Genomic DNA, 55,697 nt, shown 5'->3' with positions numbered 1-55,697 from the left:
CTCCCCTGTCCGGTCGGCGGTCCGCAGCCTCTCCAGCACCAGCAGTGCCACAGCGCACACCACCATCAGAATCGTCGAAAGGGCCATCGCCTGGCCGTAGTTGAGGTCCCCGGGCCGACCCAGCAGCCGCGCCACGGCCACCGGCAGCGTCGGGTTGTCGGGCCGCGCGATGAACACCGTCGCGCCGAACTCCCCGAGCGACACCGCGAAGGCGAACCCGGCCGCGATCAGCAGCGCCCGCCGCACCATCGGCAGGTCCACCTCCCGCCACACCCGCCAGGGCGAGGCCCCCAGCACCGAGGCCGCCTCCCGCAGCCGCGCGTCCACCGCCCGCAGCACGGGCAGCATGGTCCGCACGACGAACGGCACCCCGACCAGCGCCTGCGCGAGCGGCACCAGGATCCACGAGGACCTCAGATCCAGCGGCGGCTCGTCGAGGGCGATCAGGAACCCGAAGCCGACGGTCACCGCGGACACCCCGAGCGGCAGCATCAGCAACGCGTCGAAACCGCGCACGAACCGCCCGGCGTCCCGGCGGGTGAGCGCGACGGCGGCGAGACCACCGATCACCACGGCGATGACGGTGGCGGCGAGGGCGTACTCCAGCGAGTTGCCGATCGCCTCGATCGGCGCCACCAGGAAGATCCCGCCGTCCGCCCTGGTCAGCGCGCGGTAGTAGCCGAAGCCGGGCGCGTCCAGGGACCGCTGCACGAGCACGGCGAGCGGCAGCAGAAGCAGTACGACGACAGTCACGAGCACCCCGCCGAGCAGCGCCCACTGCCCGGCGCCGCGCGGCCGGCGCGCGGTCACCGACGCGTCCACCAGCCGCAGCGCGGTCTCCCGCCTCCGTACGGTCCAGGCGTGCAGGGCGAGGATCGCGCCCACGGCCACGAACTGGATCAGCGTCAGGACGGCCGCCGTGGACAGGTCGAAGATCTCCGACGTCTGCCGGTAGATCTCCACTTCCAGGGTCGAGAAGGTGGGCCCGCCGAGGATCTGGACGACACCGAAGGAGGTGAAGGTGAAGAGAAAGACCATGAGCGCGGCGGCGGCCACCGCCGGACCGAGCGCCGGCAGCGTGACCTGCCGCCAGGCCTTCCAGGGGGACGCCCCGAGCATCCGCGCGGCCTCCTCCTGCCGCGGGTCGAGCTGCGCCCAGAGCCCGCCGACGGTCCGTACGACGACCGCGTAGTTGAAGAAGACGTGCGCGAGCAGGATCGCCCACACGGTGGTGTCCAGCCGTACGCCCCACAGCTCGTCGAGCAGCCCGCCCCGCCCGACCAGCGCCAGGAACGCCGTACCGACGACGACCGTGGGCAGCACGAACGGGACGGTGACGGCCGCCCGCAGCACCTGCTTGCCCCGGAAGTCGAAGCGCGCGAAGACGTACGCGCCGGGGAGCGCGATCAGCAGGGTGAGCGCGGTGGAGACGAGCGCCTGCCAGGTGGTGAACCACAGGACGTGCCGGACATCGGACTGCGCCAGCACCTCCCCGATCCGCCCGAACCGCCAGACCCCGTCGACCTTCAGCCCGCGCGCGACGATCGCGGCGACGGGGTAGGCGAAGAACGCCGCGAAGAACGCGACGGGCAGGGCGATGAGCCCGAACCGCGCCGCCGCGCCCCGCTGCCGGCCGCCTACTTGAGTACGAGTGAGGTCCACGACTTGACCCACTGATCACGGTTCTCGGCGATCTTCGCCGGGTCGAGGGTCTCGGGGTCCTTCGCCTGCGGCCCGAACTCCACGAACTCCGGCGGCACCTGGGCGCCCTCGCGCACCGGGTACACGAACATGTTGAGCGGCATGTCCTCCTGGAACTTCTTGGTGAGCAGGAAGTCGAGGAAGGCCTTGCCGCCCTTGGTGTTCTTCGCGTTGCTCAGCAGCCCGGCGTACTCGACCTGCCGGAAGCAGGTGCCCTCGGCGACCCCGGTCGGTGCCGTGTCCGGCTTCGGATCGGCGAAGATGACCTCGGCGGGCGGCGAGGAGGCGTACGACACGACGAGCGGCCTCTCGCCCTTGGCCTTCTTGCCGCCGGCCGAGCCGGAGAACTCCTCGTTGTAGGCCTGCTCCCAGCCGTCGACGACCTTCACGCCGTTGGCCTTGAGCTTCTTCCAGTAGCCCTGCCAGCCGTCGTCGCCGTACTTCGCGGCGGTTCCGAGCAGGAAGCCCAGGCCGGGCGAGGAGGCGGAGGCGTTCTCGGTCACGAGCAGGTTCCTGTACTGCGGCTTGACGAGATCGTCGAAGCTCCGCGGCGGTTCCAGCTTGTGATCGGCGAAGTACTTCTTGTCGTAGTTCACGCAGATGTCGCCGGTGTCGACGGGCGTGACCCGGTGCTTGCCCTGGTCGGCGCGGTACTCGGCCTTGATCTGCTCGGAGCCCTTCGCCTCGTACGGCTGGAACAGCCCGTTGTCGAGGGCCCGTGAGAGCAGCGTGTTGTCGACGCCGAAGAAGACGTCGCCCTGCGGATTGTCCTTGGTCAGGATCGCCTTGTTCACGGCCTGCCCGGCGTCACCGTCCTCCAGGACGTCGACCTTGTAGCCGGACTGCTTCTCGAAGGCGGCGATGACGCCCTTGGACGCGGCCCACGAGTCATGGCTGACGAGGGTCACGGTCTTGGAGTCGCCGGACCCCTGGCCGTCACCGGACGACCCGCACGCGGCGAGCGTGCCGACCATGCCGAGCCCGACGACCACGGCCGTCAGCCGCTTGCTCTTGTTGCTCACTGGATTCCTCCTGGATGACCAGGAGAAGACGCGGCCCCGCCCGGGAACTCAGGGGATCCCGGGCAGGGCGCAACAGCTCGAGTGATGACCGATCTCCCTACCCAGAATGACCTGGGCCAGGTTCGGAGGGTCTGCGGCCGTGTGCCGCACTCTCAGCGCTGTGGCGCTCCCCTGTCGGAATATGCAGGTGTCGGATATGCAGATGTTCTTACGCCGGTCAGACTACCGTTCGGTGGCCGCGAGCTGACCACACGCCCCGTCGATCTCCTGTCCACGGGTGTCCCGGACCGTCACCGGCACACCATGGGCGGCGATGGCCTCCACGAACGCCTTCTCGTCCTCGGGCCGTGAGGCGGTCCACTTCGACCCGGGCGTCGGGTTCAGCGGAATGAGATTCACATGCACCGGCTTGCCCTTGAGCAGCCGCCCGAGCCGGTCACCGCGCCAGGCCTGGTCGTTGATGTCCCGGATCAGGGCGTACTCGATGGAGAGCCGCCGCCCGGACTTGGCGCTGTACTGGAACCCGGCGTCCAGCACCTCGCGCACCTTCCACCGCGTGTTCACGGGGACGAGGGTGTCGCGCAGCTCGTCGTCGGGCGCGTGCAGCGAGATGGCCAGCCGGCACTTGAAGCCCTCGTCGGCGAACCGGTGGATCGCCGGCACGAGACCGACCGTCGAGACGGTGATCCCGCGCTGCGAGAGCCCCACCCCGTCGGGCTCGGGGTCGGTGAGCCGCCGGATGGACCCGATGACCCGGTTGTAGTTGGCGAGCGGCTCGCCCATGCCCATGAACACGATGTTGCTGAGACGGGCGGGCCCACCGGGGACCTCACCGTCCCTGAGCGCCCGCATACCGTCGACGATCTGGTGCACGATCTCGGCGGTGGACAGATTCCGGTCAAGACCCGCCTGCCCGGTCGCGCAGAACGGGCAGTTCATCCCGCACCCCGCCTGCGAGCTGATGCACATGGTCACCCGGTCCGGGTACCGCATCAGCACGGACTCGACGAGCGTCCCGTCGAACAGCCGCCACAGCGTCTTGCGCGTGGTGCCCTGGTCGGTGGACAGATGCCGCACGACGCTCATCAGCTCGGGCAGCAACGCCTCCTGCAGCTTCCCCCGGGCACCGGCCGGAATGTCGGTCCACTGCTCCGGCTCGTGCGCGTACCGCGCGAAGTAGTGCTGCGAGAGCTGCTTGGCACGAAACGGCTTCTCCCCGACAGCCGCGACGGCCTCCTTGCGCTCGGCAGGAGTGAGATCAGCGAGATGCCGCGGCGGCTTCTTGGCTCCGCGGGGGGCGACGAATGTGAGTTCTCCGGGCTTAGGCATGGCTCAACCAGTGTCGCAGATCGCCGACGGTGGCCCGCGCCCCGCCCGTCCCCGCGACACCGGAGGCGATACGCCCTACTCGCCCACGTGCTCCAGCCGGTCCTTGAGGAGCTGCTCGTTGCGCGGGAGTTCCTTGCGGACCTGGGGGCGCATGACGAGCGGTACCAGGACCTTGCCCACGCCGTGGCCCTCGAAGTCGATCTCGATCGTCACGTGGGAGCGCTGCCCCTCGTCGAACGGCTCGACCTCGCCGTGCACCCGGGCCCGGACGGGGCCGTCGACACCGCGCATGCCCCAGGTGTGGGGCGGGTCGTACTCGACGACCTCCATGGTCATCGGCATCACGCGGCGGCCGACGTGCCGGGTGACCCGGAACCGGGAGCCGATGCCGAAGGGCCCCTCGTCGAGGCGTTCCGCGGACACGGCGCTCAGCTGCCACTCCGGCATCCGCGGGGTGTCCATGACGTAGTCGTAGACGTCCTCGGGACGCCGGTCGACATCGATGCTCTGTCGAATGATGGACATGATGGCCCCCTTTGCGACGTACACCTGAATCGTCCCACTCGGCGCCCTCCGATGCCTCCCCGGAACGACAGCGAGCCCCCGCCCACAAGGACGGGAGCTCACTGGACGAGGTCCGCTCAGCCAGACCCGACAAACAACACGAACAACAACCACACCACCGGAGCCGTTGGCAGCAACGAGTCCAGCCGATCCATGCTGTATCCATGTGCCGCTACCGCGGCGCGGCGCCATGACCCGGCTTCAGCCAGACCCGACAAACAACACGAACAACAACCACACCACCGGAGCCGTCGGCAACAACGAGTCCAGCCGATCCATGATGCCGCCATGGCCGGGCAGCAGCGTGCCCATGTCCTTGATGCCGAGGTCCCGCTTGATCATGGACTCGCCGAGGTCGCCGAGCGTGGCGCTGACCGCGACCGCGAGGCCGAGCACCAGACCCTGCCACCAGGCACCGCCGTCGATGAGGAACTCCATGCACAGCGCGCCCGCGACCATGGCGAAGGCGACCGCGCCGAGCAGGCCCTCGCGGGTCTTGCCGGGGCTGATGCGCGGGGCGAGCTTGGTCCGCCCGAAGCGCCAGCCGACGGCGTAGGCACCGGTGTCGCTGACGACCGTCAGCAGCAGGAAGGTGAGCACCCGCTGCGGCCCGTCGTCCGCGGTCAGCATCATCGCGACGAAGGTCGCCAGGAACGGCACGTAGAACGCCGCGAAGACGCCCGCTGTGACGTCCCTGAGGTAGCCCTCGGGCGGTTCCGTCATGCGCCAGACGAGTACGGCCAGGGTGGTGAGCGCCATGGCGACCCAGGCGCCCTCGGCGCCCCGGACGTACCCGGCGACGATCATCGCGGCACCGCCGAGCGCGAGCGGAACGAGCGGCGCCCGGATGCCCTTGCGTTCGTCCAGCCGCTTGGTCAGCTCCCACAGGCCGACCACGACGGCGACCGCGACGACGCCGACGAACAGGGCCTTGACGACGAACAGCGACGCGACGATCACCGCACCGAGCCCGACCCCGACCCCTATCGCGGCGCTCAGGTCGCGACCCGCGCTCTTCTTCGGCGGCTTGGGCGCCGGCTGCGAGGCGTCGGGCATGGGTTCCGGATTCGTCTCGTTTCGGACCGGGGGGCCGCTCAGCCGAGCAGCCCTCCGGTCGTCATCCTGGTTTTCGCCGTGGCCGGCTGCGTCAGGCACGCTGGGCATGGGGCGAGTCTGGGGCGCTTCATACGCATCGTATGCGGGACCCGCCGGGGCGGCCCCCTGGACGTACCCATGGCCAGGGCTCTGGATGTGCCCGTGGCCCTGCCCTTGGTCGGCGGGCCCCCAGTACCCGGCCTGTGGCGGCGCCCCCCAGGAAGAGTCGTTCATCAGACCTCGAGCAGCTCCGCTTCCTTGTGCTTCAGGAGCTCGTCCACCTGCGCGACGTACTTCGCGGTGGTGTCGTCGAGCTCCTTCTCCGCACGGCGGCCCTCGTCCTCGCCGACCTCGCCGTCCTTGATCAGCTTGTCGATGGCCTCCTTGGCCTTGCGGCGCACGGAGCGAATGGAGATCTTCGCGTCCTCGCCCTTGCTCTTGGCGACCTTGATGTACTCGCGGCGGCGCTCCTCGGTCAGCTCGGGGAACACCACTCGGATGATGTTGCCGTCGTTGCTCGGGTTGACGCCCAGGTCGGAGTCGCGGATCGCCTGCTCGATGTTGCGCAGGGCCGTCTTGTCGAACGGGGTCACTACCGCCATGCGCGGCTCCGGCACGGAGAACGAAGCCAGCTGGTTGATCGGCGTCGGCGCGCCGTAGTAGTCGGCCACGATCTTGTTGAACATCGCCGGGTGCGCACGCCCGGTGCGGATCGCGGCGAAGTCCTCCTTGGCGACCACGACGGCCTTCTCCATCTTCTCCTCGGCCTCGAGGAGGGTCTCTTCGATCACCACTTGCTCCTGCGTGTCTTGAGTAGGCCCGGCTGCGGTTCCATGTGGGGCGGCGGCCGGCTGCGTCGCGTCTTCTTCCTGCACGGTTCCCGACCGGCAGGACATTGTCCATCCCCCGGCCCGGCTCCGTCCCCGTCCGTCCCCCGGACGGGGTGGTGCGGTTCCTCAGTCCCGGCTGGCCGCGTCCCCCACGAGCGTGCCGATCTTCTCACCCTTGACCGCTCGCCCGATGTTGCCCTCGGCCAGCAGCTCGAAGACCACGATCGGGAGCTTGTTGTCGCGGCACAGCGTGACGGCCGTGGCGTCGGCGACCTTCAGGTCGCGCGTGATGACCTCGCCGTAGCCGAGGTGGTCGAACTTGACCGCGTCCGGGTTGGTCTTCGGGTCGGAGTCGTAGACCCCGTCCACGCCGTTCTTGCCCATCAGCAGCGCTTCGGCGTCGATCTCCAGGGCGCGCTGAGCGGCGGTGGTGTCGGTGGAGAAGTACGGCATGCCCATACCGGCACCGAAGATCACCACACGGCCCTTCTCCAGGTGCCGTACGGCGCGCAGCGGGATGTACGGCTCGGCGACCTGGCCCATGGTGATGGCGGTCTGCACGCGGGTCTCCACGCCCACCCTCTCCAGGAAGTCCTGGAGGGCGAGGCAGTTCATGACGGTGCCGAGCATGCCCATGTAGTCGGAGCGGGCGCGGTCCATGCCGCGCTGCTGGAGTTCGGCACCGCGGAAGAAGTTGCCGCCGCCGATGACGACCGCGACCTGCGCGCCGTCACGCACGACGGCCGCGATCTCGCGGGCGATCTTGTGCACCACGTCAGGGTCGACGCCCAGGCCCCCGCCACCGGAGAATGCCTCTCCGGACAGCTTCAGCAGAAACCGGCCGCGCACTTTGCCGTCGTCACTCTTCTGGGGCTTGGTGGTCATGGGGGATCCCGCCTCTTTCACGTGTTGCGCATACCAAGAAGGCCATTGCCGGTGGGGCGTGTTTCGCATCCCATGCGGCAATGGCCTCCTTGTCAGATCTGCTGTCGTCCGCCACCCATGTGACGGCGTACGCGGACGACTGCTGCCGACCCTATCGGGGTCGGGCGTCGATCGCGGTACGGACTCAGATGCCGACCTTGATGCGCGAGAAGCGCTTCAGGGTGACACCGGCCTCGTCCAGGACCTTCTGGACGGACTTCTTGTTGTCCAGCGCGAAGGGCTGGCCGAGCAGCGTGGCGTCCTTGAAGAAGCCGTTGAGGCGACCCTCGACGATCTTCGGCAGGGCGGCCTCGGGCTTGCCCTCGGCGCGGGTGGTCTCCTCGGCGACGCGGCGCTCGGACTCGACGACCTCGGCCGGCACGTCCTCCTTGGAGAGGTACTTCGGCGCGAAGGCGGCGATGTGCTGGGCGACGCCCTTGGCGATCTCGGCGTTCGGCTTGTCCAGCTCGACCAGGACACCGATCTGCGGGGGCAGGTCGGGCATCGTGCGGTGCATGTACGCCGTCACGTAGCCGTCGGCGAACTGCGCGAAGCGGTCCAGGACGATCTTCTCGCCCAGGTTGGCGTTGGCCTCGTCGACGAACGCCTGGACAGTCTTGCCGGCCTCGATCTCGGAGGCGAGCAGGGCCTCGAGGTCGGCCGGGGAGGTCTTGGCGACGTGCTCGGCGATGGTGTTGGCCACGGCCTGGAACTTGTCACCCTTGGCGACGAAGTCCGTCTCGCACTTCAGCTCGACGATGACACCGGAGGAGTTGTCGTCGGCGATGATCGAGACCACGGCACCGTTCTCGGCGGAACGGCCCTCGCGCTTGGCGACGCCCTTCTGGCCCTTGATGCGGAGCGCCTCGACGGCCTTCTCGACGCTGCCCTCGGCCTCGTCCAGCGCCTTCTTGCAGTCCATCATGCCGGCGCCCGTGAGCTCACGGAGCTTCTTGACGTCGGCGGCGGTGTAGTTCGCCATGAGTCTGTGAATCTTTCTCGAAGTCTGGAAGATCGAAGATCTGCGGATGCGCCCTCCATGGAGCCGGAGGGCGCTGTCTTTCCGCTGACCTACGGGTGAACGGCGGGAGCGGACTTCACCGCGCCTGAGGCGCTGTGAGATGGAGTACCGCTCCCGCCGTCACCTCGGACTGACGGGTCAGGCCTGCTCGGCCTCGGCGGCCTTCTCGCCCTCGGCCGGCTTCTCGGCCTCGGCGGCCGGAGCAGCCTCAGCCTCGGCAGCCGGAGCAGCCTCGGCAGCCGGAGCGGCGTCGGCGGCCGGAGCGGCCTCAGCCTCGGCGGCCGGAGCGGCCTCGGCGGCGGGGGCAGCCTCGTCGGCCTTCTTCTCGCCCTCGAGCAGGTCGCGCTCCCACGCGGCCAGCGGCTCGCCCGCGGCCTTGTCGCCCTTGTCGCCGGTGGCGACGCCGGAGCGGGCGATGAGGCCCTCGGCGACGGCGTCGGCGATGACGCGGGTGAGCAGGGTGACGGAGCGGATCGCGTCGTCGTTGCCCGGGATCTTGTAGTCGACCTCGTCGGGGTCGCAGTTGGTGTCGAGGATCGCGACGACCGGAATGTTCAGCTTCCGGGCCTCACCAACGGCGATGTGCTCCTTCTTGGTGTCCACGATCCAGACGGCGCTGGGCACCTTCTGCATCTCGCGGATACCACCGAGGGTCTTCTCCAGCTTGGCCTTCTCGCGCGAGAGCACGAGAAGCTCCTTCTTGGTCAGACCGGACGCGGCGACGTCCTCGAAGTCGATCTGCTCGAGCTCCTTGAGGCGCTGCAGACGCTTGTAGACGGTCGAGAAGTTGGTGAGCATGCCGCCCAGCCAGCGCTGGTTGACGAAGGGCATGCCGACGCGGGTGGCCTGCTCGGCGATGGCCTCCTGCGCCTGCTTCTTCGTGCCGACGAACATGACCGTGCCGCCGTGGGCGACGGTCTCCTTGACGAACTCGAAGGCGCGGTCGATGTACGACAGCGACTGGAGCAGGTCGATGATGTAGATGCCGTTGCGCTCCGTGAAGATGAAGCGCTTCATCTTCGGGTTCCAACGACGGGTCTGGTGACCGAAGTGGACGCCGCTCTCCAGCAGCTCCCGCATCGTGACGACGGCCATGGCCGTATCTCCTTGAATTTCTCGGTTGTGCCGCGGATGCCGGACGGCTTCCGCGCCTGACGCCCACTGCGCGCCGTTCCACGAGGGACCGAGGGGCGCTGATACAACCCGTTTCCGGGGTGCGTATCGGGGCGTGCGAAGTCGACCCGGTGACCCGGGTCGCCACCAGAAGTGTACGGGACCCGCGGGGTGCCGGGTGACGCCGTTGTCCACAACCGGGCAGCGGTCCACAGCCACGCACGGTGATCGCGGTGGTGCGGGACGCTCTGCGCATGCGAGCGAAGCGATGTGTGCGTGTGTGTACGCGGCTGATCCTGCTGCTGGTCCTGACGGCGGCCGTCCTGCTGTCCCCGCCGCCGCGGCTGTTCGCGGCGCCGCCCGGCCCGGACACCGGCGTGCCCGCGGTGGGACGCGCCTGGCCCGTCGGATCACGCCCTCAGGTCCTCCGCGGCTGGGAACCCCCGGCGACGGCGTACGGCCCGGGCCACCGGGGCGTGGACCTGGCGGCAGCGCCGGGAACGCCGGTACGGGCGGTGGCCGGGGGCCGGGTGTCCTTCGCGGGCCGGGTGGCCGGCAAGGGGGTCGTCGCGGTGGAAATCACGGGAACCGGTGATCCACCCTTGCGCACGACACTCGAACCGGTGACGGCGACGGTGCGGGAGGGCGAGGAGGTGGAACCCGGCGAGGTGATCGGCACGGTGGACGCGGCGGGCTCGCACTGCACGGCTCCGTGTGTGCACTGGGGCCTGCGCAGGGGCGACACGTACCTGAACCCTCTGTCGCTGCTGCCCCCGTGGCTGCTGTACAGGGGCCCGTCGAGGCTGCTGCCGGTCTATTGAGAGGCACCCCGCTCCGCCGCCGGGACGCGCACCCGCCCACCGGGCCCGGCACCGACGCCCCTCAGCCCAGCACACCCCGCAGGGCCATGGACACCGCCGCCTCCGCGATGCTGTCCGGCTCCTCCGCGGCTCCGAGCTCGATCCTCCGAACGGCCGCGTCCACCACCCCCTGCAACAGCATCGCCGCCAGCCGAGGCTGCGCATGTCCCATCTCGGCCAGCGCCTCGACGATCATCGCGACCAGCCCGCCGTGCGCCGCCCGGATCTTCTCCCGGGCCCCCGCGTCGAGCTCACTCGCGGAGATCGCGACCACGGCCCGATGCCGCCGGTCCCCGACCAGCTCGAGCTGCTGGCGCACATACGCCTCGACCTTGGCCTCGGACGTCTCCGCCCGCTCCATCGCCACCGACACTTCCGCCGCCCAGACCGGGAAGTCGACCTCGCACAGCTCCTCGACCACGGCCGCCCGTGACCGGAAGTACTCGTAGACGGACGATCGCGCGAGACCCGTCCGCTCGGCGAGGGCCGGGAAGGTCAGCGCCTCCGTACCGCCCTCGGACAACAAGGAACGAGCCGCGTCCAGCAGGGCGGCTCGCTGCATCGACCGGTGCTCGGCCACGGAGGCCGCTCGAATCCTTGGCACGTCAACACTCTACGGACGCGTCACGCCCGACGGGAGTGGCTCACGCCGACTCATCGGCATCAGTCCAGGTCAGCGGCCGAAGCTCGCCAGTTTCGCTCTGAGCTGCAGCACGGACTTGGTGTGGATCTGACTGACCCGGCTCTCGGTCACGCCCAGCACGTTCCCGATCTCGGCCAGGGTGAGCCCCTCGTAGTAGTACAGCGTGACCACGGTCTTCTCCCGCTCGGGCAGCGTGTTGATCGCCCGTGCCAGGAACCTCCGCAGCTCCCGGTCCTCGGCGACCTCCACGGGGTTGTCGGCGGCGGTGTCCTCCAGCGTGTCCATCACGCTCAGCCCGTCGCCGCCCTCGCCCCCGCCGTGCAGCAGCTCCTCCAGGGCCACCACGTTGGCCAGCGACAACTGGCTGAACACCGCGTGGAGTTCCTCCACCGCGATGCCCAGCTCGCCGGCCACCTCGCCCTCCGTCGGCGTCCGCCGCAGCCGCGCCTCCAGCGTGGCGTACGCCCGCTCCACGTTGCGCGCCTTCTGCCGCACCGAGCGGGGGATCCAGTCGAGCGCCCGCAGCTCGTCGATCATCGCGCCCCGGATGCGGGTGATCGCGTACGTCTCGAACTTGATCTCCCGGTCGATGTCGAACTTCTCGATCGCGTCGATCAGCCCGAACACCCCGGACGAGACGAAGTCGGCCTGCTCCACGTTGGACGGCAGACCCACGCTCACCCGTCCCGCGACGTACTTCACGAGCGGCGAGTAATGCAGGATCAGCTGCTCCCGCAGCCGCTCGTCCCCCGTCGCCTTGTACGACCGCCACAGCTCGTCGAGCGTCGAGGGAGCGGGCGGCCGTACGCTGCCACCGTCACGGGCGGCTGGGGGGATCGCCGCCCGGTCGGACCCGGAGGTGTGCTGGGGCATTCGTCGCCTTGTGCCGTTCTGCTGCGCAGTGGTGCTGCTGGGGTGAGCTGTCTGACTGATGTCGAGTGGTCTGTCCGTGTCGGAATCCTCGTGAGCGTAGCGTGACTGCGGTGTCGCGGTGTGCGAAGGGCTGAGGCCAAGGGAGACGCGAATGCGTTCCGGAGGCGCCCCGGCGGAGCGCCGCGGTCGCTCAGTGTGATCACCGGAGGAGCCCAACTGGGCGCATTTCCAAGGGGTGTCGAGGTTCCCCCGGACGGCCGAACACGCGCGGTCAGCATGGTCCGGGACCACCGCGGACCGACATCACCGCCTGGCGTGTCAACTTCCAGCCATCGCCGTGTCGTTCGACGTAACCGAGTGCCCGGAGTTCGTACAGTCTCGCGATCGCGTCCTCCTGCGCGGTCTGTGCACGGCGCGCGATCTCGTCCGGCGGGGCGGCCCCGCCGGCGGGCAGGGCGGCGAGCACCTGCCGGGCGGCGGGTTCCAGCAGATCCCGGGGCAGGACGGGGCCGCGCCGGTCGGGGGCCAGTTGCCCGATGTCGCCGACCAGTTCGACGACATCCGCGGCGTCGGTGACCAGGACCGCCTCGCCACGCAGCAGTTCGTGCACTCCGGCGGAGAGTCCGCTGGTGGCCGGGCCCGGTACTCCCATCGTGTGACGGCCGAGGCGCTGTGCCGCCCGCGCCGTGACCAGGGAGCCGCTGCGGTGCGCGGCTTCGACGACCACGGTGCCTCGGGTGAGTGCCGCGATGACGCGGTTGCGCAGGATGAACCGGCTGGGCGTCGGGTGATCGCCGGGCGGCAACTCGCCTACGACCAGGCCCTGTTCGGCGATTCTGCCGATCAGCTGGGTGTGTCCGCGCGGGTAGGGGCGGTCGACGCCGCAGGCGAGGACGGCGACGGTGGCGCCGCCCGCGCCGAGGGCGCCGCGGTGGGCGGCGCCGTCGACTCCGTAGGCGCCGCCGGACACCACCACCCAGCCCTGCTCGGCGAGGCCGGCGGCGAGGGTGGCCGCCATGTGCGCCCCGTACTCGGTACAGGCCCGGGCGCCGACGACGGCCACGGACTTCAGCGCCCACATCCGCAGACCGGCCCGCCCCCGCACCCACAGCCCGAGGGGCCTGGCATCCCCGAGATCGTCGAGCTGTCCGGGCCACTCCGGGTGCCCGGGGCACACGAACCGCACCCCGGCCTCCCGGGCGACGGCGAGGTCCTCGCGGGGCCGCGCCGTCTCGGCCCTGGCCAGCAGCCCCGTCCACCGCTTGCCGCTGACCCCGGGCAGGGACTGTCCGCCCTCCGTCAGCCGCCGCACCACTTCCCCGGCCCCGAACTCCCGCACCCACCGCCCACCGACCTCGTCCCCGGGCTCGAGGACCCGGGTGAGGAACACCCGGGCGAGCAGCGCCTCGTCCGGTTCGTCGACGAGGCTCACGTCAGCGCTCCGAGGGCCATCGGGACGCCCCGGGGCACACCGGTGCGCAGCTGGAGCGCGAGGGCGACGTCCGTGGCATCGGGCCGGTCGTGGCCGACGAGGTCGGCGACGGTCCAGGCCACCCGCAGGACTCGGTCCAGTCCGCGGGCGGTCAGGACACCCCGCTCCAGGTTCCGCTCGGCCTCGTCCATCGCGCCGGGCACCGCGTACCAGCGGCTGCGCAGCTCGCGGCCGGGTACCTCGCTGTTGGTGCGCCAGGGAGAGCCGGCGAGGCGCTCCGAAGCCCGTTCCCGGGCCGCCCGGACCCGGTCGGCGACCGTCGCAGTGGACTCGCCCCTTGCGCCGATGGCGGTCAGCTCGGAGCGGGTGACGCGGTCCACCTCGACGCGCAGGTCGACCCGGTCGAGCAGCGGTCCGGAGAGCCTCGCCTGGTAGCGGCGGATCGCCGAGGGCGGGCATTCGCACAGGTCGTCCCGCTGCGAGAACCGGCCGCACGGACAGGGGTTGGCCGCGAGCACCATGAGGAACTTCGCCGGGAAGCGCACGACTCCCGCACTGCGCGCGATCACGACATGCCCCGCCTCCAGCGGCTGACGCAGCGCGTCCAGGGCCTGGCTGTTGAACTCGGGCGTCTCGTCCAGGAAGAGCACACCCCGGTGGGACAGTGAGACCGCGCCGGGCCGCGCGATGCCCGGGCCGCCGCCGACGAGTGCCTGCATCGTGGCCGAGTGGTGCGGGGCGCAGTAGGGGGCGACGTCGATCAAGGGCTTGCCCGGGGGCAGCAGGCCCGCCACCGAATGGACCGCGGTGACCTCCAGCGACTCCTGCCGGCCGAGCAGGGGCAGGATGGCCGGCAGCCGCTCCGCGAGCATCGTCTTGCCCGCGCCGGGAGGCCCTTCGAGGAAGAGGTGGTGTCCACCCGCCGCGGCCACCTCCACCGCCGTGCGCGCCGAGGTCTGGCCGACGACGTCCGCGAGGTCGTGGGCGTGGTCGTGCTGGGCCGCTCCGAGGCTGTGCATGCCCGTGGCCGCGCCCGTACCGGGCACGCGCAGGCCGGCGAGGAGCGGGTCCGGGCGGCCCTGTTCGTCCGGCTCCTCCTCGGGCACGGGTTCGTCGGCCAGGATGGCGATCAGCTGCCGCAGGCTCCTGACGCCCAGCACCGACACCCCGGGCACCAGGGAGGCCTCGGCGGCGGCGCACTCCGGCACCACCACCTGCTCATACCCCGCGTCCGCCGCCGCCAGCACCGCGGGCAGCACCCCGCGGACCGGCCGCACCCGGCCGTCGAGGCCCAGTTCCCCGATCATCACGATGTCGGCGAGAACCCGGGGGTCGATGCGCTCCGCCGCGCCGAGGACGGCTGCCGCTACGGCGAGGTCGAAGCCGCTGCCGGACTTCGGTACGGAGGCCGGGCTCAGGCCCACCGTGAGTTTCTTCTGCGGCCAGGCCGCGCCCGAGTTGACGACCGCGGCGCGCACCCGGTCCCGGCTCTCCGTCAGGCTCTTGTCGGGCAGTCCCACCAGCGTGAACGCCGCGACACCCGGTTCGAGATCGGCCTGGACCTCGACGACCACACCTTCGACGCCGACCAGTGCCACCGAACACGTACGGGCGAATCCCATCAGGCCACCCCCCGCACATGCTCGACCACGGCCGCGCCGCGGTTCGGCAGGAGCACGCCGACCACGTCGATGCGGACCCCGCCGGGTGGCGCGCCCCCGTGGGACTGGATCCACCGCTCGGCGAGATCCCGCAGCCGCTCCGCCTTCTGCGGGGTCACGGCCGCCATCGGATGCTCGAAGGGACCCTCCCTGCGGGTCTTCACCTCGCAGACGACCAGGACGTCGCCGTCCCTGGCCACGATGTCGATCTCACCCGTCCGGCCGGAGCGCCAGTTGCGCTCCACCACCGTCAGACCGGCCTCGGCCAGCCGCCGCGCGGCCAGGCTCTCGCCGTACTTGCCCATGGCGCTGCGGGCCCGATGTGCGTTCATGTCGGCACCACCTCCGGCGCCAACGATCACGCAGCTGCCCCCAAGAAGTGGATCTTGGTGGACAGCTCAGCGAGTGTGGAAAACTCCCTCACCCGCCTGGGTGAACGTCACTGAACGTCACCCGCTCGGCAGCTCGAGATCGCTCTTGTTCAGCTCCTCGATGTTCACATCCTTGAACGTGAGCACCCGAACCTGCTTCACGAACCGCGCCGGCCGGTACATGTCCCACACCCAGGCATCCGCCATGGACACCTCGAAGAACACCTCGCCCTGGACCGAGTGCACCTGCATCTCGTAGTCGTTGGTCAGGTAGAAGCGCCGCTCGGTCTCGATCACGTATTTGAACAGACCGACGACATCGCGGTACTCCCGGTAGAGCTTCAGCTCCATCTCGGTCTCGTACTTCTCGAGGTCCTCGGCGCTCATGGCATGTTCCCCTTCAGCCGTGCGATCCCACCATTGTGCGCCAGTCCTGTGAGCCCCTAGACGATTTCCGGGTCAAGGATCACGGGCCTGGCCGGGGGACCTTCGTCGAGCAGCGTACGCAGCAGCCCGGCGAGTCTGGTCGGATACACCGTCTCATGTGCCCGGGTCAGTTCCGGACACGTCCACCAGCGCGCTCCGGCGACACTGCGCCGCTCCAGCTCGGTCAGCCCGGCGGCGGCGATCTCCGTACGGTCCGTACGAGCCAGGTAGTACCACTCGTCCTGGTCCCAGCGGCGGCCCGCGAACGGGAACGAGCACTTCCGCCGCCACAGCACCGGGCCGAGCTCGACCTCGGTGATGCCCGTCTCCTCGATGAGTTCCCGCAGTGCGGCCTGTTCACGGGTCTCGTCGCCCTCCACTCCGCCGCCGGGAGTGAACCACCAGTCGTCGGCCGGATCGTCCGGCTCGTGCCCGTGCAGCAGCAGGATGCGGTCCTGCGGGTCGAGCAGCACGACCCGGGCGACCTTGCGCAGCCCGCCCTCGGAGGAGTCCTGGCCCGCCCCCACGGCTTCAGCGGACACCCGCGGACTCCGCACGCGTCCGCCGGGCACGGGCCGCGCCCGCACGCTTGGCGATCGGGCCGTAGGCGCCCCCGGCCAGGACGAGCACGGCGCCGGCGATCACCGCGGCGGTGATCGTCCGCAGCGGTCCGGGCGAGGAGAGACCGCCGAGCGCCTCGAAGCCGGTCGGGCGCTCCAGCATGCCGTTCATCGGGTACACGACGGAGTCGACGCGGGCGTCGACGGCGGAGCGCGACACGGTGCCACTGGCCGCGTCGGTCAGATGGGCGGTGGAGTCCACGGAACTGCCGCGCTCGTCACCGAGCAGGAACAGCCGCCCCTTGGGAACGGTCACGGTCGGAAAGTTGCTGATCTCGGCCGGCGTGCCCTTGGGCAGGTAGGGCTCGTCGATCTCCTTGCCGTTGACCTTGAGCTTGCCGTCCTGGCAGCAGGAGACCGTGTCGCCCCCGATGGCGACCACACGCTTGACCATCGGCGCGTTGGCCCAGGTCGTGTCCTTGAAGACCACGACATCGCCGCGCCGCACCTCATCGCCGTCGACGCGCTGCGCGAGGATCCGGTCGCCCGCGTCGATCGTCGGTGTCATCGAACTGGTGGGCACGGTGTACGGCCGGTAGACCACCGCTCCCCAGGCGAACCCTCCGAGGAAAAGCACGAGGCCCAGCGCGACGGCCAGCCCGGACAACCGCTGTCCGGTCCGGCTGCCCACCGGGCCCGTACCTGTGCCACCGCTGCGCGGGGCCGTGTGCGTCATGCTCTCGCCACCCATGGGTCCGCACCCTACCCGGGGGTACCAGCAGGGGTCAGCCCGCCGTCGGAATCACCGCTTCCGGCGCCACCACAGCACCACGGGCACCGCACCGGCGAGCGCCAGGCCCTGCGGCGCCACCGCCCAGCCCGCCGCGGCCGACTGGGCGTTCAGGCCGGACTGGTCGAAGGTGTCCGGCACCGGCAGGTTGTCCCAGCGGTTGATCGGCCAGGCGATGACGACGGCCCGTCCGACGACCTCCTTCACCGGGACCATGCCCTTGTGCCGGTCCGCCTGGTTGTAGCGGGAGTCCCGGGAGTTCTGCCGGTGGTCGCCCATGACCCAGATGTAGCCCTCGGGGACCTTCACCTTGAACTGGCCGCCCTGGTCGTCGACGCTGCACGGCGTGTTGCCCGGGTAGACGTACGACCGATCGTCCAGCGCCTTGCCGTTGACCGTCAGCGGACCCGTGCCCTTGCACTCGATCGTGTCGCCGCCGACGCCGATGACGCGCTTGATGAGGTCCTTCTCCTCCGCGGACGGCATGAGGCCGATCCAGCTGAGGAACGTCTGCAGCGCGTTCGGGTCCGTGGTCGGCTCGCCCGCCAGCCAGTTGTCGGGGTCGTGGAAGACGACGACCTCGCCGCGCTCGGGCTCGGAGCCGAACCAGGGGGTGAGCTTGTCGACCAGGACGCGGTCACCCTGCTGGAGCGTGTTCTGCATCGAGTCGGAGGGGATGGAGAACGCCTGCACCAAGAAGGTCTTGATCAGCAGCGCCAGCACCAGCGCGATGCCGATCAGGATGGGCAGCTCCTTCCAGAAGGAGCGTGCCTTCTTCGGCGTCCGGTCCGTACCGCCCGGCCCCTGACCATCGGCTGTGCTGTGAATGCCTGTCACCCTGTCGTCCTCGGCTGCCCCGGAGTCATTCCCGGAGGTCACGGCGCTGTCCGCGGCCGGGACGGCGGATTCCGCGGGGCGCCCGCGATGCTCCTCGCCGTCGTGTCCGGACCGTGCGCCGACCGCCACATCCCCCACGCCAACTCCTCACTCTGTGCCGCCGCCTGCCCCATACACGGCGCAGGCCCACCACTCCCATAACGAGCGGGAGTTCCGCAGGGGTCGGGAGCTGGATCGTTCCGTTCGAATCGTCGGAGGCAACCCTATGCGACAGCGGGGCGGCAGCGGTCGACCCGGTGGCCGAGTCGGACACGGAGGCGTACGTGGTCGGTTCCTCCAGCATGTTCCAGTGGCCGAAGGGCCAGGCGATGACCATGGCGCGGCCCACGAGCTCGTCCTCGGAGACCGTGCCTCCGTAGTCGGTGTCCTGGTGGGCGCGGGAGTCCGCGGAGTTGTTCCGGTGGTCGCCCATCACCCAGTACCGCCCCTGGGGGACCGTGATCTCGAACGGCGTGTCGGACGGGGCGTTGCCGGGGTACAGGTAGTCCTCGTTCAGCGGGATGCCGTTGACGGTCACGCGCCCTTGGGTGTCGCAGCACTTGACCTTGTCGCCGCCGATGCCGACGACCCGCTTGATGAGGTCCTTCTCGTCCTCGGACGGCAGCAGGCCGATGAAGGTGAGCCCCTCCTTGACCTGCTTGATGACGACGGGGTCTTCCTTCGGGGTGGCGGTCTGGTCGTCCTGGAGCCAGCCGCCGGGGTCCTTGAAGACGACGACGTCCCCGCGCTGCGGCTCGGAGCCGAACCACGGGGTGAGCTTGTCGACCAGGACGCGGTCGCCGATCTGGATCGTCTGCTCCATGGAGCCCGACGGGATGACGAAGGCCTGGACGAGGAAGGTCTTCAGCACGAGGGCTATGAGGACGGCTACGCCGACGAGGAGTGGTATCTCCTTGACGGCACCGCGCCTGCGGCGCCGCTTGACCTTGCGCTGGAGCTTGCGCCGCTCGGCGCGGGTACGTCCGCCGGACGGGCTGGCGGCGCGCCGGGCGCCGGTGGGCAGCAGATTTTCCGCGGCGGTCGTGGCGACGCCGCGCGGCTTGCCGCGGTTACCCATGGGCGCCCGCCCTTCCGGCGTCGGGAGCGGGCACGCGCGCGTAGGCGTCCGGGCGCTGCAACCGGGTGGCGTGGCCGAAGGGCCAGACGATCCAGTCGGCGCGGCCGATCACGTCGCCGACCGGGATCATGCCGCCGCCCGGGGAGCCGAGGTGGTCGCGGGAGTCGCTGGAGTCGCCGCGGTGGTCGCCGAGCACGAAGAGGGTGCCGTCGGGCACCACGACGTCGAAGGGAACCGTGGAGGGACTGTCCCCGGGGTACAGGAAGCCCGACTCGTCGACCGGCCGGCCGTTCACCTGGATCCTCCCCTTCTTGTCGCAGCAGACCACGCGGTCCGCCCCCACACCGACAACGCGCTTGATGTAGTCCGCGTGCCCGAAGTACCCCGTCCCGTCGAACACGACGATGTCTCCCCGCTGCGGCTGGGCATCGAAACGGTACGCCAACTTATTTACGAGAACCCGGTCCCCGATCCTCAATCCCGGCTCCATGGATCCGCTGGGGATCTGGAACGGCCGCAGCACGAACGTGCTGAGCAACAGCAGGAAAAGCAGGCAGGTCAGCAGGGTCAGAGTGATCCGGCCGCCCGGTACCCATGCGCTGACACGCGACACCAACGCGAAACGCGACCGTTCCTCCGGCCCTCCTGGGTCCGAGGTCTCCTCGGATTCGGAAGGGCGGGAGGAGCGGTCGCGCTCCGTCGGCTGTGCTTCGGTGTCCATCGGAGCCAGATGCTATCCGGCCCCGGCGCGAACCCCGGAGAGCGCTCAGTTCTCGCGCTTCTCCTTGATCTTCGCGGCCTTGCCGCGCAGCTCGCGCAGGTAGTACAGCTTGGCGCGGCGGACGTCACCCTTGGTGACGAGCTCGATCTTCTCGACGATCGGGGTGTGCACCGGGAAGGTCCGCTCGACGCCGACGGAGAAGGAGACCTTGCGGACGGTGAAGGTCTCGCGCACGCCGGAGCCCTGGCGGCGGATCACAACGCCCTTGAACTGCTGCACACGGGAGCGGTTGCCCTCGATGACGCGGACGTGGACGTTGACGGTGTCGCCCGGGCGGAAGGCGGGGACATCGGTGCGCAGCGACGCGGAGTCGACGGTGTCGAGCAGGTGAGACATTTCGTCTGCTTTCCTCGCTGATGCCACAGGTCATCAACGGAATCTAGGTGTTTCGGATCAGGGCTGTACGCGTCGGAACGGGCGTCATCTCCCCCTGTGGCAGGGGCGCACGCCGGACGGACGCACAACAGCGACCTATTGTTCCATGCCCTCGGTCCTGCACCAAAATCGGCCGTAGGGCTGCCCCGCGGGGTCGGGGGCCCAGCCCAGGATGGACAGCATCTCGCGGTCCTTCTTGTCGAAGGCCTTGGGATCACAGCGCTCGATGAGGTCGGGCCGGTGGGCGGTCGTACGCTTCAGGGCCTCGTCCCGGCGCCAGCGCGCGATCTTCCCGTGGTGGCCGCTGAGCAGCACGTCGGGGATGTCCCGGCCGCGCCACTCGGGCGGCTTGGTGTAGACGGGCCCTTCCAGCAGGCTCGCCATGGCGCCGGGCGCGAAGGAGTCGTCCCGGTGGGACTCGGCGTTGCCCAGGACGCCCGGCAGCAGCCGCGCCACGGCCTCCGTGACGACGAGGACGGCCGCCTCGCCGCCGGCCAGGACGTAGTCGCCGATGGACACCTCGTACACCGGCATCCGTGTCGCGTACTCGTCGACGACCCGCCGGTCGATGCCCTCGTAGCGGGCCGGCGTGAAGATCAGCCAGGGGCGCTCGGAGAGCTGGACGGCGAGTTCCTGGGTGAAGGCGCGCCCGCTGGGCGTGGGCACGATGAGGGCGGGCTCGTGGGAGCCGGTCTCGTAGCCGTCGGCCAGGACCGAGTCGAGCGCGTCCCCCCAGGGGTCGGTCTTCATGACCATGCCGGGGCCGCCGCCGTAGGGCGTGTCGTCGACGGTGTTGTGGCGGTCGTAGGTCCAGGAACGCAGGTCGTGCACCTGGACGTCGAGCTGTCCACGCGCGCGTGCCTTGCCGACGAGGGAGACGTTCAGCGGTTCCAGGTACTCGGGGAAGATCGTGACGACGTCGAGGCGCATTACGACTCGTCCCGGCTGGACGCGATCTCGGCACGGTCGTCGATCAGGCCCGGCGGCGGGGTGATGACGGCCTTCTGCTCCTCGAGGTCGATCTCGGCGACGATCTCCTCGACGAAGGGGACCATCACCTCGCTGCCGTCGGGGCGCTCCACGATGAACAGGTCCTGGGAGGGCAGGTGCGAGATCTCCGTGATCCGGCCGACCTCCGTGCCGTCCGCGGTGACCACGTCGAGGTCGATCAGCTGGTGGTCGTAGTACTCGTCCTCGGCCTCGGGCAGTTCCTCCGGGTCGATCTCGGCGATCAGGAGGGTGTTGCGCAGGGCTTCGGCGCCGGTGCGGTCGCGGACGCCCTCGAAGCGCAGCAGGAGACGGCCGCTGTGGACGCGGCCCGTCTCGATGGTGAGCGGTCCCGTGGTGGCGGGATCGGTGGCGAGTACGGCGCCGGGCGCGAGCCTGAGCTCCGGCTCGTCGGTACGGACCTCGACGGTGACCTCGCCCTTGATGCCATGGGCACGGCCGATCCGTGCGACTACCAGCTGCACGTGTCCAACTCTCCTGTTCCTACGACTGCGGGCCGGGGACGGCCCAGTGGCCCTCCCCGGCCCGAGCCGGTGCTGCTGCGAAAGCGTCAGCGGACGTGGTCCACGTCGACGAGGTCGACGCGGACACCGCGACCGCCGATGGCGCCCACGACGGTACGCAGGGCGCGTGCGGTGCGGCCGTTGCGGCCGATCACCTTACCGAGGTCGTCCGGGTGCACCCGGACCTCGAGCACTTGCCCGCGGCGCAGGTTGCGCGAGGCGACCTGCACATCGTCAGGGTTGTCGACGATGCCCTTCACGAGGTGCTCGAGAGCCTCCTCGAGCATGCTCAGGCCTCGGTCGACGCGGACTCGGCGGCCGCCTCGTCCTTCTTCTCAGCCTTCTTCTTCTGGGTGATGGCCTCACCCTTGCCCTCGTCGTCGCCACCGAGGGCTTCGAACGACGGGCGGGCCGACTTCTCGGCGGCCTGCAGCAGCGGAGCCGGGGCGGGCTCGCCCTTGTACTTCTGCCAGTCGCCGGTCTTCTTGAGGATGGCGAGCACGGGCTCGGTCGGCTGCGCGCCGACACCCAGCCAGTACGCCACACGCTCGGCGTCGACCTCGATCACCGACGGGTTGTACGTCGGGTGGTACTTGCCGATCTCCTCGATCGCACGGCCGTCACGGCGGGTGCGGGAGTCGGCGACGACGATGCGGTAGTGAGGCGAACGGATCTTGCCCAGACGCTTCAGCTTGATCTTGACTGCCACGGGAGTGGATTCTCCTGGATTTGACGTGGGTGGGCACGGCGAGACGGCCGCGTGGGGTTGCGGTACCCGAGTGCCCGATGGACGCGTCAGCCGGAGGAGAGAGGGGTCCTGTTCGACTGTCGAGTACAGCTAGCCATTGTGCCACACCCTGCCGGGCGGCTTTGCCGGGGTGCGTCGCTCCACGGGCATGCCGGGCCGGCACCCGGCGTGGAGGTGAGGTACGTCGGGTGCACACCCCGGCAGCGCGTCTCGACCGGCAGCCACGAGATGCCGGTTGCCGACGTCAGCCCGCCACCGCTCCCGCTCCCACGACGTCCGGGATACGGAACGGCTTGCCGCAGCCGCCGCAGACGATCGGCGCCTGGGCGAGTACGGACGGCACCACGCGTACGTTGCGGCCGCAGTCGCAGACCGCCTTGACGCGTACGCCGCCGCCGGAGGAGCCGTGGCGTGCGGCCGGGCCCCGGAAGGTGCGGGAGGTGTCGGAGGAGGTCGCGGCCGTGTGGGCCTTCAGGGCGCGCTGGAGGCGCTCCATCGTCGGGCGGTAGCGGCGCTTCGCCTCGGGGGTGAGCGTGACCAGGGAGAAACCGCTGCTGGGATGCGGTTCCTCGGGGTGATCCAGGCCCAGCTCCTCGGCGATCGCGAGGAATCTGCGGTTGTGGTAGCGACCGGCACGGGAGGTGTCGCGGACGCCGCGCGAGGCGGCGATGCCATGGACTGCCTCATGGAGCAGTCGCTCGAAGGAGAGCTCGTGACCGCACGCGGACGACGACTCCCCGATCAGGGACTCTGGCGCGGCAAGGTCGGGCAGCTCGGGGTGGTACCGCTGAATATCGGCCCACGCCTGTGCCAGCTCTGCGGCGAGAACAGGTGGTGTCTGTGTCGTGCTCACGTAATGACAACGAGCCGGGGTGCCACAGTGTTCCGATTCCGGGCCATCCCAAATAATTTGCACGTACCCGTCAGTTGCCTCTGATGCGTCCCGAGGAGGGCGCGTGCGCTGATCTGTGGAGAAGCCTCGCAGCTCACCACAAGGTGGTGCGTAGTTCCGCGTACGCCCCGGCGCGTAGCGGATGTCCGCGCGCCGGGGAACCAGGGGTCCGCTCGTACGCAAGAGGTGTTTCGGCCGCCTTGCGTCCCGCTCAGTAAGCGCGTGCCACGACGGCGACCTTACCGGGTGCGTCGTCGGCGTCCGGCACCGACCCGTCCTCGGCGACCAGACACCGTACGGTCGCCGCGTGATCGGCGAGCTTGGACTCGCCCACCTCGAACGTGGGGACCTCGGCCGTACGGGACTCGCGGCGCACGCGGGACTGCTTCAGCAGCAGGGCCTGGTCCTCCTCCAGGACCTTGGGCAGCAGCGACACCAGGGAGTCCAGGGACACCGGCTGGGCCTTGCCGTCGCCCCTCGTGCCTTCGAGCGTGAGGGTGTTGACGGCGCCGGCGAACCGCTCCTTGACGACGGGCGCCTTGGCCATGGCGAGATGGCATGAGCCCACGTTGCCGGAATGTGAAATCTCGCCATAGGCACATGACAACTCATATGCCGGGGCGCATTCCACTGGACGACAGGTCGAGGGGGGAGTTTCCTGGCATACGGGGGTAGTGCGAGCGCACTGTCACGGGGGCCATGGAATCGGGCAAGAGGCAACTCTCGGCGGATTGGGGCGCTTACTTATGACACCTACGCTCGTGCGGCAGCACCTGCCTCACGCGGGGGCCGTACCCCGCGTGGACCTGCGTGCACGCGCGCGTGACTGGTCCGAGATCCAGGAGCGGATGCTCGTACCGCTCTACGAGGCCGTCCACGAGCGACTGGACGTGGGTCCCGCCACGCGGCTGCTCGGCCTCGGCTGCGGTTCCGGGCTCGCCCTGCTGATGGCCGCCGCCCGGGGAGCGGCGGTCACCGGTGTCGACTCCTCCCCCGAGAGAATGACGTTCGCGCGGGAGCGGCTGCGGCCCGAGACGTGGGGCACGCGCGCGCGTGCGGAGGCCCGGCTGGTCGAGGGCTCGCCCCGGGACGCGGAGGTGCCGGGTGCTCCGGCGTACACCCTGGTGACGGCTTTCGAGCCGATCGGGTGCCTCGCGGGCGACTCGGAGGGGATGAGCGGGCTGCTCGCGGAGGCGACGCCGCTCGCCGGGCGCGGTGCGGCCGTGGTGCTGGCCGGATGGGGTCCGCCGGAGCGGTGCGCCACGACGTCCGTGCTGCGGGTGGCCACGAAGCTGGCGGAGCCGCTGCGCAACACGGGCAGCTGGCGCCCCGCCCTCCGTGACGACCTGGAGGACGTCGCCCAGCGGGCCGGGCTCAAACCGGACGGTTCCGGGCGGGTGGCGTGCCCCTTCGGCTACGCCGACGTGGACAGCGCGGTGCGCGGGCTCAAGTCGACAGGGCTGTTCGACGCGGCGATGACCGCGACCGACCAGGCGCAGGTCGACAAGGAGCTGACCGAGGCACTGCATCCGCACCAGCGGCAGGACGGGACCGTGTGGATGCCCAATGTGTTCCGCTACTTGATCGCCCGGGTTCCGTAAAGATCAAGCCTTGTCCGGTGCAGGTGTGAATGGTGTGAAGAAAGCACGGTGCGGTGCTTCTGGCGCCTTGAAGTGGATCATGACCGCCTAATCTGATCCACCGCTCGGGGGATCTACACATCTGCATACAGGAGCTGCTTTGCCGCACCACACGACCGCGCTGCGTCTCGTCGCGCCCGTCGCCGTCCTCGCCCTGTCGCTCACCGCCTGCGGAGGCGGCGACGACAGCGCCGACGCGAAGAGCCCGGCCACCGAGAAGGCCAAGGTCTTCCCCTCGCCGGAGCCGACGTCCGGCGGCGAGATGGGCAGCGGCGAGAGCGCCACGGGCAAGGTCGACGAGGACCCGGGCAAGGTCACCTACGAGATCCTGGCGCAGAAGGTCGACGTGGGCACCGAGGCCGAGGCCGCCAAGGCCGTCTCGGAGCCGGACAAGGTCAAGGGCAAGGTGCTGGCCACCGCGTACCTGAAGTACACGCACAAGAGCGGACCCGCCCTCACCGACGGATCCGACGTGCACGACAGCACCACGGTCTCCGCCGACGGGCAGCGCGGCAGCGTCCTCATCGGCGCGGCCGAGGACGCCGCGGGCTGCGAGGACCCGTACGACGTCGACAGCTGGAAGCAGGGCGAGAGCCACGTCTTCTGCGAGACGTACGTGATCCCGGCGAACGCCAAGAGCGTCGAGGTCAACTGGTCCGAGGAGGACGGCGAGCCGTTCATCTGGAAGTTCCCCAGCGCCTGACCTGCCGACGAACGACCGAGGGCGCCCCCTTCCGGAAAGGAAGAGGGCGCCCTCGGTGTCGTGCGGGGCGGGCCGTCAGCCCATGAACTTCTTGAACTCGTCGGGGAGCTCGAAGTCCTTGCCGCCCTGCTGCGGCAGCCCGAAGGCGCCGCCGCTCTCGGCCGCCGCGGCCCGGCGGGCGGCCTCCTCCTGCTCCTGCTGCTTGCGCTTCATCGGGTTGCCGGAGCGCTGCTTGCCCTTGGCCTGCTTCTGCTTCTTCTTCGTCCGGCCGGGGCCGCCGCCCATGCCCGGCATGCCGGGCATCCCGGGCATGCCACCGCCCTGGGCCATGCGGGACATCATCTTGCGGGCCTCGAAGAACCGCTCGACCAGGTTCTTCACCGCACTGACGTCGACACCGGAACCACGCGCGATACGGGCGCGGCGCGAGCCGTTGATGATCGTCGGCTCCTGGCGCTCGGCCGGGGTCATCGACTTGATGATGGCGGCCGTGCGGTCGACGTCCCGCTCGTCCAGGTTCTGGATCTGGTCCTTCATCTGGCCCATGCCCGGGAGCATGCCGAGCAGCTTGGAGATGGAGCCCATCTTCCTGACCTGCTCCATCTGGGCCAGGAAGTCGTCCAGGGTGAAGTCCTGGCCCTTCTTGGACGCCAGCTTGGAGGCCATCTTCTCGGCCTCTTCCTGGCTGAACGTCTTCTCCGCCTGCTCGATCAGGGTGAGCAGGTCACCCATGTCGAGGATGCGGGAGGCCATCCGGTCAGGGTGGAAGGCGTCGAAGTCGTCGAGCTTCTCGCCGTTCGACGCGAACATGATCGGCTTGCCGGTGATCTGCCGGATCGACAGGGCCGCACCACCACGGGCGTCACCGTCGAGCTTGGAGAGCACCACGCCGTCGAAGCCGACGCCGTCGCGGAAGGCCTCGGCGGTGTTGACCGCGTCCTGGCCGATCATCGCGTCGACGACGAACAGGATCTCGTCGGGGCTGACCGCGTCACGGATGTCCGCGGCCTGCTGCATCATCTCCTGGTCGATACCGAGGCGGCCCGCGGTGTCGACGATGACGATGTCGTGGACCTTGGACTTGGCGTGCTCGATGGAGTCCTTGGCGACCTTGACCGGGTCGCCGACGCCGTTGCCCGGCTCCGGCGCGTAGATGCCGACGCCGGCGCGCTCGGCGACGACGCTGAGCTGGTTCACGGCGTTCGGGCGCTGGAGGTCACAGGCGACCAGCAGCGGCGAGTGGCCCTGCTCCTTCAGCCAGCGGCCGAGCTTGCCCGCGAGGGTGGTCTTACCGGCACCCTGCAGACCCGCCAGCATGATCACGGTGGGCGGCTGCTTGGCGAAGCGCAGGCGCCGGGTCTCGCCGCCGAGGATGGTGACGAGTTCCTCGTTGACGATCTTGAGGACCTGCTGGGCGGGGTTCAGCGCCTTGCTGACCTCGGCACCGAGGGCGCGCTCCTTGACGTTCTTGATGAACGTCCGGACGACCGGCAGCGCCACGTCCGCCTCGAGGAGCGCGATCCGGATGTCCCGGGCCGTGGCGTCGATGTCCGCTTCGCTGAGACGCCCCTTGCCGCGCAGGTTCTTGAAGGTCGCTGAGAGGCGATCGGAAAGAGTATCGAACACGGCGCTCGCGGTCCTCAGGGTTGGTGGCTACAGGGAATCGCCCTCCAGGGTATCCCGGCGTGACAAGTCGACGGGTCGGCCTCACCCACGCAGTGTCTCCTCCAGCTTCCGCGCCACCGAGGCCGCCTCGTCCCCGGGCAGGGGCGCGCCCTCCGGGCCGGTCACGTAGAAGGCGTCCACGGCGTTGGCGCCGAGTGTCGAGACATGCGCGCTGCGCACCCGTACGCCCGCGTCCTCCAGGGCGCGGCCGATGCGGAACAGCAGGCCCGGGGCGTCCTGGGAGCGTACCTCGATGACCGTGGCCAGCCGGGAGGCGGCCGGATGGACCGACACCCGCGCCGCCGGGGCGACCACGCCCCGGCGGCGCGGATAGGCCGCGTCCCGTTCGGCGAGACGGCCGGCGATGTCCAGGGTGCCGTCCAGGGCCCGGACCAGGTCCGCGCGCAGCCGAGCGGCCTGCGGCAGGGAGCCGTACTCGGCGGCGACCCGCCAGTCCAGCAGCAGGACGGAGCCGTCGACGCCGACCGGGAGGGTCAGGGACCGCAGTTCCGCCGTGCGTACGGTCAGCCGGTGCAGGGCGAGGACTCCGGCCACCGCGGGCAGGACGCCCGGCTGGTCGGGGACGGCGATGAGAAGTTCCACACCCAGCGGCTCGGGGTCGCCGGACGGCTCCTGACCGGCGGGCGGCTCGGTCTGTGCCCGCAGGGCGAGGACCGGGCTGCCCGTCGCCGCCGCTTCCAGGGCGAGCCGCTCCTGCTCGGCGGTCGGCGCGCCCTCCTCGGGGTCGTCCGGGGCGTCCCCGGCGAGCACCGCCGAGACCCGCTTGACCAGGTCGGCGACGAGCGAGCCGCGCCAGGAGGACCAGGCGGCCGGTCCGGTGGCCAGGGCGTCTGCCTCGGTGAGCGCGTGCAGAAGTTCCAGGGTGCCCTGGGAGCCGACGGCGTCGGCGACGGAGCGCACGGTGGCCGGGTCCTCCAGGTCACGCCGGGTGGCCGTCTCGACGAGGAGCAGGTGGTGCCGTACGAGGGTGGCGACGACCGTCACGTCGTGGCGGTCGAAGCCGATGCGGGCGGCCACGTCCTTGGCGATGATCTCGCCGGCCACCGAGTGGTCGCCGGGCCAGCCCTTGCCGATGTCGTGCAGCAGGGCCGCGACCAGCAGCAGGTCGGGGCGGCTGACCCGGCGGGTGAACTCGGAGGCCTGGACGGCGGTCTCGATGAGGTGCCGGTCGACGGTCCACAGGTGCACGGCGTTGCGCTGCGGGCGGCAGCGCACCCGCTCCCAGTCGGGCAGCAGCCGGGTGATCAGGCCCTCGGCCTCCAGCGCTTCCCAGACCTCGACGGTGGGACGGCCGGAGCCGAGCAGGGTCACGAGCTGTTCGCGTGCCTCGGCGGGCCAGGGCGTGGGCACCGGGCGCGTGGCGGCGGCCATGCGCCGTACGGCGTGCAGGGAGAGCGGGAGCCCGGCCTGCGCGGCGGCAGCCGCGGCGCGCAGCGGCAGCACCGGGTCGCGCTCGGGGCGCGCGGCACGGGCGAGCACCACCTCGCCGTCCTGCTCCACCACACCTTCGGCCAGCGGAGAGCGCTCCGTCACGGACTTCCCGCCGCCCAGCATGGCGCGCAGCCGGGGCCGCACGGCGCGCGACCGCAGCACGCGCCCCACCTCACGCCAGGTGACATCGCTGGCGTACGAGACGAGCCGTGCCGCCTCGTACACCTGCCGCAGCAGGGTGTCGGCGTCGAGCAGGCCGAGTTCGGCGGCCACCTGGTCCTGCTCCTGGAGGGCGAGCCGGTCGGTGGCGCGCCCGGTGGTCAGGTGCAGGGCGTCCCGTACGTCGAGGAGCCGGCGCCGGGCGTCGGCGAGGCCCTCTCGCGGGGCGTCGGCGAGCCAGGAGGCCGCGACGGCGCGCAGGGCGGTGGCGTCGCGCAGCCCGCCCCGGGCCTCCTTCAGGTCGGGCTCCAGCAGGTACTGCAACTCGCCCTGGCGCTCGGCGCGCTCGGCGCACAGTTCCTGGAGTTCGGGGAGGCGTTTCGGCGCCTGGTTGCGCCAGTCGGCCAGCACGGCCGTGCGCAGTGAGGCGGTGAGGCCGAGGTCGCCGGCGATGTGCCGGGCGTCCAGCAGGCCGAGCTGCACCTTGAGGTCCTCGCCGGCCGTCTTGCGGGCCTCGACCGGTGTGCGCACGGAGTGGTCGAGGTCCAGGCCCAGGTCCCAGACGGGGTACCAGAGCCGGTCGGCGAGGGCGGCGACCGCCTTGGTGTCGCCGCCGTCGTGCAGCAGGAGCAGGTCGAGGTCGCTGCGCGGGGACAGCTCGCCGCGTCCGTAGCCGCCGACGGCGACCAGGGAGGCCCCGCGCAGTCCTTCCGCGCCGGCGGCGAACAGGCCGGTGAGCCAGTCGTCCGTCAGTTCGGCCAGGGCCGCACGGCGCGGCGGCCCGGACCGCGTCTCCTCGGTGAGGAGACGCAGCCGGGCCGCCGCGTAGCCGCTGGGTCCCGAGTCTTCTGCTTCCTTCTGCACATCCGTACCCGTCACCCGGCGACTCCTGTTCCGTTTGCCTGCCTAGGGGGTCCTCAGAGCGCGTCGGGGCCGCGCTCGCCGGTCCGGACCCGTACGGCCGTCTCGACCGGGATGGACCAGACCTTGCCGTCACCGATCTTGCCGGTGCGGGCGGCCTTGACCACGACATCGATCAGCTGCTCGGCGTCGTCGTCCTCGACCAGGACCTCGACGCGGATCTTGGGGACCAGGTCGACGGTGTACTCGGCACCGCGGTAGACCTCGGTGTGGCCCCGCTGACGACCGTAGCCGCTGGCCTCGGTGACCGTCAGGCCGTGTACTCCGAAGGCCTGCAGGGCCTCCTTGATCTCGTCGAGCCGGTGCGGCTTCACGACGGCGGTGATGAGCTTCATGCGTCCACCTTCTTGCTCGCGGCAGCGGCGACCGGGGCCGTGACGGCGGTCTTGGCGGCACCGCCACCGGCGCCGCTGAAGTCGTATGCGGTCTCGGCGTGCTCGGCCTGGTCGATGCCGGCGACCTCCTCGTCCTCGGAGACCCGCATACCCATGGTCTTGTCGAGGATGAGGGCGAGGACGGCGGAGACGATCAGGGAGTAGGCGAGCACCGCGAAGACACCGGCGCACTGCTTCCAGAACTGGGTCAGGCCGCCGCCGTAGAAGAGGCCCTCGACGGTGGACTGGCCCTTGCCGCTGGCGAAGAGGCCGATCAGCAGGGAGCCGGCGACACCGCCGACCAGGTGGACGCCGACGACGTCGAGGGAGTCGTCGTAGCCGAACTTGTACTTCAGGCCGACGGCCATGGCGCACAGCACACCGGCGATGGCACCGACGGCGATCGCGCCGAGCGGGGTGACCGCGCCACCCGCCGGGGTGATGGCGACCAGACCCGCGACCGCGCCGGAGGCGGCACCCAGCGTGGTGAACGCGCCGTGGCGGATCTTCTCGTAGGCGAGCCAGGCCAGCATGGCGGCGGCCGTGGCGACCTGGGTGTTGACGAACATCAGCGCGCCGACGCCGTCGTCGTTGCCGAGCCAGGAGCCGGCGTTGAACCCGAACCAGCCGAACCACAGCAGACCGGCGCCGAGCATGACCAGCGGCAGGCTGTGCGGACGCATCGGGTCCTTCTTGAAGCCGACGCGCTTGCCGATGACGAGGATCACGCCGAGGGCGGCGGCACCGGCGTTGATGTGCACCGCCGTACCACCGGCGAAGTCGATCACGCCCAGCTCGAAGGCCCAGCCGCCGGCGCCCCAGACCCAGTGCGCGACCGGGAAGTAGACGACCGTGGCCCACAGGGCGATGAACAGCGCCCAGGCGCTGAACTTCACGCGGTCCGCGAGGGCACCGCTGATCAGGGCGGGCGTGATGATCGCGAACATCAGCTGGAAGACCAGGAACACGAAGACCGGGATCGTGTAGCCGGGCCACAGCTCCGTCAGGCCGATGTTGCCGAGACCGACCCAGTCGGAGTTCCAGCCGATGAGGCTGCCGGAGTCGGTGCCGAACGCCATGGAGAAGCCGTACAGCACCCACAGGATGGTGACGATCCCGAGGCTGATGAAGCTCATCATCAGCATGTTCAGGGTGCTCTTGACGCGGACCATGCCTCCGTAGAAGAAGGCCAGGCCCGGGGTCATGAGCATCACCAGGGCGGAACAGATGAGCATGAACCCTGTGTTCGCGGCAGACAGCTTGGGCGCCTCTGCGGCAAGGGTGATGGCTGGTGCCATCGGCGTCTCCTCGTCGTTGGTACGGCCCCGTGCGGGCGAAGCCTCGAGCGGATTGAGGGGTGGGCCGGTTATGCGCCACGAGATTGGCGCAGCGCGGTTTCGGTGGAAGCCCCTCGTTGTTTCGCGACCGTGACGAAGGCGCGTTCTGTGTTACGCGTCGATGAACTGCCGGATTGCGGGCGCGCCGATCGTTATCGTGGCGCAACCTTCGGCTCTCGCTGCCGTGGGAACACAGGCCGGCCGCGGTCGGCCTTCCGATGACCTGGCATGGGGGAGCCGAGTCGGGCAGTTCGGGAGGGCCGGCCGCGGCCGGGGTTCAGGGGTTTCGGAGGGGGCGGTCAGACCGCCTCCGCGGTCTCGGGCAGCTCGGCGGCGAGCCGCTCGGTGAGGTCGACGACCTCGCCGAGGTCGCCGTACTCCCGCGCGGCCGTGTCGACCGTCTTTCGGATACGAGTGTTGACCCGCTCGGAGCGGACCTTCTTGGCCACCTGCATGGCCTGGGTGGCGAAGACCGTGCTCTGCTCGGCCTCGCGCTGGAGGAGGTGCACGGTGGCCATGCCGATCAGGTTGAGCGCGTACGACCGCTGGTGCTCGCCGTCCTCGGCGAACAGCTGCACGGCCCGCTCCATCAGCGGCTCGGCCAGCGAGGCGTAGGTCGGGCTGCGGCCGGCGACATAGGCCAGGTCGCGGTACGAGTGGGAGTTCTCGCCGTACAGCTCGGCCTCGGAGAAGAAGCGGATCCAGTCGGGGTCCGGCTCGTCCCACTCGCCGGCGTCGGCGAAGGTGTCCTCGGCCATCCGGACCGCCCGCTTGCACTTGCCGGGCTGTCCCATGTTGGCGTAGGCGCGGGCCTCCATCGCATACAGCATCGACTGGGTGCGCGGGCTCGCGCAGTCGCGGCTGCCGTACTGCGCGAGGTGGATCAGCTCCAGCGCGTCGTCGGGCCGCCCGAGGTGGATCATCTGCCGGCTCATGCTGGACAGCACATAGGAGCCGAGGGGCCGGTCACCGGCCTCCTTCGCGGCGTGCAGCGCGAGGACGAAGTACTTCTGCGCGGTCGGCTGGAGCCCTATGTCGTACGACATCCAGCCGGCCAGCTCGGCGAGTTCGGCGGCGACCTTGAACAGCCGCCGGGTGGTGGCCTCGGGCTGGGGCTCCTGGAGCAGGTCCGTCACCTCGTGCAGCTGGCCGACGACCGCCTTGCGGCGCAGGCCGCCGCCGCACTGGGCGTCCCACTGCCGGAACATCACGGTCGTGGACTCCAGGAGGTCCAGCTCCGGTTTGGAGAGCCGGCCCCGGGCACGCCCGGAGGCGCCGGACTCGGGCTCCGACCGCTGGGCCGGGGGCGAGGGGACGAGCCAGCGCTGCATGGGCTCGATGAGGGCCGGGCCCGCAGACAGGACCAGCGAGCTCCCGAGGAAGCCGCGCCGCGCCAGCATCAGGTCGCTGCGCGAGAACTCGCTGAGCAGGGCCACTGTCTGCGGGCCCGTCCAGGGCAGGTCGACACCGGTCGCGGAGGGTGACTGACGCGCGGTGCGCAGCCCCAGGTCCTCGACGGAGACGACGACGCCGAAACGCTCCGAGAACAGCTCGGACAGGATCCTGGGGATCGGCTCGCGGGGGTTCTCGCCGTCGAGCCAGCGGCGGACGCGCGAGGTGTCCGTGGAGATGTGGTTGGCGCCCAGCTGGCGTGCCCGGCGGTTGACCTGGCGGGCGAGCTCGCCCTTGGACCAGCCGCTGCGCACGAACCAGGAGGTGAGCAGCTCGTTCGGGCGCTTGTCAGCGTGCGTCGCGCTCGCAGCGTTGGTTCCGCTTCCGCCGTTGCCGCTCACTGGAACGCCCCCATCCCTGAGACCACTTGTCGCCGAGTGCGCCAAGCCCTATCAGCATGCCGGTTCGTACGGCCGTCCGTCCGGCCCTTGTCGCCCATCGAACGGAATAGCGACTTACCTCCGGCATACCCACGAGTGCATATGCCCCCAGGACTCGTGCACACAAAGTAATCCTACGATCACCCGTCCAGCCACGGCTCACACGGAAACGCCACCATTCGCCACCCCTTCGAATGAACTCACGTACGCCTCCTCGCGATTCACTTGACACTGCACGACCAAGAGCGGGTGCAGCGATGCACTGAGGGGCGCGTGTCGTCGAGCACACCACCCTGGGCACATCCGGGCGCTGACTGAACGGACCGCCGCTCGGGAAGGCGGAAACAGAGAGTCACGCAGAGCGACCGCTGCGTAACCACTGGTACGTCGGACCCGTTGGAGGGGGCATGGGCTTCACGATCGGCATCAGCCGGGGCATGCGCGACATCCGGTCCGGGTCGCGCCGCCGCGGCCGCACGTCGGACGGCATCGCCGTGGCCGAGTACACCGGGCTGTGGGGCTGGGACGTGGTGCCGGGGGCCCGGGCCTCCGCGGGCGCCTGCTCCTGCGGCCGCCGCGACTGCCCGGCGCCGGGCGCGCATCCGCTGGACTTCGCGCCGGCGATCCCCGCCGGGGCGACGCTGGACGACGTGACCGAGGCCTGGGGCGAGTGCCCCGGCGCCTCGGTGATGCTGCCGGTCGGCCGCGCGTTCGATGTCATCGAGGTGGCCGAACCCGCCGGCTGCCGTGCGCTGGCCCGGCTGGAGCGCATGGGCCTGCCCGTCGGCCCGGTCGCGGCGACGCCGGACGGCCGCGCCCACTTCTTCGTCGCCCCCGGCGCCGCCGCCGATCTGCCCGGCCTGCTCTACCGCATGGGCTGGGACGACCCGGCCTCCCTCGACCTGCGCGGCCTCGGCCCCGGTACGCACATCACGGCACCGCCCTCCGACCGCGGCGGCCTCGGCCCGGTGCGCTGGCTGCGCTCCCCCGCCCTGGACTCGGCGTCCAGGGCACCGGAGGCCCGCCTGGTGCTGGGCACGCTGGCGTATGTGGCGCACCGGTCACGGGCCTAGCCACCACACAGGCGTACAACAGCGAAGCGCCCGTCCCGACTGTGTATCGGGGCGGGCGCTTCGTGAGCACATACGGATATCCGGAGGTCGCTCCTCGGCTGGGTCCGGAGCTCACTCCCCGATAAGGGCGTCAACGAACGCCTCCGGCTCGAACGGCGCCAGGTCGTCCGCGCCCTCGCCGAGCCCGACGAGCTTGACCGGAACGCCCAGCTCACGCTGGACCGCGACCACGATGCCGCCCTTGGCGGTGCCGTCCAGCTTGGTGAGCACAATGCCGGTGATGTCGACGACCTCGGCGAAGACCCGGGCCTGGACCAGGCCGTTCTGGCCGGTGGTGGCGTCGAGCACCAGCAGCACCTCGTCCACCGGGGCGTGCTTCTCCACGACCCGCTTGACCTTGCCGAGCTCGTCCATGAGTCCGGTCTTGGTGTGCAGGCGGCCGGCGGTGTCGATGAGCACGACGTTCGCGCCCAGCTCCTTGCCCTCCTTGACCGCGTCGAACGCGACGGAGGCCGGGTCGCCCTCCTCCGGTCCGCGCACGGTGTGGGCGCCGACGCGCTCGCCCCAGGTCTGGAGCTGGTCGGCGGCGGCGGCCCGGAAGGTGTCGGCGGCGCCCAGGACCACGCTCTGGCCGTCCGCGACCAGGACGCGGGCGAGCTTGCCGGTGGTGGTGGTCTTGCCGGTGCCGTTGACCCCGACGACCATCACGATGCCCGGCTTGCGGTCCTCCGGCTCGGTCTTGACCACGCGGTCCATGTCGCGGCCGACCAGCGTGAGCAGTTCCTCGCGCAGCAGGGTGCGCAGTTCGACGGGGGTGCGGGTGCCGAGCACCTTCACGCGCTCGCGCAGGCGCTCGACCAGTTCCTGCGTGGGCTGCACGCCGACGTCGGCGGTGAGCAGCGTGTCCTCGATCTCCTCCCAGGTGTCCTCGTCGAGGTGCTCGCGCGACAGCAGCGTGAGCAGCCCCTGGCCGAGGGCGTTCTGCGAGCGGGACAGACGGGCCCGCAGCCGGACCAGGCGGCCCGCCGTGGGCTCCGGGATCTCGATCTCGGGAGCTTCGGCGGGCGGCTCCTCGACGGCGACGGGAGCCGAGCCGTCCGGAAGATCCACCTCCTCTATCGTGCGCCGCGGTTCCTCCCGCGGCGTCTCGGCCTCGTCGCCGACGTGCGGCTCGGCCGGTGGGGCGGTGATGTCGGGCGCTGCGGGCGGGGGCGGCGGCGGCTGCTTCTTGCGCCGGCTGCCGACGATGAGCCCGCCGAGCGCGACGAGCACGACCACGGCGATGACTACAGCAAGGATGACGATGTCCATAACGCGTCCAGTATCAGCCATGGGCCCCCGGGTCACCCCGCTTGTGCCGTCCCGCGGGGCCGGGGGCCGCCGGATCTCCACACCCCTGGATGTCTGACGCATCGTCAGCTAACGTCCCCCGGACACCCGCCCGGTGGAGGGAGACGTCCCCATGCCCGTCACGGTCGCACGATTCAACCTGGTCGCTCCTGGGGCGTCCCCCGCAGAGCTCGGAGCCCGGTACCGGGCTGCCCTGGAGATGGCCTCGTACGCCGACGACCGGGGTGTCACCACGGTGCAGACGGAGGAGCACCACGGGGCCGACAACAACTGGCTGCCGTCGCCGTTCGCCTTCGCGGGGGCCGTCTTCGGGGCGACCCGGCGTGTCGCGGTCACCGTCTCTGCGGTGATCGGCCCGCTGCACGACCCGCTGCGGCTGGCCGAGGAGATCGCCGTGCTGGACCTGCTGAGCGGCGGCCGGCTGGTGACCGTCGCCGGGATCGGGTACCGGCCCGAGGAGTACGAGCTGTTCGGCGTCGAGTTCGCCCGGCGCGGCCGGCTCCAGGACGAGCTGCTGGAGACGCTGCTGAAGGCGTGGACGGGCGAGCCCTTCGCCTACCGGGGCCGCACGGTCCGCATCACCCCGCGCCCGTACACCGACCCGCACCCGCTGCTCCTGGTCGGCGGCTCCTCCAAGGCCGCCGCCCGCCGGGCCGCCCGGCTCGGCCTGCCCTTCTTCCCCAGCGCGCATCTGCCGGAGCTGGAGGCGTACTACAAGGACCGGCTCGCCGAGTACGGCACCGACGGCTGGGTCATGATGCCCGCCGCCGAGACACCCTTGCTGCACCTGGCCGAGGACCCGGACCGGGCCTGGGCTGAGTACGGGGAGCACTTCCTGCACGAGGCGCGGACGTACGCCGCCTGGCAGTCGGGCGGGGTGCGCTCGGCGGTGAAATCGGCCGCGACGACCGTCGGGGAACTGCGCGCCGAGGGCGTGTACCGGATCCTCACGCCCGACGCGTGCGCGGAGCTGGGCCTGGATTCCTTTGTGCTGCATCCGCTGGCGGGCGGGATGCCGGTGGAGGAGGGGTGGCGGAGTCTGCAGCTGTTCTGCGAGCGGGTGCTGCCGGGGCTGGGGAGCTGACGCTCACGGGGACGACTCGTGGTGATCGGGGCGGCGTCATCGTCTGTGACACGACAGACCGCCGCCCCGGCTCGGGCAGTGGCCGAACCGGGGCGGCGGCGGGTTACGGGGAGAGGGGCAGCGGGGACTTTGGCCCTTCTCCCCGAGTGCGGGGGCGGGCTCAGCCCATCTCCTCCAGGGCCTTGCCCTTCGTCTCGCTGACGAACTTCAGGATGAAGGGGATGGAGAGCGCGGCGAAGGCCGTGTAGATCACGTACGTCATGGAGAGGTTCCACTCGGCCAGCGACGGGAAGCTCGCCGTGATGGCCCAGTTGGCGATCCACTGCGCGGCCGCGGCCACACCCAGTGCGGCGGCACGGATCCGGTTGGGGAACATCTCGCCGAGCATGACCCAGACGACCACGCCCCAGGACAGGGCGAAGAAGAGGACGAAGACATGCGCGGCGATCAGGGCGATCCAGCCCTGCGCGGCCGGCAGCGTGCCGTCGACCAGGGGGTGGGAGAACGCCCAGGCCTCCAGCGCCAGTCCGACGACCATGCCGACCGAGCCGATGATCGCGAGCGGCTTGCGGCCGATGCGGTCGACGAAGATCATCGCGATGACGGTGCCGACGATGTTGATGATCGACGTGGTGAAGGAGTAGAAGAACGAGTCCGCCGGGTCGACGCCGACCGACTGCCACAGCGTCGAGGAGTAGTAGAACGCGACGTTGATGCCGACGAACTGCTGGAAGACCGACAGGCCGATGCCGATCCAGACGATCGGCTTGAAGAAGAAGCTCCCGCCGAGCAGGTCCTTGAAGCTGGACTTGTGCTCGCTGGTCATCGCGTGCTCGATCTCGGCGACGCGGGCGTCCAGGTCGATGTCCTTGCCCTCGACCTCGGTGAGGATCTCCCGGGCACGCTCGTGCTTGCCGACGGAGATCAGGAAGCGCGGGGACTCGGGGATCGCGAAGGAGAGCAGGCCGTACAGGACGGCCGGGACGACCATGACGCCGAGCATGACCTGCCAGGCCTCCAGGCCCATCAGCTTGCCGCGCTGGTCGCCGTCGGCGGCGTTCAGCAGACCCCAGTTGACCAGCTGCGACACGGCGATGCCGATGACGATCGCGGCCTGCTGGAAGGAGCCGAGCCGGCCGCGGTAGGCGGGCGGGGCGACCTCGGCGATGTAGGCGGGGCCGATCACGGAGGCCATGCCGATGGCGAAGCCGCCGACGACCCGCCAGAAGGCGAGGTCCCACAGGGCGAAGGGGAGCGCGGAGCCGACGGCGCTGATCGTGAAGAGGACCGCGGCGATCTGCATGCACCGGATGCGGCCGATGCGGTCGGCTATCCGGCCGGCGGTCGCGGCGCCGATGGCGCAGCCGATGAGGGCGACGGCGATGACCTGGGCGAGGGCTGCGGAGCCGATGTCGTAGCGGCCTCGGATGGCCTCGACGGCACCGTTGATCACGGAACTGTCGTAGCCGAAGAGGAAACCGCCCATCGCGGCCGCCGCCGCGATGAAGATGACGTGCCCGAGATGTTCGGGGTGAGCCGTCCTGGCTCCGGACTTGGGTGCCTGCGCTGTGCTGGTCACGTGTACTCCTCGGGCCACCGGCAACGCTGCCGGAGGGGATCAGCCCTTCGAGGTGCCACCTGAAGGTACCTGAAGGTAAAAGGAACGTTGCCGAGACTATGCCTTCAAGTTTCGAAGTCAATAGGTCGAGAGACGTGAATCTGCGTCAGGAGTGTGGGGGCGATGTGTTCAAGAATTGAAGCCATCGAGCGTCGCAGGTGAGACGGGTGTATGCAGCATCCATCTAGCGCAGGCGCTGGCTGATGACCTTCGACACACCGTCGCCCTGCATGGAGACGCCGTACAGCGCGTCGGCGACCTCCATCGTGCGCTTCTGATGGGTGATCACGATCAGCTGTGAAGCTTCCTGGAGCTCCTGCATGATCCGGATGAGCCGCTGGAGGTTGGTGTCGTCGAGGGCGGCCTCGACCTCGTCCATGACGTAGAACGGGCTGGGCCGCGCCTTGAAGATCGACACGAGCAGCGCCACGGCGGTCAGCGACCGCTCCCCGCCCGAGAGCAGCGACAGCCGCTTGACCTTCTTGCCCGGCGGCCGGGCCTCGACGTCCACGCCCGTGGTGAGCATGTTGTCGGGGTCGGTCAGGATCAGCCGTCCGTCCCCACCGGGGAACAGCCGGCTGAAGACGCCTTCGAACTCCCGGGCCGTGTCCCGGTAGGCCTCGGTGAAGACCTGCTCGACACGCTCGTCGACCTCCTTCACCACCTGGAGGAGGTCCGCCCGCGTCTTCTTCAGGTCCTCGAGCTGCTCGCTGAGGAACTGGTGGCGTTCCTCCAGCGCCGCGAACTCCTCCAGGGCGAGCGGGTTCACCTTGCCGAGCTGCTGGTAGGCACGCTCGGCCGACTTCAGGCGCTTCTCCTGCTCGGACCGGAGATACGGCTTCGGCCGGTTGCGCGGGTGCTCCGGGTCCTCCGGCAGCTCCTCGCCCTCGGCGGGGGGCGAGGGCGGCACGAGCTGGTGCGGTCCGTACTCCGCCACCAGTCCGGCCGGTTCGACACCCAGCTCCTCCAGCGCCTTCGTCTCCAGCTGCTCGATCCGCAGCCGCTTCTCGGCGCCGAGTACCTCGCCTCGGTGGACCGAATCCGTCAACTTGTCGAGTTCGGCCTTGAGATCGCGCCCCTCGGTGCGGGCGCGGGCGAGTTCCTGCTCACGGCGGGCCTTGGCGGCCTCGGCGGCGGTGCGCTCCTCGTCGGCGCGGGCCAGGGAGACCTCGACGTGCGCGAGCAGCTGCCGTGCGCCCGCGCCGACGGCCTCGGCGACGGCGGCCTCGTGCCGCAGCCGGGCCCGCCGCTGCTCCGCACGCGCGCGTGCCTCGCGTTCCGCGCGGGCGGCCCGGTCGAGCGACTCGGCCCGTCCGGCCAGACCCTTGACCCGTTCCTCGTGCGTACGGGCCTGGAGACGGGCCTCCATCTCGGTCTGGCGGGCGTTGGCACCGTCGGCGGCGAGCCGGTCCCGGACAGAGGTGTCGGGCTCCTCCTCGATCGGCATCTCCTCGGCGACGGCGAGTCGCTCGGCGAGTTCCTCGACCTCGGCGAGGGCCTTGTCGAAGGCTTCCTGCGCCCGGGCGGCGGCGGCCGTGGACCGCTCGGCCTCCCCCGCAGCGCCCCGGGCCTGCCCGGCGAGCCGGCCGAGCTGCTGGGCGACGGACGACTTCTCCCGGTCGGCGGCCCGGCGCCGCTCCCCCACGTCCTCGACGAGCGCGGCGGTTTCCTTGCGGCGCTCGGCGGCAGCGTGCTGGGTCTCGGTCAGTTCGTCGCACAGGACGGCGAGCTCTTCCAGCTCGGCGGCTGCCTCGTCGACGGAGGCCTGGACCTCCAGGAGGCTGGGGGCGCCGGCGGATCCGCCGTGGGCGATGTGGGCGCCGAGAAGGTCGCCTTCGGCGGTGACGGCGGTGAGGTCGGGGTGGGTGTAGACGAGGTCTTCGGCGTCTTCGAGGGTGTCGACCACGACGATGCCGTGGAGGAGCCGTCGTACGGCGGGCATGAGGTCGGTGGGGCCGCGGACCAGGTCTGCGGCGAAGGGCTGTGGGGCGTCTGCGTGGCTGGTCGCGCAGTTCCCCGCGCCCCTGGGGTCGAGAGCCCCTGCCAGGAGCAGAGTGGCCCGGCCTCCGTCCTGTTTGCGGAGGAGTCTGATGGCGTCGGCCGCTGAGGCCGGGGTCGTGACGGCGATGGCGTCTGCCGCCGCCCCGAAGGCCGCGGCGAGGGCGACCTCGTGCCCCGGGGTCACCGTCAGGAGTTCCGCCGCCGGGCCGAGCAGGCCGGAGAGGCGGTCCTTCGCCGCGAGCAGTATTCCGGTGCCGTCCTTGCGGCGCAGGCCCATGGCCAGGGCCTCGTGGCGGGCCTGGGTCGCGGCGCGCCTGCGTTCCGCCGTCGTGGCGGCCTCGCGGGCTGCCGTGAGGGCGGACTCGGCGTCGGCGAGCCGCTGCTTCGCGGCCTCGTGCTGTTCGGCGAGTTCGGTGTCGCCGGCGTCGAGGCCGTCGACCTCTGCCTTGAGGGCCTCGTACTCCTCCTGGGCTGCGACGGCCCGCTCCTGGGCCTCGTCGCGGGCGGCGGCCAGGCGTTCGATCTCGGCCTGGGCGGAGGCCGCGCGCGAGCGGGCCGCGTTGACCTGGCCGCTGAGCCGGGCCAGCCCCTCGCGCCGGTCGGCGATGGCGCGGGCGGCGTCCTTCAGACGCCGTTCCTCCTCGGTCAGCGCGCGCTCCAGCTCGGCGCGGTGGGCGACCGTGTCCTCCAGGGCGCGTTCGGCCGCCTCCAGGGCCGCCTCCAGCTCGGCCTCCTGCTCGCGGATGCGGGCGGCCTCGCGCTCCATGTCCTCGGGGTCGCGGCCGCGCCGCTCCTCGGGGGGCGCGGAGGTGGCGCTCTTCACGCGGGCGTCGGCCAGCGAGATCGTGCCGCGCACCCGCTCGGCGAGCTGGGAGAGCTCGTACCAGGTCTGCTGGGCGCGCTGGAGGCGCGGCGTGAGCTGCCGTACCTCGTCCTCCAGGAGTGCCTCGCGCTGGAGCGCCTTGCGCAGCTCCTGCTCGGCGGCCTCCTTGCGCCCCTTCAGCGCGGCCTCGTCGGCGACCTCGGCGTTGAGGGCTTCCTTCAGCCGTACGAGGTCGTCGGCCAGCAGCCGCAGGCGGGCGTCGCGCAGATCGGCCTGGATGACGGCGGCCCGGCGGGCGACGGCGGCCTGACGCCCGAGGGGTTTGAGCTGGCGCCGGAGTTCGTCGGTGAGGTCCTGCACGCGCGCGAGGTTGGCCTGCATCGCGTCCAGCTTGCGCAGCGCCTTCTCCTTGCGCTTGCGGTGCTTGAGGACGCCGGCGGCCTCCTCGATGAAGGCGCGGCGGCCCATGGGATCGGCGTGCAGTACGCCGTCGAGCTGGCCCTGCCCGACGATGACGTGCATCTCCCGGCCGATGCCGGAGTCGGAGAGGAGTTCCTGGATGTCGAGGAGGCGGCAGGTGTCGCCGTTGATCTGGTACTCGCTGCCGCCGTTGCGGAACATGATCCGCGTGATGGTGACCTCGGCGTACTCGATGGGCAGGGCCCCGTCGGAGTTGTCGATGGTCAGCGACACCTCGGCGCGGCCCAGCGGAGGTCGGCCGGTGGTGCCGGCGAAGATGACGTCCTCCATCTTGCCGCCGCGCAGCGATTTGGCGCCCTGCTCGCCCATGACCCAGCTGAGCGCGTCCACGACATTGGACTTGCCCGAGCCGTTCGGCCCTACGACGCACGTGATCCCCGGCTCGAACCGGAGTGTGGTGGCCGAGGCGAACGACTTGAACCCGCGGAGGGTCAGGGCCTTGAGGTGCACGCCGCCGGACTCTACCGCCCGGCTTCGTCTCACTCCATGAACCCACGGTTTCGCCGCTGAACGCTCAGGGCACACCACACGTTAAAGACGGTGAAAGGATGCGGGGGAAAGAAAGAAGGGACGCCGACGGCGTCCCTTGCACTTCTGACAACTCAGCGGTTATGACGGGCGGCCCAACCACTGCTGTGCTGTTGTGGAGCTAGGCAGTGTTCAGGTGAGCGCAGGCTCCGCCTGGTGTGCGTCAACGCTCTCCATGATCCTGTCGTGAGAAGCGGCAGCCGTCAGCACCTCGTTCTCGGCCTGGATCCGTCCGAGCTCGGATTCCAGGTCCTGGACGCGCTGCTGGAGCCGTCGCATCTCGGCGAGGAGTCGAGGGTCGGAGCCGCCGACGTAACCGAGAAGCGCCTTTGCCATGATGGATGGTCCTCCACAATGCGTGACCGACCGATGCGGTGTGGGTCGTGAGGGATTCGCACCCGCGATGCTTGGCAGGGCCTGGAGTTGTGCCGCCGTTCAGCCATGCCAAACAGCTAAGGTGCGCGGGGCTTTCAGCGTCTCACCAAAAAGTTTGACGGTCAACACGATCACGCCCCGTATTGGGGGCCGACCGGGCGCGCGCGGCCTCATACGGCGGCACTGCGGCTTCTGCGGGGCCCTCGGGGCGTGTCGATCATCCTTGCGTGCGGAGCCTGCCAAGGCAAGCGATTCTTGGCAATCACCAGCCACTTTCCCTCCCCGGCGGCCGTCGGCGGCCTGCCGGAAGGTGCCCCTGAGGCTCGCCCTCCGGCGCGGGATCAGCGAATGGCGAAGCCGTCGTAGCCGCCGCGAGGTGTGTCCCAGATCTCGGTGACACCGTCCACACGGCCGGGCGTGTCGTCACTCTCGAGCCACTCCAGCAAGCCTTCACAACCCTCTCGCGCGCCCTCCGCGACCACTTGGACCCGGCCGTCGCCCAAATTGAGAGCAAAACCACTCAGGCCGCCGATCTCCAGGGCCTTGGCCCGCGTGAACCAGCGGAAACCCACACCTTGGACGCGTCCACGCACCCAGGCGACCAGTCGCACATCCTCGCTCATGACTGCAACCTAACCGCCCAATCTCCCTCGGGGTCACTTCCTCCACTTGCGCCATGCGGTACCGTCCCCACCCAACGAATCTCATATGAAACTCACACCATCGAGTGAGTTTGGTGTTGATCTCGAGGACGAGTCGACCGCCAGGACGAGGAAGGCCAGAACATGGGACGCCACCGTCGCTCCGACGCCGGCCGCGCCGCCACGGGCAGCGCCACGGGGATCATGCAGGCCGACGGCACCGCGGAGGGCCACGATCCGCTGCACGGCACGGACGACAGCCCGACCATGGGCATCGCGCCCTATCTGAACCCGGAGGCCTACGCCGACACGTACGCCCGGAGCGAGGCCTACCTGTTCGAGACGGAGGCCACCGCCGCGGGTGACGGGTATGCCCCCATCCCCCGCCAGCGGACCGCCGAGACGGCCGTCTTCGCGAGCGACGGCTTCACCCCCGAGGGCGGCTCCCGGCGGGCGAGCACGCACCGCCGCCGGAAGAAGGCCGCACGGCCGATGCGCACGGGCCTGCTCGGCGTGTCCGCGGCGGTCGCCATCGGTACGGTCGCCGTGGCCACGGGCGCGGTTCCCGGCCTCGAGAACTACAAGCTCGGCGGCGACGGCGGCGCCGACAAGGTGCAGGCCGCGGACACGCCGACCAACACCCCGAGCGAGCAGGGCGGCACCTCCGGCAGCACCGACGGCCGGGGCGGCACGCCCACGAGCCGGGACGCCGAGCGCTCCCTGTCGCCGTCGCCGTCCGCCTCGACGTCCTCGGCCGCGCCGACGAAGACGCCCGAGAAGCCGGAGAAGACGCAGGAGAAGACTCCGGAGAAGAAGAAGCCGGCCGCGACCCCCAGCGAGAAGCCGGAGAACACGCCCTCCCGTACGGCCACGCAGGCGCCCGAGAAGCCCAGCGCCCCCGCCGCCCTCTCCGAGGAGTCCGCCGCCGCGGCCCAGGTGCTCAAGCTGGTGAACGAGGAGCGGGCCAAGGTGGGCTGCAGCGCGCTCGCCGCGAACAGCGCGCTGACCGAACTGGCGCAGAACTACAGCGAGGACATGCGCGCCCGGGGCTTCTTCGACCACACCGACCCCGACGGCAAGACGCCGTGGGACCGGGCCGAGGCCGCCGGGATATCCAACCTCGGCGGGGAGAACATAGCCCGCGGCCAGGCGGACGCCGCGGCCGTGATGGACGCCTGGATGAACAGCCCCGGCCACCGCGCCAACATCCTGAACTGCGACTTCAAGACGCTGGGCGTCGGTGTCGAGCTCGGGTCGGGCGGCCCGTGGTGGACCCAGAACTTCGGCTACTAGACCCCTAGGCACTAACCAATAGTTAGCGCAATCTGTTGGTCAGCGCTGTGCTGGCGTACGCTGGGGTAATGACCACCACCCAGGAGTTCACGGAAGGGCTGGACGACCTTCCGTACAGCGTGTTCGCCAGGGCCTGCCCTTCGCGTGGCACGCTCGAGCACGTCACGGGCCGCTGGGGCGGGCTCGCGCTGACCGCTCTGTACGAGGGGTCGCTGCGCTTCAACGAGCTGCGCCGCCGGGTCGACGGTGTGAGCGAGAAGATGCTGTCCCAGACGCTGCACGCGCTGGAGCGCGACGGCCTGGTCCACCGCGAGGCCCAGCCGACCAATCCGCCCCGTGTGGACTACGAACTGACGCCGCTGGGACGCGGAGTGGCCGAGCGGCTGCTCGCCCTGATCCACTTCGTGGAGGGCAGCATGGACGACGTCCTGGCCGCGCGCGAGCGCTACGACTCCGCTAGGGCGTGATCCGCGGCGGTCGCTGGCACTTCGGGCAGTAGTAGCTCGACCGGTTCATCCAGGGCCGCCGGCGCATGGGCGTGCCGCAGCGCCGGCAGGGCAGGCCCTCGCGGCCGTACGCGTCGAGGGACCGGTCGAAGTAGCCCGACTCGCCGTTGACGTTGACGTAGAGGCTGTCGAAGCTGGTGCCGCCCACCGCGAGGGCGGAGTTCATCACGTCCCGCACATGGCCCAGGAGCGACAGGGTGCGCGGACGGGTGAAGGTCGCCGTCGGGCGCTCGTAGTGGACGCGGGCGCGCCACAGGGCCTCGTCCGCGTAGATGTTGCCGACGCCGCTGATCAGCGACTGGTCGAGCAGGGCCCGTTTGATCGTGGACCGCTTGCGGCGCAGCGCGCTGTGGAACGCCTCTTCGTCGAAGAGCGGGTCGAGCGGGTCGCGGGCGATGTGCGCGATGACGTCGGGCAGGCCCTCGGGGGTGTTGTCGTGCAGCGACAGCCCGCCGAAGGTGCGCTGGTCGACGAAGCGGAGTTCGGTGTCCAGGGCGTCGGTGAAGCGGGCGCGGATGCGCAGGTGCTTCTCGTCGGGAGCCGTGTGCGGCTGCACCAGCAGCTGGCCGCTCATGCCGAGGTGGGCCAGGATCGACTGGTCCGTGTCCTCCAGGGGCAGCCACAGGTACTTGCCCCGGCGGCTGGGCGTGCCGATGCGATGGCCCTTCAGGCGGTCCGCGAAGTCGTCGCCGCCCGCGAGATGGCGGCGCACCGCGCGCGGGTGCAGCACCTCGACCTCGGCGACGGTCCGGTGGGCGACCCACCGCTCCAGGCCGCGCCGTACGACTTCGACCTCGGGCAACTCGGGCATCGGGCCCCCTGTCAGAACGGTACGGAAGAACGATACGGACCGGTGGACGAGCCGAGCGCCCGGCCCGGCGTGGACGGCCGGGCGGGCGCTCGGTACTGCGTGCGACTGCTGTCGTCAGGCGGTGGCGGACGACGTGTCGCCGCCCCGGACGGCCTCGTCGGCCGTCTCCCGCACAGGCTCCTTGGCCACCTTGGCGCGCTCGTCCGCGGCGGCCTTGATGGCCCGCCACGCGGATTCCGCGGCCTGCTGTTCCGCCTCCTTCTTGCTGCGGCCGGTGCCGGTGCCGTACGAGACGCCTCCGACGCGGGCGGCAGCAGTGAAGGTCTTCTCGTGGTCGGGGCCGGTCTCCGTGACCAGGTACTCGGGCACGCCGAGCCCCTCGGTCGCGGTGAGCTCCTGGAGACTGGTCTTCCAGTCCAGGCCGGCTCCGAGGTTCGAGGACTTCTCGATCAGGGGGTCGAACAGGCGGTGCACGAGCTCCGCCGCGGACTCCAGTCCCTGGTCGAGATAGACCGCACCGATCACCGCTTCAAGGGTGTCGGCGAGGATGGACGCCTTGTCCCGGCCGCCCGTTCCCTCTTCACCGCGGCCGAGCCGGATGAAGGAGCCCAGGTCGAGCCCACGGCCCACCTCCGCCAGCGCACGCGAGTTGACCACCGCGGCCCGCAACTTGGCCAGCTGGCCTTCGGGCAGGTCGGGGTGGGTTCGGTACAGCGTGTCCGTGACCACGAGGCCGAGGACGGAGTCCCCGAGGAACTCCAGACGCTCGTTGGTCGGCAGACCGCCGTTCTCGTACGCGTAGGAACGGTGGGTCAGCGCACGCACCAGAAGGGCGGACTCGAGCTTGTACCCGAGCCGCCCTTCCAACAGCGTGTGGGACGAGGCCTGGTTGTCCGCAGAGTTTTTCTTCGGCGTGGACACAGTGCCTCTCACCAGCCGCTCAGACCTCGAGGACCTGGCGCTTGTTGTAGGTGCCGCAAGACGGGCACGCGATGTGCTGCTGCTTGGGCTCGTGGCAGCGCTCGCACGCAACCAGGGTGGGGACCGCAGCCTTCCACTGCGACCGGCGGTGGCGCGTGTTGCTGCGCGACATCTTCCGCTTCGGAACAGCCACGGCTACTTCTCCTGCTTCTCGTCGACGCCAGGTTCGGCGCCGCTCATCTCGTCCTTCTCGCCGTCCTTCATGGTGCCGGCGAGTCCCTGCAAAGCCGCCCAACGGATGTCGACGGCGTCGTGGTGGTGGTCCGGGTCGTCCGCCAGCCGCGCACCGCACTCGGCGCACAGACCAGGGCAGTCTTCCTGGCACACCGGCTGCATCGGCAGTGCGAGCACCACCGCATCACGCAGCACGGACTCGAGGTCGAACAAGCCGTCCTCGAGGAAGAGCCTGTCCTCGTCGTCCTCGGCGTCGTCGCCCGGTTCCGCGATCACGCGGCCCCGGTCGTCGGCGTCAGGGTACGAGAACATCTCCTGGAATTCCGCTTCGACGTCGAGCTGAAGCGGCTCCAGACACCTTACGCACTCCCCCTTGGCCCCGGCACGGGCGGTGCCTGTGACAAGCACCCCTTCCATGACCGACTCCAGACGGAGTTCGAGCTCCACCGGGGCGCCTTCCGGCACTCCGATGACTCCCCCGATACCGAGGTCCTGGGGAGCGTCGACCGTGCGGGTCAGGCGCTGCTGCGCACCGGGCCGCCGGCCCAGCTCGTGTGTGTCGAACACGAGGGGGTTGCGGTGGTCGAGGCGGGCGTTCAGAGCCATTCCTGCTTTCGATCTTTCGAGCTGAGAGGGTTGCCGCCCTTGATGTTCCGGGCAGCGTGGATCGCGGACGTACGCGCGACCGAAGAGCCAGGATACTGGACCTTTCGCTGTCGGCCCAATCCGGTGCTCATCCGTTGCCGCGACCCTGCTCGTAGGCCCTCAACTGCTCGGCACTGATCATGCCGGTGTCGAAGAGGCTGGTCTCGTCGAGGGCGTATCCCTGCTGGGCCTGCTGGGCTTGTTGCGCCTGCTGGACCTGCTGGGCCTGGTTCGGGTCGTACGCGGCCTGCTGGGCGTCGTAGCCCTGATAGGCGTAGGGATCGGCGTGCTGGTAGCCGTACGGGTCCTGCTGGGCCGCATAGGCCTGCTGCGGGTAGCCGCCGCCGTAGGGGTCGGGCTGCTGCTGGATGGGGGCACCTCCCGCCGGAGCGTAGCCGGAGGTGGGGGAATAGGCCGGCTGCGGCTGGCCGTAGTCCTGCTGCTGGGCGGGCTGCTCGGCCGGGGGCTTCTGGTCCGCGAGGGCGGCCAGGTCGGCGAGGTAGTCGGCGTCGCTGGAGTGCTGGACCGTGCTGAGGTCGTCCGCGAGGGCGCCCAGGTCGTCGCTGGCGATACGGCCGTGCAGCTTCTGCCGGCCGCGGCCGACGGCGTCCAGGGTCTTGGCGAGGACCGCCTCGAAGGAGCCCAGCTTGGCGTGGACGTACTCGTCGGCGGTACGGCGCAGGGTCTCCGGGTCCTGGCTGCGCTCGGGGGCGTCCTCGTCCTCGTAGCCCTGCTCGTCCACGCCGGGGCCGGTGCCGAGGAGCTTCTCGCGGCCGCGGCCGACGGAGCCGAGGGTCTTGGTGAGGACGACCTCGAAGTTGGCGAGCTTGGAGTCGACGTAGTCGTCCGCCTCGGCGCGGACCTCCTCGGCCTCCTGGCGGGCCTCGGCGAGGATCCGGTCGGCCTCGGCCTGGGAACGGCGGGCGACCTCGGTGTCGGAGATCAGCGAGCCGCGCTCGGCGTGCGCCTGCCCGATGATCCGCTCGGCCTCCTGGCGGGCGTGCTCGACCATCTGCTCGCGGCCGCCGATCAGCTCCTGGGCCTGGGCGAGCGAGTCGGGCAGCGCCGCGCGCACCTCTTCCAGCAGCGAGAGCAGTTCGGCGCGGTTGACCACGCACGAGGCCGACATGGGCATGGACCGGGCGCCGGAGACCGCGGAGACGATCTCGTCGAGCTTCTTCTGCACGTCCACGGTGTGCTCGCCACTCTCTACAGATGCGTTGGAGACGGACGGGACGACTGTAGTCCCATCAGTCCTTGCGCAGACGCTCGTTGAGCTCCTGGAGGACCTCCGCCGGGACCAGGTGGGAGACGTCACCGCCCCAGGTCGCGACCTCCTTGACCAGGGAGGACGACAGGAAGCTGTAGGTGGGGTTGGTGGGGATGAAGAGGGTCTCCACGCCCGAGAGGCCGTTGTTCATCTGGGCCATCTGCAGCTCGTAGTCGAAGTCGCTGACCGCGCGCAGGCCCTTGACGATGGCGGGGATGTCGCGCTGCTTGCAGAAGTCGACGAGCAGGCCGTGGAAGGCCTCCACGCGGACGTTCCCGTACTCGGCGGTGACCCGGCGGATCAGGTCGATCCGCTCCTCGATCTCGAACAGGCCCTTCTTGGCCTGGTTGATCATCACCGCGACGTAGACCTCGTCGTACAGCCTGGAGGCGCGGGAGATGATGTCGAGGTGTCCGTTGGTGATCGGGTCGAACGACCCGGGACAGACGGCGCGGCGCACTTGTGTTCCCTCGCTCTCCGGTCCGGTCATCGTGCGTCTTCGCACGTTGAGGCGGCGCGACCGTACCAAAACGTTCCCTCGCCGTAGCGACGGGCCCGGAGGGGTTCGAAACCCTCGGGCCACCGGAATTCACCGCCTCTGGTGCTGCGCTCCACGGTGACGAGGGCTTCCTCGGCGAGCCAGCCCTCGGTACGGAGTGTGAGGAGGATCTCGCGAAGATCGTCGTCCGTGACGGCGTACGGGGGGTCGAGGAAGACGAGGTCGTAGGGCTCGCCAGGGGGCTGCGTGCGGATGATCTGTTCCGCTTTGCCCGATCTGACTTCGGCGCCGGGGAGTCCGAGGTTCTTCACGTTCTCGCGGACCGTGCGGGTCGCTCGCGCGTCGGCCTCTACGAGGAGGGTGTGGCCCGCGCCTCGGGACAGGGCCTCCAGGCCGACCGCGCCTGATCCCGCGTAGAGGTCGAGGACGCGTTCGCCTTCCAGAGGGCCGCCGAGGAGGGACTGCCAGGTGGAGAAGAGGCCTTCGCGTGCGCGGTCGGAGGTGGGGCGGGTGCCGGTGCCGGGGGGTACGGCGAGTCGACGTCCGCCGGCTGTGCCGGCGATCACGCGCGTCATCTGTGGTCCTTGGTCGTGGGCGGCTTCGGGTTCATTGTGGCTGGTCGCGCCCGCGCGGCGGTAGCCGCATATGGAGTACAGCCCCGCGCCCCTGAAAGAGGGTTGGTCCCCTCACCCCTTCTCCAGGTACTGCTCCCGTTCCTCATCCAGTAGGGCGTCCAGAGCCGTTCGCAGTGCCGGGAGGTGGGTCAATTCCGGGTCGGTGGCCACTACCGCCGTCGCCTCCTCCCTCGCCTCCGCAATGATCTCCTCGTCCTCGATGACGGCGAGGACCTTCAGGGATGTCCTGGCGCCCGACTGGGCCTGGCCGAGGACGTCGCCCTCGCGGCGTTGTTCCAGGTCGATGCGGGAGAGTTCGAAGCCGTCGAGGGTGGCGGCGACGGCGTTCAGGCGCTGGCGGGCCGCGCTCGCCTCGGGCATCTCGCTGACCAGGAGGCACAGGCCGGGCGCCGAGCCACGGCCGACGCGGCCGCGCAGCTGGTGGAGCTGGGAGACGCCGAAGCGGTCGGCGTCCATGATGACCATCGCGGTGGCGTTGGGGACGTTGACGCCGACCTCGATGACCGTCGTGGCGACCAGGACGTCGGTCTCCCCCGCGGCGAAGCGGCGCATGACCGCGTCCTTGTCGTCGGGCTGCATACGGCCGTGCAGGACCTCCACCCTGAGGCCGCTGAGCGGGCCCTTGGAGAGCTGGTCCGCCACGTCGAGGACGGCGAGGGGCGGGCGCTTCTCGGCGGCGTCCTCCGGGGACTCGGAGGGCTTCTTCTTCCCGGACTTCTTGGAGCCGTCCTCCTCGTCGCCGATGCGCGGGCAGACGACGTACGCCTGATGGCCGTTGCCCACTTCCTCGCGGACCCGTTCCCACGCCCGGGCCAGGAAGTGGGGCTTGTCGGCGGCCGGGACGACATGGCTGGCGATCGGCGAGCGACCGGCCGGGAGCTGGTCGAGGACGGAGGTCTCCAGGTCGCCGAAGACCGTCATGGCCACCGTGCGCGGGATGGGCGTGGCGGTCATGACCAGGAGGTGCGGGGGCTGTTTGCCCTTGCCGCGCAGAGCGTCGCGCTGCTCGACGCCGAAGCGGTGCTGTTCGTCGACCACGACCAGGCCCAGGTCGTGGAACCGGACCTTGTCCTCGATCAGCGCGTGCGTGCCGATGACGACGCCGGCCTCGCCGGTGGTGAGGTCGAGCAGGGCGTGCCGGCGGGCGGCCGTCCCCATGGAACCGGTGAGCAGCACCACCTTGGTGGCCCGCTCGGCCCCGCCCAGCATGCCGCCCTCGGCCAGCTCGCCCATCATCTCGGTGATGGAGCGGTGGTGCTGCTGGGCGAGCACTTCGGTGGGCGCGAGCATGGCGGCCTGCCCGCCGGCGTCGACCACGGCGAGCATGGCGCGCAGGGCGACCATGGTGTTGTGGGTGACCGTGAAGTTGTCGGTGACGTAGGCACGGCTCGGGTGGGCGACGCTGATGCACTGGACGGGTTTCCGGCCCACGTACTCGACAGCCCGGATACCGCGCCGGAACGTGTTGTACTTCGGCCTCGGGCGCACGCGTTCGGCTTTGCGGGTGAGCCTGAACGGGGCGTATTCGTCCGGCAAGGACACCGAGACGTTGTATGCGGCCTTCTCCGGTAGTACCCGTGCCCGGCCGCCCAGAGACCGCACGAGCCAGGCAGTGTCCTCCGCCAGTCGACGCGAAGCCGAGCAGAGGGAGATGCTCATGCCGTCGGCGTGGACGGTGCCGTCCGTGTCCAGAAGGCCCTGCAGCAGGGCGAGACGGCTTTTGACCGACGTGTTCTTGAAGTCTTCCGGGACGAACGTGCCGTGGGATGTCGCTCCCCAGAGACCCAACTCGCGCAAGGTCTGGATCACCGGGTTGCGCACGCCTTCGGCACGCTGCGCGAGCTGGATCGTGTAGTCGCAGCGCGATCCCTTCACCGGTACCAGCCGGCATTCAGGCGCCACTGCCGTCCCTACCGCGTCACGGATCTCGTCGTCGATGGTGGAGAGACGGAGACTGTGCCGGAAGGAGCCGTCTCCCAGCAGCAGGCCGAACAGGTACGGGTCGAGGGGCAGCCCGGAGTCACCTCCGAGATCGACCGGTTTCGCCGCTGGGATGTACCACTTCGAGGAACCGTTGGCCTTGAAGGCGTCGAGTCGGATCTCCCGCGTCGTCATGACCTTGGGTGCCTGGCCTCGGTGCCACCCGCAGCTCGTGCCGACGATCCAGAGGTGCTCGTCGTCGCACTCGACGGAACTCCCGTCGGACAGCACCAGTCGCCATACATCGCGCTCTCCTTGGGGGAAAACGCCGTCGATCAGCGCGATGTCACCATCCGGCACCACCACCTCGTCGCCCGCCCGCAGGTCCCCCATACGGCGGAAGCCCGTGGGCGTGAGCACCAGCGAGTCGAGAGGCTGGGCCTTGCCCGAACCGACCTCCCCCTGGAGCAGCCGGTGCATCGGATGGTCGGTGGCCAGGTCGTCGAAGATCTCCCTGGAGACCCGCTGCTGGCCGTCGGTGAGGGTGAAGGGGAGGCGGGCGTCGAAGGAGGAGAGGAGTCCGTCGGGGGTGGGCTTGCGGGGCACCGCGGGGAGTTGGGCGTCCGCGTGGCGGCGGCGGGCCAGGGCGACCTGGAGGACGAAGGCCTCGTCCCACTTGAGGCGGGCGCGGGCTTCCTCGATGTCCGCCTTGATGTGCGGGCGGTGGATCTTCAGCAGGGCCTCGGGGAGGGGGACCAGGCCGCGGCCCTGGCGCAGGGAGTCCGGCAGCGGGTCGACGGCCTCCTGGGCCGTGGGCAGGACCGTCTGGAGCGCCTTGCCGATCTTCCAGGACTCCAGCTTGGCGGTGGCGGGGTAGATCGGGATCAGGGCGCCGGCCCAGGTCTCGACGGACTCGTCGGGATCGTCGGGGTTGCCGCGCAGCAACTCGTAGGCGGGATGAGCGAGTTGGAGGCGGCGGTTGAAGACGGAGACCTTGCCCGCGAACATCGCGCGCGTGCCCGGCAGGAGCTCCTTGTGGGGCTTGTGGACTCCGGCGCCGAAGAAGACCAGTTGGAGGCGGCCGCTGCCGTCCGTGATGGTGACTTCGAGGCGCTGGCCCTTGCCGCGCGGGGCCTTGGCGGAGGCGAAGCTGTGCAGGCGGGCGTCGGCCACCTGGGCGACCACCGTGACGTGCTCGTCCATGGGGAGGTCGGCGAGGTGGGTGAGCTGGCCGCGCTCCTCGTATCTGCGCGGGTAGTGGTGGAGCAGGTCGCCGACGGTGAGCAGGCCGAGGTGCTCGGCCATCACCTTCGCGGTGGCGGGGCCGAGCACCGACTTCAGCGGTTGTCGCAGGGGTTCTTCCAGTGCGGGCACGAGATCCATTGCACACCACGCCACTGACAATGCCGTAGAGGCCGCGGCGATCATTGCCGTATACGTCCCGGAAATCCCTGGTCAGACGGCTGGTTCGGGCCATAGGATGACGCGCTCCCGGCCCTTCTTCGCGGTCACCGCCCCACCGGGACCGCCCGACCCCGCGCCGTCGCGAGTCCTCCCACCGGCGCCGTGATGATGGATTCCGAGACCTCACAGGCTTCCCAGGCACCCCGTTCGCCCCAGTCACCTCATACGTTCCAGGTCGACCTCCGTGGTCTGGTGGACCTGCTCTCCCACCACCTCTACTCCAGTCCCAAGGTGTATCTGCGCGAGCTGCTGCAGAACGCGGTGGACGCCATCACCGCCAGACGCACGGACGAGCCCGACGCTCCGGCCCGGGTGCGGCTGTACGCGGAGGGCGGCGCGCTGCGGGTCGAGGACACCGGCGTGGGCCTCACCGAGGCGGACGTGCACAGTCTGCTCGCCACGATCGGGCGCAGTTCCAAGCGCGCCGAGGGGCTTCAGGAGGCCCGCTCCGACTTCCTCGGGCAGTTCGGCATCGGGCTGCTGGCCTGTTTCGTCGTGGCCGAGCGGATCCGGGTCGTCAGCCGCAGCGCCCGTACGCCCGGGGCACCGCCCGTGGAGTGGACGGCCCGGGACGACGGTTCGTACACCGTGCGGACGCTGCCGGACGCCGAGCGGCCCGAACCGGGCACCACCGTGCATCTGGTGGCCCGGGCGGGTGCGGCGGAGTGGCTCACGCCCGAGCGGGTCGCGGCCCTGGCGCGGGACTTCGGGTCGCTGCTGCCGTACGACGTCCGGGTGGGCGACGAGGCGGTCACCGACCTCCCGGCGCCCTGGGACCGTTCGTATCCGAGCCCGGCCGGACGCCGCGTCGCCCTCGCCCGGCACTGCCACGACCTGTTCGGCTTCACCCCGTTGGACACGATCGACCTGGCCGTGCCGCTGGCCGGCATCCGCGGGGTGGCGTATGTGCTGCCGTCGGCGGTCAGCCCGGCGCAGCGCGCGGGTCATCGCGTGCATCTCAAGGGCATGCTGCTGACCGAGCGGGCCGAGCAGCTGCTGCCCGACTGGGCGTTCTTCGTGCGCTGCGTGCTCGACACGGACAGTCTGCGGCCGACGGCCTCGCGCGAGTCGCTGTACGAGGACGAGACCCTGGCCGCCGTACGGGAGGCGCTGGGCGAGCGGATCCGCGCGTGGCTGACGGGCCTGGCGGCCGGTGATCCGGAACGGCTGGCCGCGTTCCTGTCGGTGCACCACCTGGGTGTGAAGTCGCTGGCCCGGCACGACCGCGAGATGCTGCGCACGATGCTGCCGTGGCTGCCCTTCGAGACGACCGACGGGCGGCTGTCCCTGGAGGAGTTCGCGCAACGGCACCCGGTGGTGCACTTCACGCGGACCGTCGAGGAGTACCGGCAGGTCGCGCCGATCGCGTCCGCGCAGGGCATCGGCGTGATCAACGGCGGTTACACGTACGACAGCGAGCTGGTGGAGGCGCTGCCCTCGGTGCGGCCGGGGACCGTGGTCGCCGAGCTGGACGCGGACACGGTGACCGCCCATCTGGACGCGGTCGACCCGGCCGAGGAGCTGGCTCTTTCGGGCTTCCTCGCGGCGGCGCGGGCCCGGCTCGACCAGCTGGGCTGCGACGTGGTGCTGCGGGCCTTCCACCCGCTCTCGGTGCCCGCGCTGCACCTCGACGACCGGGACGCCCGGCACGAACAGGCCCGGGCCGACGCCGAGGCGCAGGCCGACGACCTGTGGGCGGGCATCCTCGGCTCCCTGCGCGGCAGTGCCCCCCGCGCGCGTCTGGTGCTGAACCATCTCAATCCGCTGGTCCGCCGGATCAGCGCGCTGCGCGACCCGGAGCTGATCGGCACGGCGACGGAGTCGCTGTACGGGCAGGCCCTGCTGATGGCGCAGCGGCCGCTGAGGCCCGCCGATTCGGCGCTGCTCAACCGCGCGTTCATCGGTCTCCTTGAGTGGGCCACGCACAGCGAGGACGGTCAGGCATGAGCGAGATCACCGACTTCGAC

General features: G+C 70.4%; 53 protein-coding genes, 1 pseudogene and 1 riboswitch (2 of these 55 cut by a window edge). Of the genes and pseudogenes, 9 read left to right on the top strand and 45 right to left on the bottom strand.

Annotation, left to right across the window (positions count from 1 at the left end; all coding sequences use genetic code 11):
- From ACZ6I3_RS28505 to rpsB, 9 genes are all read right to left on the bottom strand, one after another.
- Nucleotides 1-1,662, bottom strand: the 5' portion of a protein-coding gene (locus tag ACZ6I3_RS28505) for an ABC transporter permease (protein WP_469418443.1). Its footprint begins 6 nt before the window's first position; only the first 1,662 of its 1,668 coding nucleotides appear in the window; the start codon lies at nucleotides 1,660-1,662; its stop codon lies beyond the left edge, outside the window.
- A complete protein-coding gene (locus tag ACZ6I3_RS28500; protein ID WP_469418464.1) occupies nucleotides 1,638-2,675 on the bottom strand; it encodes a thiamine ABC transporter substrate-binding protein in 1,038 nt (345 codons plus the stop codon). Before ACZ6I3_RS28500 ends, ACZ6I3_RS28505 begins: the two co-directional genes overlap by 25 nt.
- A gap of 124 nt (nucleotides 2,676-2,799) precedes the next feature.
- A riboswitch (TPP riboswitch) is annotated at nucleotides 2,800-2,906 on the bottom strand.
- Between the two features lie 39 nt (nucleotides 2,907-2,945).
- Nucleotides 2,946-4,052 carry a dual-specificity RNA methyltransferase RlmN gene (gene rlmN / locus ACZ6I3_RS28495; protein WP_469418441.1) on the bottom strand — a complete coding sequence of 369 codons (1,107 nt, stop codon included), beginning with the start codon at nucleotides 4,050-4,052 and terminating at the stop codon, nucleotides 2,946-2,948.
- Between the two features lie 75 nt (nucleotides 4,053-4,127).
- Nucleotides 4,128-4,577, bottom strand: coding sequence for an SRPBCC family protein (locus ACZ6I3_RS28490; RefSeq protein ID WP_469418439.1), 450 nt, complete (start codon nucleotides 4,575-4,577; stop codon nucleotides 4,128-4,130).
- Between the two features lie 240 nt (nucleotides 4,578-4,817).
- Nucleotides 4,818-5,945 carry a phosphatidate cytidylyltransferase gene (locus ACZ6I3_RS28485; protein ID WP_469418437.1) on the bottom strand — a complete coding sequence of 376 codons (1,128 nt, stop codon included), beginning with the start codon at nucleotides 5,943-5,945 and terminating at the stop codon, nucleotides 4,818-4,820.
- On the bottom strand, nucleotides 5,945-6,502 hold the full coding sequence (gene frr, locus ACZ6I3_RS28480; protein WP_184598490.1) for a ribosome recycling factor: 558 nt from the start codon (nucleotides 6,500-6,502) through the stop codon (nucleotides 5,945-5,947). Before frr ends, ACZ6I3_RS28485 begins: the two co-directional genes overlap by 1 nt.
- A gap of 165 nt (nucleotides 6,503-6,667) precedes the next feature.
- Entirely contained in the window at nucleotides 6,668-7,426 is a 759-nt protein-coding gene (pyrH, locus tag ACZ6I3_RS28475; protein ID WP_469418435.1) for a UMP kinase, read from the bottom strand.
- A gap of 184 nt (nucleotides 7,427-7,610) precedes the next feature.
- The gene (gene tsf, locus ACZ6I3_RS28470) at nucleotides 7,611-8,447 is read right to left on the bottom strand and encodes a translation elongation factor Ts (RefSeq protein WP_469418434.1); all 837 of its coding nucleotides are present in this window, start codon (nucleotides 8,445-8,447) and stop codon (nucleotides 7,611-7,613) included.
- A gap of 177 nt (nucleotides 8,448-8,624) precedes the next feature.
- Nucleotides 8,625-9,581, bottom strand: a complete 957-nt coding sequence (gene rpsB, locus ACZ6I3_RS28465; RefSeq protein ID WP_469418433.1) for a 30S ribosomal protein S2 — start codon at nucleotides 9,579-9,581, stop codon at nucleotides 8,625-8,627.
- Between the two features lie 272 nt (nucleotides 9,582-9,853).
- Between rpsB and ACZ6I3_RS28460 the strand changes: the two genes are divergently transcribed.
- Nucleotides 9,854-10,420 carry a peptidoglycan DD-metalloendopeptidase family protein gene (locus ACZ6I3_RS28460; RefSeq protein WP_469418431.1) on the top strand — a complete coding sequence of 189 codons (567 nt, stop codon included), beginning with the start codon at nucleotides 9,854-9,856 and terminating at the stop codon, nucleotides 10,418-10,420.
- A gap of 61 nt (nucleotides 10,421-10,481) precedes the next feature.
- Here ACZ6I3_RS28460 and ACZ6I3_RS28455 read toward each other — a convergent pair whose 3' ends face one another.
- The 18 genes and pseudogenes from ACZ6I3_RS28455 to ACZ6I3_RS28370 form a co-directional block, all read right to left on the bottom strand.
- The gene (locus ACZ6I3_RS28455; protein WP_469418462.1) at nucleotides 10,482-11,039 is read right to left on the bottom strand and encodes a TetR/AcrR family transcriptional regulator; all 558 of its coding nucleotides are present in this window, start codon (nucleotides 11,037-11,039) and stop codon (nucleotides 10,482-10,484) included.
- 93 nt (nucleotides 11,040-11,132) lie between these two features.
- Nucleotides 11,133-11,975: an RNA polymerase sigma factor WhiG gene (whiG, locus tag ACZ6I3_RS28450; RefSeq protein WP_184598498.1), complete on the bottom strand. Its 843-nt coding sequence runs from the start codon at nucleotides 11,973-11,975 to the stop codon at nucleotides 11,133-11,135.
- A 271-nt stretch (nucleotides 11,976-12,246) separates the two neighbouring features.
- Nucleotides 12,247-13,407 (bottom strand): DNA-processing protein DprA, encoded by a 1,161-nt coding sequence (dprA, locus tag ACZ6I3_RS28445; RefSeq protein ID WP_469418429.1) that lies wholly within the window; start codon nucleotides 13,405-13,407, stop codon nucleotides 12,247-12,249.
- Nucleotides 13,404-15,029, bottom strand: coding sequence for a YifB family Mg chelatase-like AAA ATPase (locus ACZ6I3_RS28440; RefSeq protein ID WP_469418428.1), 1,626 nt, complete (start codon nucleotides 15,027-15,029; stop codon nucleotides 13,404-13,406). Before ACZ6I3_RS28440 ends, dprA begins: the two co-directional genes overlap by 4 nt.
- Nucleotides 15,029-15,430 (bottom strand): YraN family protein, encoded by a 402-nt coding sequence (locus ACZ6I3_RS28435; protein WP_451248157.1) that lies wholly within the window; start codon nucleotides 15,428-15,430, stop codon nucleotides 15,029-15,031. The genes ACZ6I3_RS28440 and ACZ6I3_RS28435 overlap by 1 nt, the downstream gene beginning before the upstream one ends.
- 87 nt (nucleotides 15,431-15,517) lie before the next feature.
- A complete protein-coding gene (locus ACZ6I3_RS28430) occupies nucleotides 15,518-15,826 on the bottom strand; it encodes a DUF2469 domain-containing protein (protein WP_003993268.1) in 309 nt (102 codons plus the stop codon).
- A 56-nt stretch (nucleotides 15,827-15,882) separates the two neighbouring features.
- Complete coding sequence (locus ACZ6I3_RS28425) at nucleotides 15,883-16,407, bottom strand: NUDIX hydrolase (protein ID WP_469418426.1); 525 nt, start codon at nucleotides 16,405-16,407, stop codon at nucleotides 15,883-15,885.
- A complete protein-coding gene (gene lepB, locus ACZ6I3_RS28420) occupies nucleotides 16,397-17,176 on the bottom strand; it encodes a signal peptidase I (RefSeq protein ID WP_469418425.1) in 780 nt (259 codons plus the stop codon). The genes ACZ6I3_RS28425 and lepB (ACZ6I3_RS28420) overlap by 11 nt, the downstream gene beginning before the upstream one ends.
- A 51-nt stretch (nucleotides 17,177-17,227) precedes the next feature.
- Nucleotides 17,228-18,190, bottom strand: coding sequence for a signal peptidase I (gene lepB / locus ACZ6I3_RS28415; RefSeq protein ID WP_469418423.1), 963 nt, complete (start codon nucleotides 18,188-18,190; stop codon nucleotides 17,228-17,230).
- A complete protein-coding gene (gene lepB, locus ACZ6I3_RS28410) occupies nucleotides 18,078-19,169 on the bottom strand; it encodes a signal peptidase I (protein ID WP_469418422.1) in 1,092 nt (363 codons plus the stop codon). The genes lepB (ACZ6I3_RS28415) and lepB (ACZ6I3_RS28410) overlap by 113 nt, the downstream gene beginning before the upstream one ends.
- Entirely contained in the window at nucleotides 19,162-19,890 is a 729-nt protein-coding gene (lepB, locus tag ACZ6I3_RS28405) for a signal peptidase I (protein WP_469418420.1), read from the bottom strand. The genes lepB (ACZ6I3_RS28410) and lepB (ACZ6I3_RS28405) overlap by 8 nt, the downstream gene beginning before the upstream one ends.
- 45 nt (nucleotides 19,891-19,935) lie before the next feature.
- Nucleotides 19,936-20,286: a 50S ribosomal protein L19 gene (gene rplS / locus ACZ6I3_RS28400; RefSeq protein WP_351412655.1), complete on the bottom strand. Its 351-nt coding sequence runs from the start codon at nucleotides 20,284-20,286 to the stop codon at nucleotides 19,936-19,938.
- A 135-nt stretch (nucleotides 20,287-20,421) separates the two neighbouring features.
- The gene (trmD, locus tag ACZ6I3_RS28395) at nucleotides 20,422-21,255 is read right to left on the bottom strand and encodes a tRNA (guanosine(37)-N1)-methyltransferase TrmD (protein WP_469418419.1); all 834 of its coding nucleotides are present in this window, start codon (nucleotides 21,253-21,255) and stop codon (nucleotides 20,422-20,424) included.
- Complete coding sequence (rimM, locus tag ACZ6I3_RS28390; RefSeq protein ID WP_469418417.1) at nucleotides 21,255-21,797, bottom strand: ribosome maturation factor RimM; 543 nt, start codon at nucleotides 21,795-21,797, stop codon at nucleotides 21,255-21,257. The genes trmD and rimM overlap by 1 nt, the downstream gene beginning before the upstream one ends.
- Before the next feature lie 86 nt (nucleotides 21,798-21,883).
- Complete coding sequence (locus tag ACZ6I3_RS28385) at nucleotides 21,884-22,123, bottom strand: RNA-binding protein (protein WP_115744409.1); 240 nt, start codon at nucleotides 22,121-22,123, stop codon at nucleotides 21,884-21,886.
- 2 nt (nucleotides 22,124-22,125) lie between these two features.
- A complete protein-coding gene (rpsP, locus tag ACZ6I3_RS28380) occupies nucleotides 22,126-22,545 on the bottom strand; it encodes a 30S ribosomal protein S16 (RefSeq protein WP_382496902.1) in 420 nt (139 codons plus the stop codon).
- Nucleotides 22,546-22,828: 283 nt separating this feature from the next.
- Nucleotides 22,829-23,437 carry a hypothetical protein gene (locus tag ACZ6I3_RS28375; RefSeq protein ID WP_184598513.1) on the bottom strand — a complete coding sequence of 203 codons (609 nt, stop codon included), beginning with the start codon at nucleotides 23,435-23,437 and terminating at the stop codon, nucleotides 22,829-22,831.
- 250 nt (nucleotides 23,438-23,687) lie between these two features.
- Nucleotides 23,688-23,978, bottom strand: a pseudogene (locus ACZ6I3_RS28370) (proline--tRNA ligase); the annotation flags it as partial.
- 244 nt (nucleotides 23,979-24,222) lie between these two features.
- On the opposite strand from ACZ6I3_RS28370, the gene ACZ6I3_RS28365 reads away from it, so the two are divergent.
- Nucleotides 24,223-25,077 carry a class I SAM-dependent methyltransferase gene (locus tag ACZ6I3_RS28365; protein ID WP_469418415.1) on the top strand — a complete coding sequence of 285 codons (855 nt, stop codon included), beginning with the start codon at nucleotides 24,223-24,225 and terminating at the stop codon, nucleotides 25,075-25,077.
- Between the two features lie 139 nt (nucleotides 25,078-25,216).
- The gene (locus tag ACZ6I3_RS28360; RefSeq protein ID WP_469418414.1) at nucleotides 25,217-25,819 is read left to right on the top strand and encodes a hypothetical protein; all 603 of its coding nucleotides are present in this window, start codon (nucleotides 25,217-25,219) and stop codon (nucleotides 25,817-25,819) included.
- Nucleotides 25,820-25,894: 75 nt separating this feature from the next.
- On the opposite strand, the gene ffh is transcribed toward ACZ6I3_RS28360, so the two are convergent.
- The 5 genes from ffh to nsdA all read right to left on the bottom strand — a co-directional run bounded on the left by ffh (nucleotide 25,895) and on the right by nsdA (nucleotide 33,520).
- On the bottom strand, nucleotides 25,895-27,445 hold the full coding sequence (gene ffh / locus ACZ6I3_RS28355) for a signal recognition particle protein (protein WP_469418413.1): 1,551 nt from the start codon (nucleotides 27,443-27,445) through the stop codon (nucleotides 25,895-25,897).
- Between the two features lie 81 nt (nucleotides 27,446-27,526).
- A complete protein-coding gene (locus tag ACZ6I3_RS28350; protein ID WP_469418411.1) occupies nucleotides 27,527-29,974 on the bottom strand; it encodes a [protein-PII] uridylyltransferase in 2,448 nt (815 codons plus the stop codon).
- A 38-nt stretch (nucleotides 29,975-30,012) separates the two neighbouring features.
- Nucleotides 30,013-30,351 (bottom strand): P-II family nitrogen regulator, encoded by a 339-nt coding sequence (locus tag ACZ6I3_RS28345; RefSeq protein ID WP_469418410.1) that lies wholly within the window; start codon nucleotides 30,349-30,351, stop codon nucleotides 30,013-30,015.
- Nucleotides 30,348-31,688: an ammonium transporter gene (locus ACZ6I3_RS28340; RefSeq protein WP_469418409.1), complete on the bottom strand. Its 1,341-nt coding sequence runs from the start codon at nucleotides 31,686-31,688 to the stop codon at nucleotides 30,348-30,350. Before ACZ6I3_RS28340 ends, ACZ6I3_RS28345 begins: the two co-directional genes overlap by 4 nt.
- A gap of 338 nt (nucleotides 31,689-32,026) precedes the next feature.
- Nucleotides 32,027-33,520 (bottom strand): transcriptional repressor NsdA, encoded by a 1,494-nt coding sequence (gene nsdA / locus ACZ6I3_RS28335; protein ID WP_469418408.1) that lies wholly within the window; start codon nucleotides 33,518-33,520, stop codon nucleotides 32,027-32,029.
- Nucleotides 33,521-33,966: 446 nt separating this feature from the next.
- Here nsdA and ACZ6I3_RS28330 point away from each other — a divergent pair, with 446 nt between their 5' ends.
- The gene (locus tag ACZ6I3_RS28330; RefSeq protein WP_469418406.1) at nucleotides 33,967-34,632 is read left to right on the top strand and encodes a bifunctional DNA primase/polymerase; all 666 of its coding nucleotides are present in this window, start codon (nucleotides 33,967-33,969) and stop codon (nucleotides 34,630-34,632) included.
- A gap of 111 nt (nucleotides 34,633-34,743) precedes the next feature.
- Here ACZ6I3_RS28330 and ftsY read toward each other — a convergent pair whose 3' ends face one another.
- Nucleotides 34,744-35,943 (bottom strand): signal recognition particle-docking protein FtsY, encoded by a 1,200-nt coding sequence (gene ftsY, locus ACZ6I3_RS28325; RefSeq protein WP_469418405.1) that lies wholly within the window; start codon nucleotides 35,941-35,943, stop codon nucleotides 34,744-34,746.
- A gap of 151 nt (nucleotides 35,944-36,094) precedes the next feature.
- Between ftsY and ACZ6I3_RS28320 the strand changes: the two genes are divergently transcribed.
- The gene (locus ACZ6I3_RS28320) at nucleotides 36,095-37,066 is read left to right on the top strand and encodes an LLM class flavin-dependent oxidoreductase (protein ID WP_469418403.1); all 972 of its coding nucleotides are present in this window, start codon (nucleotides 36,095-36,097) and stop codon (nucleotides 37,064-37,066) included.
- Between the two features lie 160 nt (nucleotides 37,067-37,226).
- Here the strand turns inward: ACZ6I3_RS28320 and ACZ6I3_RS28315 are convergent, their stop codons facing one another.
- The 4 genes from ACZ6I3_RS28315 to ACZ6I3_RS28300 all read right to left on the bottom strand — a co-directional run bounded on the left by ACZ6I3_RS28315 (nucleotide 37,227) and on the right by ACZ6I3_RS28300 (nucleotide 43,514).
- On the bottom strand, nucleotides 37,227-38,645 hold the full coding sequence (locus ACZ6I3_RS28315) for a sugar porter family MFS transporter (protein WP_469418401.1): 1,419 nt from the start codon (nucleotides 38,643-38,645) through the stop codon (nucleotides 37,227-37,229).
- 223 nt (nucleotides 38,646-38,868) lie between these two features.
- Complete coding sequence (gene smc / locus ACZ6I3_RS28310; RefSeq protein ID WP_469418399.1) at nucleotides 38,869-42,438, bottom strand: chromosome segregation protein SMC; 3,570 nt, start codon at nucleotides 42,436-42,438, stop codon at nucleotides 38,869-38,871.
- A 210-nt stretch (nucleotides 42,439-42,648) separates the two neighbouring features.
- Complete coding sequence (locus ACZ6I3_RS28305; RefSeq protein WP_469418398.1) at nucleotides 42,649-42,852, bottom strand: hypothetical protein; 204 nt, start codon at nucleotides 42,850-42,852, stop codon at nucleotides 42,649-42,651.
- Between the two features lie 380 nt (nucleotides 42,853-43,232).
- Entirely contained in the window at nucleotides 43,233-43,514 is a 282-nt protein-coding gene (locus ACZ6I3_RS28300) for an acylphosphatase (RefSeq protein WP_328343793.1), read from the bottom strand.
- Between the two features lie 162 nt (nucleotides 43,515-43,676).
- On the opposite strand from ACZ6I3_RS28300, the gene ACZ6I3_RS28295 reads away from it, so the two are divergent.
- Together ACZ6I3_RS28295 and ACZ6I3_RS28290 are read left to right on the top strand one after the other, a co-directional pair.
- Nucleotides 43,677-44,825, top strand: a complete 1,149-nt coding sequence (locus ACZ6I3_RS28295) for a CAP domain-containing protein (RefSeq protein ID WP_469418397.1) — start codon at nucleotides 43,677-43,679, stop codon at nucleotides 44,823-44,825.
- Nucleotides 44,826-44,893: 68 nt separating this feature from the next.
- Nucleotides 44,894-45,292: a winged helix-turn-helix transcriptional regulator gene (locus tag ACZ6I3_RS28290; protein WP_399023292.1), complete on the top strand. Its 399-nt coding sequence runs from the start codon at nucleotides 44,894-44,896 to the stop codon at nucleotides 45,290-45,292.
- Here ACZ6I3_RS28290 and mutM read toward each other — a convergent pair.
- The 8 genes from mutM to ACZ6I3_RS28250 form a co-directional block, all read right to left on the bottom strand.
- Nucleotides 45,282-46,142, bottom strand: a complete 861-nt coding sequence (gene mutM / locus ACZ6I3_RS28285; protein WP_469418395.1) for a bifunctional DNA-formamidopyrimidine glycosylase/DNA-(apurinic or apyrimidinic site) lyase — start codon at nucleotides 46,140-46,142, stop codon at nucleotides 45,282-45,284. The two genes, ACZ6I3_RS28290 and mutM, sit on opposite strands and share 11 nt — an antisense overlap.
- Nucleotides 46,143-46,256: 114 nt before the next feature.
- Nucleotides 46,257-47,063, bottom strand: a complete 807-nt coding sequence (gene rnc, locus ACZ6I3_RS28280; RefSeq protein ID WP_469418461.1) for a ribonuclease III — start codon at nucleotides 47,061-47,063, stop codon at nucleotides 46,257-46,259.
- A 19-nt stretch (nucleotides 47,064-47,082) separates the two neighbouring features.
- Nucleotides 47,083-47,256, bottom strand: a complete 174-nt coding sequence (gene rpmF / locus ACZ6I3_RS28275; RefSeq protein WP_003951102.1) for a 50S ribosomal protein L32 — start codon at nucleotides 47,254-47,256, stop codon at nucleotides 47,083-47,085.
- Nucleotides 47,257-47,258: 2 nt separating this feature from the next.
- The gene (locus ACZ6I3_RS28270; protein ID WP_469418393.1) at nucleotides 47,259-47,903 is read right to left on the bottom strand and encodes a YceD family protein; all 645 of its coding nucleotides are present in this window, start codon (nucleotides 47,901-47,903) and stop codon (nucleotides 47,259-47,261) included.
- Nucleotides 47,904-48,030: 127 nt separating this feature from the next.
- Nucleotides 48,031-49,134: a cell division initiation protein gene (locus ACZ6I3_RS28265; RefSeq protein ID WP_469418392.1), complete on the bottom strand. Its 1,104-nt coding sequence runs from the start codon at nucleotides 49,132-49,134 to the stop codon at nucleotides 48,031-48,033.
- Between the two features lie 58 nt (nucleotides 49,135-49,192).
- Nucleotides 49,193-49,672 carry a pantetheine-phosphate adenylyltransferase gene (coaD, locus tag ACZ6I3_RS28260; protein WP_184598550.1) on the bottom strand — a complete coding sequence of 160 codons (480 nt, stop codon included), beginning with the start codon at nucleotides 49,670-49,672 and terminating at the stop codon, nucleotides 49,193-49,195.
- A 26-nt stretch (nucleotides 49,673-49,698) separates the two neighbouring features.
- Entirely contained in the window at nucleotides 49,699-50,286 is a 588-nt protein-coding gene (rsmD, locus tag ACZ6I3_RS28255) for a 16S rRNA (guanine(966)-N(2))-methyltransferase RsmD (RefSeq protein WP_469418391.1), read from the bottom strand.
- 111 nt (nucleotides 50,287-50,397) lie between these two features.
- Nucleotides 50,398-53,649, bottom strand: a complete 3,252-nt coding sequence (locus tag ACZ6I3_RS28250; protein WP_469418389.1) for a helicase-related protein — start codon at nucleotides 53,647-53,649, stop codon at nucleotides 50,398-50,400.
- A gap of 189 nt (nucleotides 53,650-53,838) precedes the next feature.
- Between ACZ6I3_RS28250 and ACZ6I3_RS28245 the strand changes: the two genes are divergently transcribed.
- Entirely contained in the window at nucleotides 53,839-55,677 is a 1,839-nt protein-coding gene (locus ACZ6I3_RS28245) for an HSP90 family protein (RefSeq protein WP_469418459.1), read from the top strand.
- Nucleotides 55,674-55,697 carry the 5' portion of a tetratricopeptide repeat protein gene (locus tag ACZ6I3_RS28240; RefSeq protein ID WP_469418388.1) on the top strand. It continues 2,919 nt past the right edge of the window, so the window shows 24 of its 2,943 coding nt (coding positions 1-24); the start codon lies at nucleotides 55,674-55,676; the stop codon falls past the right edge of the window. The genes ACZ6I3_RS28245 and ACZ6I3_RS28240 overlap by 4 nt, the downstream gene beginning before the upstream one ends.

Source organism: Streptomyces sp. NPDC041940 (genome assembly GCF_055589465.1).
The sequence above is the reverse complement of the archived record's forward strand: the minus strand, read 5'-3'. Positions and strand labels throughout refer to the sequence as shown.

What these genes read in the sequence shown, in the direction of transcription:
- ACZ6I3_RS28500 (WP_469418464.1), bottom strand. Translation starts at nt 2,675, where the DNA reads ATGGTCGGCACGCTCGCCGCGTGCGGGTCGTCCGGTGACGGCCAGGGG.
- rlmN (WP_469418441.1), bottom strand. Translation starts at nt 4,052, where the DNA reads ATGCCTAAGCCCGGAGAACTCACATTCGTCGCCCCCCGCGGAGCCAAG.
- ACZ6I3_RS28490 (WP_469418439.1), bottom strand. Translation starts at nt 4,577, where the DNA reads ATGTCCATCATTCGACAGAGCATCGATGTCGACCGGCGTCCCGAGGAC.
- ACZ6I3_RS28485 (WP_469418437.1), bottom strand. Translation starts at nt 5,945, where the DNA reads ATGAACGACTCTTCCTGGGGGGCGCCGCCACAGGCCGGGTACTGGGGG.
- pyrH (WP_469418435.1), bottom strand. Translation starts at nt 7,426, where the DNA reads ATGACCACCAAGCCCCAGAAGAGTGACGACGGCAAAGTGCGCGGCCGG.
- tsf (WP_469418434.1), bottom strand. Translation starts at nt 8,447, where the DNA reads ATGGCGAACTACACCGCCGCCGACGTCAAGAAGCTCCGTGAGCTCACG.
- rpsB (WP_469418433.1), bottom strand. Translation starts at nt 9,581, where the DNA reads ATGGCCGTCGTCACGATGCGGGAGCTGCTGGAGAGCGGCGTCCACTTC.
- ACZ6I3_RS28460 (WP_469418431.1), top strand. Translation starts at nt 9,854, where the DNA reads ATGCGAGCGAAGCGATGTGTGCGTGTGTGTACGCGGCTGATCCTGCTG.
- whiG (WP_184598498.1), bottom strand. Translation starts at nt 11,975, where the DNA reads ATGCCCCAGCACACCTCCGGGTCCGACCGGGCGGCGATCCCCCCAGCC.
- ACZ6I3_RS28440 (WP_469418428.1), bottom strand. Translation starts at nt 15,029, where the DNA reads ATGGGATTCGCCCGTACGTGTTCGGTGGCACTGGTCGGCGTCGAAGGT.
- ACZ6I3_RS28430 (WP_003993268.1), bottom strand. Translation starts at nt 15,826, where the DNA reads ATGAGCGCCGAGGACCTCGAGAAGTACGAGACCGAGATGGAGCTGAAG.
- lepB (WP_469418425.1), bottom strand. Translation starts at nt 17,176, where the DNA reads ATGGGTGGCGAGAGCATGACGCACACGGCCCCGCGCAGCGGTGGCACA.
- lepB (WP_469418422.1), bottom strand. Translation starts at nt 19,169, where the DNA reads ATGGGTAACCGCGGCAAGCCGCGCGGCGTCGCCACGACCGCCGCGGAA.
- lepB (WP_469418420.1), bottom strand. Translation starts at nt 19,890, where the DNA reads ATGGACACCGAAGCACAGCCGACGGAGCGCGACCGCTCCTCCCGCCCT.
- rplS (WP_351412655.1), bottom strand. Translation starts at nt 20,286, where the DNA reads ATGTCTCACCTGCTCGACACCGTCGACTCCGCGTCGCTGCGCACCGAT.
- trmD (WP_469418419.1), bottom strand. Translation starts at nt 21,255, where the DNA reads ATGCGCCTCGACGTCGTCACGATCTTCCCCGAGTACCTGGAACCGCTG.
- ACZ6I3_RS28385 (WP_115744409.1), bottom strand. Translation starts at nt 22,123, where the DNA reads ATGCTCGAGGAGGCTCTCGAGCACCTCGTGAAGGGCATCGTCGACAAC.
- ACZ6I3_RS28365 (WP_469418415.1), top strand. Translation starts at nt 24,223, where the DNA reads ATGACACCTACGCTCGTGCGGCAGCACCTGCCTCACGCGGGGGCCGTA.
- ACZ6I3_RS28345 (WP_469418410.1), bottom strand. Translation starts at nt 30,351, where the DNA reads ATGAAGCTCATCACCGCCGTCGTGAAGCCGCACCGGCTCGACGAGATC.
- ACZ6I3_RS28340 (WP_469418409.1), bottom strand. Translation starts at nt 31,688, where the DNA reads ATGGCACCAGCCATCACCCTTGCCGCAGAGGCGCCCAAGCTGTCTGCC.
- ACZ6I3_RS28330 (WP_469418406.1), top strand. Translation starts at nt 33,967, where the DNA reads ATGGGCTTCACGATCGGCATCAGCCGGGGCATGCGCGACATCCGGTCC.
- ftsY (WP_469418405.1), bottom strand. Translation starts at nt 35,943, where the DNA reads ATGGACATCGTCATCCTTGCTGTAGTCATCGCCGTGGTCGTGCTCGTC.
- ACZ6I3_RS28320 (WP_469418403.1), top strand. Translation starts at nt 36,095, where the DNA reads ATGCCCGTCACGGTCGCACGATTCAACCTGGTCGCTCCTGGGGCGTCC.
- ACZ6I3_RS28305 (WP_469418398.1), bottom strand. Translation starts at nt 42,852, where the DNA reads ATGGCAAAGGCGCTTCTCGGTTACGTCGGCGGCTCCGACCCTCGACTC.
- ACZ6I3_RS28300 (WP_328343793.1), bottom strand. Translation starts at nt 43,514, where the DNA reads ATGAGCGAGGATGTGCGACTGGTCGCCTGGGTGCGTGGACGCGTCCAA.
- ACZ6I3_RS28295 (WP_469418397.1), top strand. Translation starts at nt 43,677, where the DNA reads ATGGGACGCCACCGTCGCTCCGACGCCGGCCGCGCCGCCACGGGCAGC.
- ACZ6I3_RS28290 (WP_399023292.1), top strand. Translation starts at nt 44,894, where the DNA reads ATGACCACCACCCAGGAGTTCACGGAAGGGCTGGACGACCTTCCGTAC.
- mutM (WP_469418395.1), bottom strand. Translation starts at nt 46,142, where the DNA reads ATGCCCGAGTTGCCCGAGGTCGAAGTCGTACGGCGCGGCCTGGAGCGG.
- ACZ6I3_RS28270 (WP_469418393.1), bottom strand. Translation starts at nt 47,903, where the DNA reads ATGGCTCTGAACGCCCGCCTCGACCACCGCAACCCCCTCGTGTTCGAC.
- rsmD (WP_469418391.1), bottom strand. Translation starts at nt 50,286, where the DNA reads ATGACGCGCGTGATCGCCGGCACAGCCGGCGGACGTCGACTCGCCGTA.
- ACZ6I3_RS28250 (WP_469418389.1), bottom strand. Translation starts at nt 53,649, where the DNA reads ATGGATCTCGTGCCCGCACTGGAAGAACCCCTGCGACAACCGCTGAAG.
- ACZ6I3_RS28245 (WP_469418459.1), top strand. Translation starts at nt 53,839, where the DNA reads ATGGATTCCGAGACCTCACAGGCTTCCCAGGCACCCCGTTCGCCCCAG.